General features: G+C 64.9%; 44 protein-coding genes, 1 tRNA gene, 3 rRNA genes and 1 riboswitch (2 of these 49 running past the window's edge). Of the genes, 17 read left to right on the top strand and 31 right to left on the bottom strand.

Translation table 11 applies throughout. The annotated features are described in order from the left end of the window. Both LFT44_RS03725 and LFT44_RS03720 read left to right on the top strand, forming a co-directional pair. Positions 1–630 carry the 3' portion of a sensor histidine kinase gene (locus LFT44_RS03725; protein WP_236801165.1) on the top strand. 882 nt of this gene lie to the left of the window's left edge, so the window shows 630 of its 1,512 coding nt (coding positions 883–1,512); the start codon falls outside the window, past its left edge; the stop codon is at positions 628–630. A 108-nt stretch (positions 631–738) separates the two neighbouring features. Next, complete coding sequence (locus tag LFT44_RS03720) at positions 739–1,026, top strand: WXG100 family type VII secretion target (RefSeq protein ID WP_236801164.1); 288 nt, start codon at positions 739–741, stop codon at positions 1,024–1,026. Positions 1,027–1,089: 63 nt separating this feature from the next. Here the strand turns inward: LFT44_RS03720 and LFT44_RS03715 are convergent, their stop codons facing one another. After that, positions 1,090–2,244, bottom strand: coding sequence for a ribonuclease HI family protein (locus LFT44_RS03715; RefSeq protein ID WP_236801163.1), 1,155 nt, complete (start codon positions 2,242–2,244; stop codon positions 1,090–1,092). Positions 2,245–2,513: 269 nt separating this feature from the next. On the opposite strand from LFT44_RS03715, the gene LFT44_RS03710 reads away from it, so the two are divergent. Then, positions 2,514–3,833: an ABC transporter substrate-binding protein gene (locus tag LFT44_RS03710; RefSeq protein ID WP_236801162.1), complete on the top strand. Its 1,320-nt coding sequence runs from the start codon at positions 2,514–2,516 to the stop codon at positions 3,831–3,833. A gap of 101 nt (positions 3,834–3,934) precedes the next feature. On the opposite strand, the gene groL is transcribed toward LFT44_RS03710, so the two are convergent. The 5 genes from groL to LFT44_RS03685 all read right to left on the bottom strand — a co-directional run bounded on the left by groL (position 3,935) and on the right by LFT44_RS03685 (position 8,414). Then, positions 3,935–5,569, bottom strand: coding sequence for a chaperonin GroEL (gene groL / locus LFT44_RS03705; RefSeq protein WP_142131065.1), 1,635 nt, complete (start codon positions 5,567–5,569; stop codon positions 3,935–3,937). A 291-nt stretch (positions 5,570–5,860) separates the two neighbouring features. After that, entirely contained in the window at positions 5,861–7,123 is a 1,263-nt protein-coding gene (locus tag LFT44_RS03700) for an ABC transporter substrate-binding protein (protein WP_236801161.1), read from the bottom strand. A gap of 2 nt (positions 7,124–7,125) precedes the next feature. Then, on the bottom strand, positions 7,126–7,332 hold the full coding sequence (locus LFT44_RS03695; RefSeq protein WP_236801159.1) for a cold-shock protein: 207 nt from the start codon (positions 7,330–7,332) through the stop codon (positions 7,126–7,128). 66 nt (positions 7,333–7,398) lie between these two features. Continuing rightward, positions 7,399–8,034, bottom strand: coding sequence for a LytR C-terminal domain-containing protein (locus LFT44_RS03690; RefSeq protein ID WP_236801158.1), 636 nt, complete (start codon positions 8,032–8,034; stop codon positions 7,399–7,401). A gap of 50 nt (positions 8,035–8,084) precedes the next feature. Then, a complete protein-coding gene (locus tag LFT44_RS03685; protein ID WP_236801157.1) occupies positions 8,085–8,414 on the bottom strand; it encodes a DUF3263 domain-containing protein in 330 nt (109 codons plus the stop codon). A 95-nt stretch (positions 8,415–8,509) separates the two neighbouring features. Between LFT44_RS03685 and LFT44_RS03680 the strand changes: the two genes are divergently transcribed. Continuing rightward, positions 8,510–9,280 carry a uracil-DNA glycosylase gene (locus tag LFT44_RS03680; RefSeq protein WP_236801156.1) on the top strand — a complete coding sequence of 257 codons (771 nt, stop codon included), beginning with the start codon at positions 8,510–8,512 and terminating at the stop codon, positions 9,278–9,280. Between the two features lie 14 nt (positions 9,281–9,294). After that, positions 9,295–10,137 (top strand): siderophore-interacting protein, encoded by an 843-nt coding sequence (locus LFT44_RS03675; protein ID WP_236801155.1) that lies wholly within the window; start codon positions 9,295–9,297, stop codon positions 10,135–10,137. Between the two features lie 49 nt (positions 10,138–10,186). Here LFT44_RS03675 and LFT44_RS03670 read toward each other — a convergent pair whose 3' ends face one another. From LFT44_RS03670 to LFT44_RS03660, 3 genes are all read right to left on the bottom strand, one after another. Beyond that, positions 10,187–11,674: a threonine/serine ThrE exporter family protein gene (locus LFT44_RS03670; protein WP_236801154.1), complete on the bottom strand. Its 1,488-nt coding sequence runs from the start codon at positions 11,672–11,674 to the stop codon at positions 10,187–10,189. An 84-nt stretch (positions 11,675–11,758) separates the two neighbouring features. Next, positions 11,759–13,075, bottom strand: coding sequence for a peptidoglycan bridge formation glycyltransferase FemA/FemB family protein (locus LFT44_RS03665; protein ID WP_236801152.1), 1,317 nt, complete (start codon positions 13,073–13,075; stop codon positions 11,759–11,761). Between the two features lie 153 nt (positions 13,076–13,228). Further along, entirely contained in the window at positions 13,229–14,362 is a 1,134-nt protein-coding gene (locus LFT44_RS03660) for a lipid II:glycine glycyltransferase FemX (protein WP_236801151.1), read from the bottom strand. Between the two features lie 120 nt (positions 14,363–14,482). Between LFT44_RS03660 and LFT44_RS03655 the strand changes: the two genes are divergently transcribed. Further along, positions 14,483–15,028 carry a TspO/MBR family protein gene (locus LFT44_RS03655; protein WP_236801150.1) on the top strand — a complete coding sequence of 182 codons (546 nt, stop codon included), beginning with the start codon at positions 14,483–14,485 and terminating at the stop codon, positions 15,026–15,028. 10 nt (positions 15,029–15,038) lie between these two features. Here LFT44_RS03655 and LFT44_RS03650 read toward each other — a convergent pair whose 3' ends face one another. The 4 genes from LFT44_RS03650 to LFT44_RS03635 all read right to left on the bottom strand — a co-directional run bounded on the left by LFT44_RS03650 (position 15,039) and on the right by LFT44_RS03635 (position 21,933). Then, the gene (locus tag LFT44_RS03650; RefSeq protein ID WP_236801149.1) at positions 15,039–16,481 is read right to left on the bottom strand and encodes an L-serine ammonia-lyase; all 1,443 of its coding nucleotides are present in this window, start codon (positions 16,479–16,481) and stop codon (positions 15,039–15,041) included. Positions 16,482–16,990: 509 nt separating this feature from the next. Further along, the gene (gene gcvT, locus LFT44_RS03645) at positions 16,991–18,139 is read right to left on the bottom strand and encodes a glycine cleavage system aminomethyltransferase GcvT (protein ID WP_236801148.1); all 1,149 of its coding nucleotides are present in this window, start codon (positions 18,137–18,139) and stop codon (positions 16,991–16,993) included. An 11-nt stretch (positions 18,140–18,150) separates the two neighbouring features. Next, positions 18,151–21,015: an aminomethyl-transferring glycine dehydrogenase gene (gene gcvP / locus LFT44_RS03640; protein WP_236801147.1), complete on the bottom strand. Its 2,865-nt coding sequence runs from the start codon at positions 21,013–21,015 to the stop codon at positions 18,151–18,153. A gap of 189 nt (positions 21,016–21,204) precedes the next feature. Next, positions 21,205–21,302, bottom strand: a riboswitch (glycine riboswitch). A 94-nt stretch (positions 21,303–21,396) separates the two neighbouring features. After that, positions 21,397–21,933, bottom strand: coding sequence for a TetR/AcrR family transcriptional regulator (locus LFT44_RS03635; RefSeq protein WP_236801145.1), 537 nt, complete (start codon positions 21,931–21,933; stop codon positions 21,397–21,399). 84 nt (positions 21,934–22,017) lie between these two features. Between LFT44_RS03635 and LFT44_RS03630 the strand changes: the two genes are divergently transcribed. Then, positions 22,018–23,574, top strand: a complete 1,557-nt coding sequence (locus LFT44_RS03630) for an MFS transporter (RefSeq protein WP_236801144.1) — start codon at positions 22,018–22,020, stop codon at positions 23,572–23,574. A gap of 93 nt (positions 23,575–23,667) precedes the next feature. Here LFT44_RS03630 and LFT44_RS03625 read toward each other — a convergent pair whose 3' ends face one another. Beyond that, positions 23,668–24,147, bottom strand: coding sequence for a Dps family protein (locus LFT44_RS03625; RefSeq protein WP_142131093.1), 480 nt, complete (start codon positions 24,145–24,147; stop codon positions 23,668–23,670). 223 nt (positions 24,148–24,370) lie between these two features. Between LFT44_RS03625 and LFT44_RS03620 the strand changes: the two genes are divergently transcribed. Further along, positions 24,371–25,927 (top strand): APC family permease, encoded by a 1,557-nt coding sequence (locus tag LFT44_RS03620; RefSeq protein ID WP_236801142.1) that lies wholly within the window; start codon positions 24,371–24,373, stop codon positions 25,925–25,927. 71 nt (positions 25,928–25,998) lie between these two features. Here LFT44_RS03620 and LFT44_RS03615 read toward each other — a convergent pair whose 3' ends face one another. The 7 genes from LFT44_RS03615 to araB all read right to left on the bottom strand — a co-directional run bounded on the left by LFT44_RS03615 (position 25,999) and on the right by araB (position 32,448). Continuing rightward, a complete protein-coding gene (locus LFT44_RS03615) occupies positions 25,999–26,544 on the bottom strand; it encodes an AMIN-like domain-containing (lipo)protein (RefSeq protein ID WP_236801140.1) in 546 nt (181 codons plus the stop codon). A 176-nt stretch (positions 26,545–26,720) separates the two neighbouring features. Further along, positions 26,721–27,023, bottom strand: coding sequence for a DUF4193 domain-containing protein (locus LFT44_RS03610; protein ID WP_142131097.1), 303 nt, complete (start codon positions 27,021–27,023; stop codon positions 26,721–26,723). Positions 27,024–27,115: 92 nt separating this feature from the next. Next, entirely contained in the window at positions 27,116–27,319 is a 204-nt protein-coding gene (locus LFT44_RS03605; RefSeq protein ID WP_236801138.1) for a hypothetical protein, read from the bottom strand. 77 nt (positions 27,320–27,396) lie between these two features. Further along, complete coding sequence (locus LFT44_RS03600) at positions 27,397–28,395, bottom strand: LacI family DNA-binding transcriptional regulator (RefSeq protein WP_236801136.1); 999 nt, start codon at positions 28,393–28,395, stop codon at positions 27,397–27,399. A gap of 6 nt (positions 28,396–28,401) precedes the next feature. Then, entirely contained in the window at positions 28,402–29,922 is a 1,521-nt protein-coding gene (araA, locus tag LFT44_RS03595; RefSeq protein ID WP_236801134.1) for an L-arabinose isomerase, read from the bottom strand. A gap of 28 nt (positions 29,923–29,950) precedes the next feature. Then, the gene (locus tag LFT44_RS03590) at positions 29,951–30,679 is read right to left on the bottom strand and encodes an L-ribulose-5-phosphate 4-epimerase (protein ID WP_236801133.1); all 729 of its coding nucleotides are present in this window, start codon (positions 30,677–30,679) and stop codon (positions 29,951–29,953) included. Next, positions 30,676–32,448, bottom strand: coding sequence for a ribulokinase (gene araB / locus LFT44_RS03585; protein WP_236801132.1), 1,773 nt, complete (start codon positions 32,446–32,448; stop codon positions 30,676–30,678). The genes LFT44_RS03590 and araB overlap by 4 nt, the downstream gene beginning before the upstream one ends. A 266-nt stretch (positions 32,449–32,714) precedes the next feature. On the opposite strand from araB, the gene chvE reads away from it, so the two are divergent. From chvE to mmsB, 3 genes are all read left to right on the top strand, one after another. Then, positions 32,715–33,845 (top strand): multiple monosaccharide ABC transporter substrate-binding protein, encoded by a 1,131-nt coding sequence (gene chvE, locus LFT44_RS03580; protein WP_442863763.1) that lies wholly within the window; start codon positions 32,715–32,717, stop codon positions 33,843–33,845. A gap of 108 nt (positions 33,846–33,953) precedes the next feature. Next, positions 33,954–35,483 carry a multiple monosaccharide ABC transporter ATP-binding protein gene (mmsA, locus tag LFT44_RS03575; protein WP_236801131.1) on the top strand — a complete coding sequence of 510 codons (1,530 nt, stop codon included), beginning with the start codon at positions 33,954–33,956 and terminating at the stop codon, positions 35,481–35,483. A gap of 4 nt (positions 35,484–35,487) precedes the next feature. After that, complete coding sequence (gene mmsB, locus LFT44_RS03570) at positions 35,488–36,765, top strand: multiple monosaccharide ABC transporter permease (protein ID WP_236801130.1); 1,278 nt, start codon at positions 35,488–35,490, stop codon at positions 36,763–36,765. Between the two features lie 100 nt (positions 36,766–36,865). Here mmsB and LFT44_RS03565 read toward each other — a convergent pair whose 3' ends face one another. From LFT44_RS03565 to LFT44_RS03545, 5 genes are all read right to left on the bottom strand, one after another. Further along, entirely contained in the window at positions 36,866–38,119 is a 1,254-nt protein-coding gene (locus LFT44_RS03565; protein WP_236801129.1) for an MFS transporter, read from the bottom strand. A gap of 39 nt (positions 38,120–38,158) precedes the next feature. After that, positions 38,159–40,330 (bottom strand): elongation factor G-like protein EF-G2, encoded by a 2,172-nt coding sequence (locus LFT44_RS03560; RefSeq protein ID WP_236801127.1) that lies wholly within the window; start codon positions 40,328–40,330, stop codon positions 38,159–38,161. Positions 40,331–40,414: 84 nt separating this feature from the next. Next, the gene (locus LFT44_RS03555) at positions 40,415–40,840 is read right to left on the bottom strand and encodes a ChaB family protein (RefSeq protein WP_236801126.1); all 426 of its coding nucleotides are present in this window, start codon (positions 40,838–40,840) and stop codon (positions 40,415–40,417) included. A 71-nt stretch (positions 40,841–40,911) separates the two neighbouring features. Further along, positions 40,912–40,985, bottom strand: a tRNA-Thr gene (locus LFT44_RS03550). 147 nt (positions 40,986–41,132) lie between these two features. Further along, positions 41,133–42,020, bottom strand: a complete 888-nt coding sequence (locus LFT44_RS03545) for a DsbA family protein (protein ID WP_236801125.1) — start codon at positions 42,018–42,020, stop codon at positions 41,133–41,135. Between the two features lie 177 nt (positions 42,021–42,197). On the opposite strand from LFT44_RS03545, the gene LFT44_RS03540 reads away from it, so the two are divergent. The 4 genes from LFT44_RS03540 to LFT44_RS03525 all read left to right on the top strand — a co-directional run bounded on the left by LFT44_RS03540 (position 42,198) and on the right by LFT44_RS03525 (position 47,390). Further along, positions 42,198–43,700 carry an alpha,alpha-trehalose-phosphate synthase (UDP-forming) gene (locus LFT44_RS03540; RefSeq protein WP_236801124.1) on the top strand — a complete coding sequence of 501 codons (1,503 nt, stop codon included), beginning with the start codon at positions 42,198–42,200 and terminating at the stop codon, positions 43,698–43,700. Further along, positions 43,690–44,526 carry a trehalose-phosphatase gene (otsB, locus tag LFT44_RS03535; RefSeq protein WP_236801123.1) on the top strand — a complete coding sequence of 279 codons (837 nt, stop codon included), beginning with the start codon at positions 43,690–43,692 and terminating at the stop codon, positions 44,524–44,526. Before LFT44_RS03540 ends, otsB begins: the two co-directional genes overlap by 11 nt. A 216-nt stretch (positions 44,527–44,742) precedes the next feature. Next, positions 44,743–45,825 carry an ABC transporter ATP-binding protein gene (locus tag LFT44_RS03530; RefSeq protein ID WP_236801122.1) on the top strand — a complete coding sequence of 361 codons (1,083 nt, stop codon included), beginning with the start codon at positions 44,743–44,745 and terminating at the stop codon, positions 45,823–45,825. A gap of 146 nt (positions 45,826–45,971) precedes the next feature. Further along, positions 45,972–47,390 (top strand): DUF4032 domain-containing protein, encoded by a 1,419-nt coding sequence (locus tag LFT44_RS03525; protein WP_236801121.1) that lies wholly within the window; start codon positions 45,972–45,974, stop codon positions 47,388–47,390. Between the two features lie 21 nt (positions 47,391–47,411). Here LFT44_RS03525 and LFT44_RS03520 read toward each other — a convergent pair whose 3' ends face one another. Further along, entirely contained in the window at positions 47,412–48,782 is a 1,371-nt protein-coding gene (locus tag LFT44_RS03520; RefSeq protein ID WP_236801120.1) for an FAD-binding oxidoreductase, read from the bottom strand. A gap of 178 nt (positions 48,783–48,960) precedes the next feature. Here LFT44_RS03520 and LFT44_RS03515 point away from each other — a divergent pair, with 178 nt between their 5' ends. Together LFT44_RS03515 and LFT44_RS03510 are read left to right on the top strand one after the other, a co-directional pair. Then, positions 48,961–50,706 (top strand): glycoside hydrolase family 13 protein, encoded by a 1,746-nt coding sequence (locus LFT44_RS03515; protein WP_373462195.1) that lies wholly within the window; start codon positions 48,961–48,963, stop codon positions 50,704–50,706. Positions 50,707–50,708: 2 nt separating this feature from the next. Then, complete coding sequence (locus tag LFT44_RS03510; RefSeq protein WP_236801118.1) at positions 50,709–51,764, top strand: LacI family DNA-binding transcriptional regulator; 1,056 nt, start codon at positions 50,709–50,711, stop codon at positions 51,762–51,764. Between the two features lie 9 nt (positions 51,765–51,773). Here the strand turns inward: LFT44_RS03510 and LFT44_RS03505 are convergent, their stop codons facing one another. From LFT44_RS03505 to LFT44_RS03490, 4 genes are all read right to left on the bottom strand, one after another. Continuing rightward, entirely contained in the window at positions 51,774–52,268 is a 495-nt protein-coding gene (locus LFT44_RS03505) for a hypothetical protein (protein ID WP_236801117.1), read from the bottom strand. Positions 52,269–52,547: 279 nt separating this feature from the next. Then, positions 52,548–52,664, bottom strand: a 5S ribosomal RNA gene (gene rrf / locus LFT44_RS03500). A 168-nt stretch (positions 52,665–52,832) separates the two neighbouring features. After that, a 23S ribosomal RNA gene (locus LFT44_RS03495) occupies positions 52,833–55,962 on the bottom strand. Between the two features lie 506 nt (positions 55,963–56,468). Then, positions 56,469–57,671: ribosomal RNA gene (locus LFT44_RS03490) — 16S ribosomal RNA — on the bottom strand (it continues 320 nt past the right edge of the window). Together the 16S, 23S and 5S rRNA genes form the textbook arrangement of a ribosomal RNA operon.

Raw genomic sequence — 57,671 nt, 5'->3', positions numbered from 1 at the left:
TCCATGGTCGAGGACCTGCTGCTGCTGGCCCGCCTGGACGAGCAACGGCCGCTGCAGCAAAAGCCGGTGGACCTGCAGCTGATTGCCCATGACGCGGTGGTGGACACCCAGGCCAGCGACCGTTCCAGGGCGATTTCGCTCACGGGGCTCGACGGCGGAGCAGCGGCCCCGGCACCGGTCCTTGGTGATGAGGCCAAGCTGCGCCAAGTGGTGGGAAACCTCGTAGGCAATGCCTTGCGCTACACCCCGGAGGGCAGCCCCATCGAACTGGCCGTCGGGGTCCGCCAAACCGACGGCGGAGAACGGTCCATCATCGAAGTACGGGACCACGGGCCGGGCATCTCGGAAGAAGACGCGGCCAAGGTCTTTGAACGCTTCTACCGGGCGGACACTTCCCGGACCAGGGAGACGGGCGGCAGCGGACTGGGCCTTGCCATCGTGGCAGCCATCGTGGGATCCCACGGGGGCACGGTGCGGGTGGAAAAGACCGACGGCGGGGGCGCAACCCTGGTGGTAAGCCTTCCGCGGCGTGCCGACACACCAGGCAGTGACAGCGACGGCGGGCAGGACGCCGCTGACGACAGTACCGCCCGGGCCGCGGGCAGCGACGGATCGGTTATCCACATATAACCCGTGGCCGTGGCTCCCGCCTGGCACTGCTCCGTAGGCTCGTCACAGCAGCCCGGACCCGCCGGGCGCGGGACCCCTTGAGGACCCGCCGCAGCGAAAGGCACAGCCATGAGCATCATTTCCGTCGACACCGAACTACTGCAGCTGAAGTCGGCCAACGTCCAGGCCACCGTGGACCGGATCAGCGCTGACGTGCAGACCATGAAGCGGGGCCTGGATGAGCTGCAGGGCTCATGGCGGGGTTCCGCGGCCACCAACTTCCAGGCACTCGTCACCGAATGGACCATCACGCAGGGCCGCGTGGAAGCGTCGCTGGCGTCCATCAATGCCGCCCTTGCCTCTGCGGCCGCCACCTACGCGCAGGCGGAGCTGGGGAACACGCAGCGGTTCAGCTGATGCGGCGTCTCACGTGAGGGCGCGGCCCCTCCGCCAGCACAGCCCCCTGCTGGTACTCCGGTTCTAGGCCTCCGGGGTTCCCTGGTGGAACCTCAGCCGCCACCGGCCGCTGTCCAGGACCCACAGCGAGCTGCGGAGCGTCGTGCCGGACCGGGCGAAGCTTCGGTACGTCAGCAGGACCGCGCTGGTGCCGATGCGGTCGGCACCCAGGATTTCAATGTCGGTCCGCTCGCCGGGGTCCTCTTCGAGGGCCATCATCATGGCGTCCCGGGTCCAGACCCTTCCCGAGCTGCCGATCTCCATGAAGTCCGGGTGCAGAAGGACCGCGGTCCGGCCAATGTCCCCCCGCACCAGCGGTCCCAGGAGTTCGCGTTCGAGTTCCTCCACCAGCGCCTCGGGCGGGATGGAGCCTGCCCGCTGCGTTGCCTCGGCCACTTCAAGGGCTTCATCGTCCAGTTCGCTGAACAGGTCCAGTTCATCGAAGGCCGACACGGGCTCGGGGACGGATCTGCGCTGGTTGGCCCCACCTGCGGGTACACCCGTGCTGGGTGCTGCCGGGCGTGCCGCTGCCCCGCCTGCTGCACCAGGGCGCGCTGATTCCCGGGGTACTGCCGGCGTTTGGGCGGGGGCAGCAGCCGGGATGTCCAGGGTGGCCGGCGGGAGGCCCACACCGGAGGGGGCCTGCGCGTGCGGGGCAGGCTCGCGGCCGTTCTGGCCGCGTGAAAGGTCGTGCTGTGCACCCGGGTGGTGTCCGCCGGGGAACCCCGGGCCGGAACGTGCGGCCACGCCCTGCTGGTAAGCCGTGGCCGCGGCCCTGGCCCGCTCGTCGGCGGCCTCGTTGAGGTCGTGCCCGGCGTGGCCCTTGACCCACTCGAAGGTGTAGGTACGGCCGGCCAGTTCGCGATCGAGTTCCTTCAGCAGTTCCACGTTCAGGACAGGCTTTCCGTCGGCCTTGCGCCAGCCCTTCCGCTTCCATCCCGGCATCCACTTGGTGATGGAGTTGATGACGTACTGGCTGTCACACAAGATGCGCAGGTCCTCCCCGGGGAGGTGCGCAGTGGCGCGCAAAAGGTCAAGGACAGCCATCAGCTCCCCCTGGTTGTTGGTCCCGTGCGGCCAGCCACCGGCCCGCCAGCAATCGTCATTCACATACCAGGCCCATCCCGCCGGGCCAGGGTTTCCCAAGGCCGAACCGTCAGCCGCTGCAGTAATCGTCACCAATCCATCCTGCCAGAAGCAGCCGGCAATGGGTTGCGGCCGCCTTACTGCAGCCCATTTTGCTGGGGCTGCCGCGGCCTCGGGCTGCGCGTCCCACGCCGGCAGCCTTACGCGCGCAATTTTCGGAAAACGCTTACCGAAAAGCCTTGACGGGGATGTAGACCACGCGAAAGAATCGCACCATAACTCGAGAAAACGGTTTCTGAGGCGCAGCTTCTTCAGCTCGCAAGGCTGCCAGAGCGTGACGGAACCAACCGAAAGGAACATCAATGACGATTCCAGTCGTAAGCCGCCGGAGGTTTCAGCTTGGCGCTGCGGCCGTGGCTCTGTCCATCCTGGCCACGGGCTGCGGTGCCGCCGGCGGCTCGGGCGGTTCAGGCGACAACGGTCAGGTGACCCTGCGGTTCGCCTGGTGGGGCAACGAGTACCTGAACGGACAGACAAACAAGGTCATCGCCGCGTTCGAAGCGTCCCACCCAAACATCAAGATCAAGGCCGAGCCGGGCGAATGGTCCAGCTACTGGGACAAGCTGGCAACCAAGACCGCCGCCAACGATGCGCCCGATGTCATCCAGATGGACCAGAAGTACATTGCCGAATACGGGGGCCGCGGGGCGCTGCTGGACCTGTCCAAGCAGAAAGGCATCGACACGTCCAAGCTGGACAAGGAGGCACTCGCCTCAGGCCAGTACGATGGCGCGCAGTACGGACTGAGCACCGGCCAGAACGCCTACGTCATCATGGCCAACACCAAGGTATTCCAGGCGGCAGGCGTTCCGGTTCCCGACGACAAGACGTGGACGTGGAAGGACCTCATGGACACTGCGGCGAAGATCAGCGCCGCAGGCGACGGAAAGAGCTATGGAGCCGCGTACGGCAGCAACGAGGCCGACCTGATCATCTGGCTCCGCCAGCACGGCGAGAACCTGTACTCGGAGGACGGCAAGCTCGACTTCGAGACCGCCACGGCTGCCTCCTTCTGGGAGCGGCTCAAGGAGCAGCGCGATTCAAAGGCCAGCCCGCCGGCAAACGTAGCGACGGAAGACGCAGGAGCGAGCCTTGAGCAGAGCCTCTTCGGCACCAACCGGGTAGGCATGGCCTGGTGGTGGACCAACCAACTGGGTTCGCTGGAAGCCACCACCGGCAGCAACATCAAGATGCTGCGTGCCCCGAGCGTTGACGGCGCCTCGGCCGAAAACGGCATGTACTACAAGCCCACCATGTTCTGGTCCGCTTCCTCCCGCTCCAAGCATGCCCAGCAGGCAGCCGAATTCATCAACTACCTCACCAACAGCCCCGAAGCCGGCGCCATCCTCATGACGGACAGGGGCGTGCCCACCAACAGCGAAATCGTCGCCGACATTACGCCCTCACTGAAGCCGGCCGACACCACGGTGGTCAACTTCCTGAAGGACATCGCTCCGGATATCAAGGATGCGCCTCCGGTTCCACCAGTGGGTGCGGGCAGCGTCCAGAACGTCATCAAGCGCTACACGGATGAAGTGTTGTATGACCGCCTGACCCCGCAGGCTGCCGCGGAGGCCTTCAAGAAGGAAGTCCAGGGGATGCTGGATTCGGCCCGGAAGTAGAGCCCCGGACGGGCCCTTCCCCAGGCACAAAAAAATGCGGCCCCCTCACCAGGAGGGAGCCGCATTTTTTTGTTGGCGGGAGGGGTTCCCGGCCGGGAGGCTTAGAAGCCGCCCATGCCGCCCATGCCGCCCATGTCGTCGCCGCCGGCAGGGGCAGCAGCCTTCTCCGGCTTGTCAGCAACCACTGCTTCGGTGGTCAGGAACAGGCCGGCGATCGAAGCTGCGTTCTGCAGGGCAGAGCGGGTCACCTTGACGGGGTCGTTGACGCCGGCAGCCAGCAGGTCGGTGTACTCACCGGTTGCTGCGTTGAGGCCGTGGCCGGCGGGCAGGCCGCGGACCTTGTCGACAACCACGCCCGGCTCCATGCCGGCGTTGAAGGCGATCTGCTTCAGCGGCGCGTCGATGGCAACGCGGACGATGTTGGCGCCGGTTGCTTCGTCACCGGACAGCTGAAGGTTGGCGAATGCCTTGGCACCGGCCTGGATCAGGGCCACGCCGCCACCGGCGACGATGCCTTCCTCAACTGCAGCCTTGGCGTTGCGGACTGCGTCCTCGATGCGGTGCTTGCGCTCCTTGAGTTCAACCTCGGTGGCGGCACCGGCCTTGATGACTGCAACGCCGCCGGCCAGCTTGGCCAGGCGCTCCTGCAGCTTCTCGCGGTCGTAGTCGGAGTCGGAGTTCTCGATCTCGGCGCGGATCTGGGACACGCGGCCTGCGATCTGGTCGGCGTCGCCGGCACCTTCGACGATGGTGGTCTCGTCCTTGGTGACGACAACCTTGCGGGCCTGGCCCAGGAGCTCCAGGCCAGCGTTCTCCAGCTTGAGGCCAACCTCTTCGGAGATGACCTGGCCGCCGGTGAGGACGGCGATATCGGCCAGCTGGGCCTTACGGCGGTCACCGAAGCCCGGGGCCTTGACGGCGACGGACTTGAAGGTGCCGCGGATCTTGTTGACGATCAGGGTGGCCAGGGCCTCGCCCTCGATGTCCTCGGCGATGATCAGCAGCGGTTTGTTGGACTGCATGACCTTTTCCAGGACAGCAACCAGTTCCTTGACGTTGGAGATCTTGGAGTTGACGATCAGGATGTACGGGTCCTCAAGGACCGTTTCCTGGCGCTCTGCGTCGGTGACGAAGTAGGCGGAAATGTAGCCCTTGTCGAAGCGCATGCCTTCGGTGAGCTCGAGCTCCAAGCCGAAGGTGTTGGACTCCTCGACCGTGATGACGCCTTCCTTGCCCACCTTGTCCAGGGCTTCGGCGATGAGGGCACCGATCTCGTCGTCACCGGCGGAGATGGAGGCGGTGGCCGCGATTTCTTCCTTGGTTTCGATTTCCTTGGCGGAGTTCAGCAGTTCGGCGGTGACGGCGTCAACGGCCTTCTCGATGCCGCGCTTGAGGGACAGCGGGTCGGCGCCGGCGGCAACGTTGCGCAGGCCTTCCTTGACCAGTGCCTGGGCCAGGACGGTTGCCGTGGTGGTGCCGTCGCCGGCAACATCGTCAGTCTTCTTGGCAACTTCCTTGACCAGCTCTGCGCCGATCTTCTCGTAGGGATCGTCCAGCTCGATCTCCTTGGCGATGGAAACACCATCGTTGGTGATCGTGGGGGCGCCCCACTTCTTTTCGAGGACGACGTTGCGTCCACGCGGGCCGAGGGTGACCTTAACGGCGTCGGCGAGGGTGTTCAGGCCACGCTCAAGGCCGCGGCGTGCCTCTTCATCAAATGCAATGATCTTGGCCATAACGGCAGTAGTCCTTTCGGGACAGTCGTTAAGAATGAACCTTCGCTGCAGTGCCCGCGACGGACGATCCTTTAACGGCGGCCTCTGTATGCCTCCGCGCAGGGATCTCACTGAAGTGAGGTGTTTCTTTCGCTCCTCGGCCGATGCAGGGCGCCGCCGGCCGGAACCAGGCTTTGCTTTAGCAGTCGGTACGTCAGAGTGCTAACTCAATAATTAGCACTCCCCAGGTTAGAGTGCAAGCGATAAGACGCGCGGACAAGGCGCTGGCCGCAGTGGCTTCGCCCAGGGCGATCAGCCGGAGTGTCCGGCTGTTTCATGCCCGGTGGGGCTGGGGTTGTTGTCCGCCCCATAGGTGAAGACCGAGAAGGCAGCTGTGGTGATGTCCCCGTTGGTGTCGAAGGCAACCGGGCCGGATTCGCCGTCGTAGTTTATGTCCGGGCCGGCGGCGAGGCCGCCAAGGCACTCCTTGTAACTCCGGCAAGGAGCCTGCGGCGTACCCGCCCCGGGGGCAGTTCCGCCCGAGACCGCGATGAGGTTCGCGGCGATGGACCGCCCCGCGTCATCCTGCGCCCGGGCCGCAGCGAGTGCCGCCAACGTCACGGCGTCATAGGTTTCGGCAGCGTAGGAGACGTCCTTCAGGGAGGCGTCCACCGCCAGCAGTTTCCCTTGGAAGGCTGCCGTGGGGAGCTGGCCGGGGACGACGGCGCGGGCGCCTTCGAGGGCCCGCGCCGGCAGACCGGATCCGTAGCGGGCGAAGGCGCCGTCACTGAGGATGAACTTCGAACCGCTGAGGCCGGCGTCGTGGAGCTCTGCCAATGCGCCCTGCGCACCATCCCTGGCCACCAGGACGACGGCGTCCGGAGTGGCTTTCGCAACGGAGCGTGCGGCTTCGGCGGCATCCCCCGGTTTGAAGCCCACCCCGGGCAGGACCTTAAGCCCGGACTGTTGGGCAGCTTCGGTGACCGCGGCGGAGAGGTCCTTGCCGTAGGAACCCTCCTGGTAGAGCACGCTGATGCTGGCGGCCCCGGCGTCCTTTGCGAGCTTGGCCAGCACGGGCCCTTGTGCGACGTCGGCTGCGGCGGTTCGGAAATAGTAGCCTCCGCTGGCGCTCGTCGAGAGGCCGGCAGCAGTGTTGGCCGGGGAGATAAGCGGCACGTGGGCCCGGGACAGGATGTCCACGGCGGCGGTTGCGTGGCTGGAGTCCGTGGGTCCGATGGCTATGTCCGCCTTGGCAGCCGCCAGATCCTTGGCCTGGGCTGCAGTGTCCTGGTCCGGGTGCACCGGCAGCAGCTCCACGGGCCGGCCTTTGTGTCCGCCGGCGGCGTTGATGTCCTGGATGGCCGCTTTGGCTGCGGCCAGCTGGGGTGCGTTGAGGAAGGCGTTGTCGCCGGTGTTGTCAAGGATCAAGCCCACCCGCAGGACGCCGTCGCCGGAGGCCTCCGCGGATTCTGTCCTGGCGTTGCCGCCGGTGCCGGCGCAGGCCGTCATGGAAAGGAGGCCTGCCAGGGAAAGGGCGAGTCCTGCCAAGGCACGCGCTGGGGAATGGTGGGGCATCGTCACTGCGCGGGCCGTACGTTTTCTGCCTGGGGGCCCTTTTCGCCCTCGCCGATCTCCAGCTGCACCCGCTGCCCCTCGGCCAGGGCCCGGTAACCCTCCCCCTGGATCGCGGACCAGTGGACAAAAACGTCGTCACCGGAGCCGTCAACGGTGATGAAGCCGTAGCCCTTTTCAGCGTTGAACCATTTCACGGTTCCCAGTGCCATGATGGACAACTCTTTCCGTTGGGGCCCGGCCTCGGGGGCGGGCCGGAGTAGATGGAGGGCTTGCGGCTACCGGTAACCCGGGCCGAGCACCACCACGAGCGGTACCTGGAATTCGGTGCTGTTCACCACAGTGGGGATGTTCAACAGTCCGGCAAGCTCCTGCGCGCTGGCCAGCTGCTGCGGGCCGGCATAGAAGATCACGGAGGACTTCTGCGGGGCGCCGGACCAGTTGCCTACCTGGCCGAGCCGCCAACCGTCAGCCTGGACCGTTCCGCCCACACGGCTGGCCAGTCCTGCGGTGCCGGCAGCGTTGTAAACCGCCACTGCCTGGGTCTTGTCGACGACGGCCTGCTGGGTGGCGGAAGGAGTTGGCTCGGGCCCGCTGCCCTGGGTTGGTTCGGCAGAGGCGGACGGGGCCGGGGCTGACGCCGGCGCTGAGGATCCCAGGGTGGGCGAAGGCGTGGACCCGGTTCCGGCCAGCGGGGCTGATTCGACGGTTGCCGAGGCCTGGCTGGCGGTGGTGTTGAAGCCGAGCTTGGGAAGGATCAGGAAGGAGACCAGTCCAATGGCGAGGGCGGCCACGCCCACCGCCAAAATGGGCCACAGCCGCACGCGGGACGGGGCCGAGGCCGTCCGGTGGACACCTTGTCGCGACGCGGTCTCCGGGACCTTGTCGAATTCATCGCGGGCGTATCTGGTCATGGTGGAAGGACATCCTTGTTGATTGCGGCTGTTGTCCCGGCCTGGGGCGTCTAAGCGTCGGATCCCAGGCGCCGGGCGGTGCGTGCACGGTGGCGCGACGTACGTAGTCTACGCAATCTCTTCACCAGCATGGGATCGTGGGCCAGGGCATCCTCGCGGTCGATCAGTGCGTTGAGGAGCTGGTAGTAATGCGTCGCGGAGAGATCGAAGAGGTCGCGGATGGCTTGTTCCTTGGCTCCCGCATACTTCCACCACTGCCGTTCCAGGGCCAGCATCTGCTGTTCGCGCTCGGAAAGCGAGGACTCGCGGAGGCTGAAATCCGCCAGGAGGGACTTCCCTGGATCCTGCTCCGGCAGGTGTTCCCGGGCCGGTTCCGCCACGGCGCACTCCTTCGCTGGTTACGGTCAATGACTTACCCCTATGCTACCGGCCGAATAACACGAGTGTCATTTGCGGTGCCTGCAACAATGGAACGATGTTTGAATCGGATGCGCTGTTCGAGCTGCAGCAGGACCCGGCGGAGGCCATCAGCTTTGCGGACCTGGCCCAATTCCCGCTGGCAGAGCTCATGGCTCCGGACTGGGCCGCGGCCCTCCACAGCGTGGAAGGCCAACTCCGGAAGGTGCTCGCATTTTTGGCAGGCGAAGAGGCTTCCGGGCACCAAATCCTCCCACCGCCGTCGAACGTCCTGCGCGCCTTCCGCCAGCCCCTCGCGGGCGTGAAGGTGCTCATCGTCGGGCAGGACCCCTACCCCACGCCGGGACACGCCGTCGGGCTGTCATTCTCCGTTGAGCCGCACGTCCGGCCCCTTCCCCGCAGCCTGGTGAACATCTACCGCGAGCTGGAATCTGACCTGGGCATTCCGCCGCGCGTCCACGGTGACTTGTCGGCATGGACGGAACAGGGCGTGCTGCTCCTGAACCGGGTACTCACGGTCCGGGCTGGGGCGGCGGGTTCCCACCGCGGCAAGGGCTGGGAGGAGATCACGACGGCGGCAGTCACCGCGCTGGCCAACCGCAAGGCTGCGGACGGGTCTAGGATGCCGCTGGTGGCAGTGCTGTGGGGCAAGGAGGCCGAGGGCGTTCGGCCGCTCCTGGCCGGAGCCCCCGCCGTCAGCAGCGCCCACCCCAGTCCGTTGTCTGCCTCGCGCGGGTTCTTTGGCTCCCGGCCGTTCAGCCGCGTCAACCAACTGCTCCGGGAACAGGGTGCGCTGGACGTAACCTGGGAACTGCCGCCGTCGCCCTAGCTTAGGCTTGCCTTATGAGCACTGTCCCTGCCGCCACCAGCGCCACCAAGAAGAGCCGCCCACAGGTCAACCTGAAGGTGCTGCGCAAGGAGCAGCTGTCGCCGCACATGGTCCGGATCGTGGCCGGCGGCGAGGGCTTCAGCGACTTCACCAACAACGGGTTCGTGGACCGGTACGTGAAAATCGTCTTTCCGCAGCCCGGCGTCCAGTACCCCTCTCCCCTTGATCTCTGGGCCATCCGGGAGACCATGCCGCGGGAACAGTGGCCCTTCACGCGCACCTACACGCTGCGCTGGGTTGACCCGGAGGCCCGGGAGCTCGCCATCGACTTTGTAGTCCACGGCGACGAAGGACTGGCAGGTCCTTGGGCGGCCGGGGCCCAGGCCGGTGACCCGCTCACCTTCACCGGTCCCGGCGGCGCCTACAACCCCAACCCGGACGCGGACTGGTACCTGTTTGCCGGTGACGAAGCAGCCCTGCCAGCCATCGCCGCCTGCATTGAGTCACTGCCGGCAGCGGCAACCGGCCTGGCCTTCCTGGAGGTCGGTTCCGAGGCCGACATCCAGTCCATCTCCGCCCCTGCCGGCCTGGCGATCACCTGGCTGCCGCGCAACGGCGTTCCGGCAGGGTCCAGCGATCTGCTGGTGAGGGCTGTGGCCGGGGCCGAGTGGCCAGCAGGCACTGTGGATGTCTTTGCCCACGGCGAGCGCGGGTACATGAAGGCACTGCGCGAGGTGCTCTTCAAGCAGCGGGGCCTGGAGCGCCGGCAGGTGTCCCTTTCGGGGTACTGGGCGCAGGGCCGGGTGGAGGATGTGTTCCAGGCCGAGAAGAAGCTGCCGGTCGGGCAGATTCTGTAGGCCGGATCCAGCCGCGGTGCCGCGTGGGTTAGTGGCGGCACCACCGCGGCTAGCGGCGGCGCGCCCGGCGCCGCTCGTTGCTGGCCAGGCTCCGGGTGAGCGGGCGTGCCAGGACGTCGCCCAGGACGATGCCGCCGGCTGTGCCCAGCACAATGGCCCCGGCACTGAGCATCCCTCCGGCGCCCGCCAGGATCTCGGCTTCTTCAACAGTGAGCACGTACATGGAGCGGAAGATCGTGAGGCCCGGCAGCAGGATCAGTGCCGCGGGGACGGCGACCACCAGCTGCGGCGCGCCCATCCGCAGGGCCACCACCCTGGCCAGGAGGCCAATGACGACGGCGGCAATGGCCGGTGAGAACCGGTCGCCAATCCCCAGCAGACCGCAGCCGAGCAGCACCAGGTAACCGGCCACGCCAACGGCCGCCGTGGGCAGCAGCAGCTTCCACGTGGTCTGTTCCGTGACGCCGATGGCCATCACCGCCGCGGCAACGAAGACAACGAGGACCCAGAGATCGTAGGCAGGCGGGAACGTCTGCGTGACGTCGATGCGTTGCAGCCCGGTCAGCTCCCCCACCACGAAGGCAACGGCAATTCCTGCCACGATGGCGCCAAAGGTCAGCAGCGTGGACAGGAACCGTCCTGCCGCCGTCACGGGGAAGCCGTTGATGGCGTCCTGCACAGAGGACACCAGGCGCCCGGTGGGCAGGAGCAGCAGGATGCCGCCCACCACCACGATGGACGGCGATGCGGTTAGCCCGAACTGCCACAGCAGGAGGGCAAGGATGGTGACCACGGAGGAGCAACTGGCGGTGATGAAGAAGTCCGGGACCCGCCAGCGGCCCAGCTGCCTGGCCAGCAGGCTGATGCCGATGTTGGCCACAAACGCGATGATCGAGGACACCGGGCCCCCGCCCAGCACCCCCACGAACACCGCAGCGAAAACACCGAACGCGGCAGTGACCATCCAGCGCGGGTACGGCTTGGGGCTGGTGATGGCCTCGTTGAGCCTGCGGATCGCTTCGTCGCGGCCCACGCCGCCGGCCACGATGTCCGTGACCAACTGGTGCACCTTGGCCAGGCCGGCGTAGTTGTTGGTCCAGGAGCGCACCACGCGCAACAGCGCGATGGGGGTCTGGTCCTTGGGCGCGTAGTTGATGCCGACGGACTGGTTGGTGATGTCCACCTCGATGTTCTTCAGCCCCAGGGCGGCCGTAACCGCGATGATGCTGGTTTCCACCTCCAGCGCCCCGGCACCGTAGCGGAACATGGTCTCTGCCAGGTGCAGCGCAAAGTCGAGGGTTTTGCGCGCGGACTGGTCTACGCCGCCCACCTGGATGGTGGGGTTCGCATACGGGCTGCCGGCCAGGCGGTCAACGATGCTCAAGGGGGCCGTAGGCGGATTCTCGCCCTGCACCAGGCGTCGGATCATTCGCCTGGCGGCGGCATCCTGGCGGAGCTGCGCAGGGGTCAGCGGTTGGGTTTTGGGCAGGCCGTCAGTATTAGGCCGGTACCCTGGCTGTTCGGGCCGGTCATTCATGCCCGCTTCCTCCCTGTGCGCATTGGTTAGTAATGCGCGGTCGCTTGATGATGCGCAGTTTGATAGTGCGCGGTTGGTTGATGGTCAGGCTGCGCGCTTCAGCGGCAGCTTGCCCACCACGGTGCGGGCAGCTGCAACCGCGGACCGGGCCAGCCGATTGGCGTGGAAGACGGCGGGACGCACCGGCAGGACGAAGTCACCCACCAACTGGACCACTTCCCCACCGAATCCCTTCTTGAATTCGTACCCGCCGTGGCCTTCCTCGTCCTGCCCGGAAATGCCGAAGGTGCCGTAGAAGTTGTAGCGCGGGTATCCCTTCTCTAGCGCGTGCAGCATCATGCCCCAGTAAAGGGAGGTTGCACCGTTGAAGTAGATGTAGTCCTGCACGGTGCCGCCGATGACGCACACCACCTCGTCGCCGTAGCAGACAAAGTGGATGGCGGCCACGGTGGCGGTCCCCACGGAGTCGGGGAACCGTTCGATGTCCTTCAGGCTCCGCTCGTAGCTGTCCACCAGGTCCTGGACCACCTTGAGCCGGTTGGCTTTCTTCTTGCTGCCGGTTTCCTCGACTTCGCGGCGGAGCTCCGCTGCGGTGGCCGATTCCTTGGCCAGGCGCTCTGTGATGGATTTGCGGTAGGCCGGGATGTCGATCTTGGCCATCATGAGCTTGGTGAATTCAGGCGACGTGGTGCGGAGCAGGTGCTCGTAGTAGGCACGTTCGCGGTAGACGAAGCCCTTTTCGTCACCGGCGCGGCTCAGGGCGCCGTAGAAATCGTCCAGGGTTTCCAGGGTGGCCTGCTCCAGGAAGACGCCGTTCTTTTCGGCTTTCCGAATGGCTTTCCGGGTCCGGTAGCTGGTGCCCATAATCAGTTCCTCTGCGTCCTGGATGCCCACGAGGTTCTTGATGAACATCCAGTTGACGTTGACGAAGTTCATGTCCAGGCCCTGGTGCTGGAATCCGAGCCGCTCCAGGTCCGCCACCAGCGGGCGGTTGTCCTCGATCTCGGGGTGCTCGGCGCCATCGGCATCCCGGGCGATGTACCTGATGTTGGGGGAGATCCGCAGTTCGGCAGCTTTGCGCCCTGCGGCCTGCTTGCGGAGAAGTTCGACGACGGCACCCACCAGGGCCCGGTCCGTGTAGTCCATGAGGGGCCCCTTGGCGCATTCACAGACCGTGTAACCCAGGCGGGTGGTGGTGTAGTTCAGCTTTCCGGCGGCCACAAGCTCGCCGTCGCGCCGGACCCCGAAGAGTTCCACCTTCTGGCCGCGGGCGCGCTGGAAGCGGGCAAAGTCGATCGACTGCAGGAAGCTGTTCTGGCGATGCTTCAGGGCGAAGGCCTCGAAGTCGGCGTCGCTGAGGTTGGCGTATTCAAGCCCGGTAGCGGCGGAAACTGTATTCAAGGGGTGACCTTCTTCTCGACTCTTCGCGGCCTCAATCGGCACGCACTGTATGGAGGGTTTTTAGGCGGAGGAATCTTCAGGCGGATTTTAGTCGCGGCAGGGCGGCCCTGCGGCCGGCAGGGGCGCGCTGGCCACAGCCCTGGTGGATGCAGCTCAGTAGAACTGCTGCCCGGTGCGCGCGGTTTCGATCCTGCGGAACACCTTTTCGCCGCCACTGACCCAGAGCCGGTGCCGGAGCGGGGACAGCACGTAGTCATGGCAGCCCACAAAGTCGGTGACCGTCTTGGTGAAGCTGGTCTTGAACATCCCCATGCCGTAGAGGTTGTGGGTCTTGTCCTTGATCCGTGCAGCCGGCGGCGTCCCGCAGAAGTCGTATTCGGTGCAGCCGAGCTCCTGCATCCGCTTGATCGCAGTCCACTGGACCAGGTGCGAGTCCCCGTACTGCTTGCGGTTCTGGATGGAACCACCGTCCTTGTAGGTGGCCTTGGCACCGTAGTTGATGACGAACGCGCCGACGCTGGGCTTCCCGTCCTCATAGGTGAAGAAGAAGTTGCCCTGGCCGCGGTTGCAGAACTCGTCCCAGAACCGTGCGTAGTAGTCGTAGCTGCGGAGGGGCATGGAGCCCTTGGCGTTGACGGTGTTGGCCATCAGGTCGTACAGCGCCCGGTAGGTTTCGGGTCCCTGCTCCTGCCGGACCACCTGGCAGCCCTCCCGCTCGGCACGCCGCACTGCATTCCTGGCACGGGAGGAGATGGCTTTGAACACTTCCTCCTCCGTGCCGGAGATGTCCAGCAGGGCGGTGGAGTCGTTGGACTGGATGTTGGGGGCCTTGACCAGGTTGGCTGCCTGCAGTTCCTGCTGCGCGTCCGTGGAGTCGATGATGTCCGGCTCCACCTTGATGGCGAAGACGTTCAGTTTGCTGCTGCGGACGAAGGCCGCGCACGCTTCGAGGGCGGGCCGCAGGTCAGCCGCGTCCGCCAGGTCGGGACCCTTGATGAGGTACCAAAGCCGTCCCAGGACCGGGAAGCGCTTTTCCAGCACCAGGTTGTAGCTGGGATTTCCGCCGCCTTCCAGCACCAGGAAGCGGACTTTCCAGCCACTGCCATTCTTGACTGATGCGTAGGCGGCCGACTGCAGCATGTTGCCGCCGTTCGGGTTGGCCGTGACGTGCTTGTCCCAGTTCTCAATTTCCTCGGCTGTGGCAAAACGTGCGGTGAATTCTCGCAAGGGGGCCGTGTCCAATCGGGTTTGTGCGCGGTTTCGGTACTTCTGGATGCGTGCGGACATGCAGCCTCAAGTCTAAAGCCTGATGCGCTCCCGGCCTTTCCCCGGCCCGCCCGGCACTGCGCCCTGCCGCTTGCCTCCGCTGGCTTGACGGGGCTTGGGGCGTTCAACAAGGGTTGGGGTATGAGGCCGGATGGGGAAGAGACAGCCGCGCCTGCGGGTACCGGCAGGCAGCCGTACAGCGCCGGGGTGCAGGTTGCCGCGCTTGCCGGGTTCCTGGTGGCGTCCTTGGTCGTGGCGGGGCTGGGCGGGCTTGCGTCGGCGGCCAATGTCACCGGCTGGTATGCCACGGCGGACAAGGCTCCCTGGTCCCCGCCGAACGGCGTGTTCGGTCCGGTCTGGACTGTCCTGTACACGGCGATGGCGGTCGCGGCATGGCTGGTATGGCGGAAACGGACCAACCGGACCCGCCCGGCCATGTTCGTCTACGCCCTCCAACTGGTCCTCAACCTCGCCTGGACCCCAGCATTTTTTGCCCTGTATCCCACCCTCGGCACGGCAGCCCTGTGGCTGGGGCTGGTGGTCATCCTTGCCCTGATCGCCGCCGTCGCTGTGACGGTTTTGTACTTCGGTCCGATCAGCCGGACCGCCGGGCTGCTCCTGCTCCCCTACATCTCATGGCTGGTGTTCGCTGCCAGCCTGAACTGGTGGGCGGCAGCGCACAACTAGGAGGCCGCTGTCAGCATTCGACGACGTTGACGGCGAGGCCGCCCATGGCGGTTTCCTTGTATTTGGAGGACATGTCTTTGCCGGTCTCGCGCATGGTGATGATGACTTCGTCGAGGGAGACCCGGTGGGTGCCGTCGCCCCAGAGGGCCATTTTCGCGGCGTTGATCGCTTTGGCGGCGGCGATCGCGTTCCGTTCGATGCAGGGGACCTGGACCAGGCCGCCGATCGGGTCACAGGTCAGGCCGAGGTTGTGTTCCATCGCGATCTCGGCCGCGTTTTCCACCTGCGCCGGGGTGCCGCCCATGACCTCGGCCAGGCCGGCGGCGGCCATTGAGGACGCGGACCCGACCTCGCCCTGGCAGCCGACCTCGGCCCCGGAGATCGAGGCCTGTTCCTTGTAGAGGACCCCGACGGCGCCGGCGGCGAGCAGGAACCGCACCACCACATCCTCCCGGTCTTCCTTCGTGGCCTGGTCCATGCCGGGGGCGAAGTGGAGCGCGTAGTACAGCACCGCGGGGATGATCCCGGCCGCCCCGTTCGTGGGCGCGGTGACCACCCGGCCGCCCGAGGCGTTCTCCTCGTTCACCGCCAACGCCACCAAGTTAACCCACTCCTGCCAATACCGTGGATCGTGGAAGTCCCAGTCCTGGAAATCCAGGTCCTGGTTGTCCTCGCCGGGGCGTGCGCATTCCTTCTTCAGCCTCTCGTACCAGTCCGGGGCGCGGCGGCGGACCTTCAACCCGCCCGGCAGCACCCCCTCCCGCTTCAGCGAGGTCTGGACACAGTCGGCCATGACGGACCAGATGTGCAGCAAACCGGTCCGGATCTCCTCCTCGGACCGGGCGGCCTTTTCGTTGACCAGCATCACGTCCGCGATGCCCAGCCCGGTGTTCCGGCAGTGTTCCAGCAGTTCCGCGGCGGTCCGGAACGGCAACGGCAGCTCCTGTTTGGACGCGTCCAGTTCCTGCTGCGCGGCGTCCTCCTCGCCCTCGCGGACGATGAACCCGCCACCGACCGAGAAGAACGTCGCCGCGTGCAGCACCTCCCCGGCCGCATCGGCCACGGTGAAGGTCATCCCGTTCGTGTGCCGGGGCAGCACCGTCAGCGGCCGCAGCACCATATCCTTCACCCCGTACGGCAGCGGCACGGCACCGGCCAGGTTCAAGGTCCCGGTCTCCGCGATCGAGGCCAGCCGCTCCTCCACCTCCACGGGCAGGATCAACTCAGGATGGAACCCCTCCAACCCCAACAGGACCGCGGTCATCGTCCCGTGCCCATGCCCCGTTGCCGCCAGCGAACCATACAAATCCACCCGCAAAGACGCCACATCAGCCAAGACTCCAAGGCTTTTGAGTTCCTCCGCGAACACAGCAGCAGCCCGCATCGGCCCCACAGTATGCGACGACGACGGACCAATACCGATCGAAAACAAATCAAAAACGCCAACAGCCATGTGCGTGGTTCCTAACTAATACAAGTGGTCGGGATGGAGCGGGCAGGACATCCTCTGCGTGCTCGGGGCCCACGCCGTCCGGGTTCCCTGGCCGAGCTTGCGAGGTTAGGGGGACGGTGGGGAGCACGCTGCCGGATGCCCCGCCCACTCCGAGCGGACACGGCACCAAAGCGCCCGGCTCCAGTAGGCAACGATCGGGCCGACAACGCTCGCGAGTGCCGGGGAAAGAGAAACACACACGTAGTCCGGTCCCTCCCACACTCTCTCGCCCGGAACAAATAACCCGCACGTAGTCCGCGCCCGCCCGGAAGCTGTGCGGCGATCCTTTGCCCGCCCGTTGCAACTCCCCCGGTCGCAACGTACGCACGAGGGGGCGGCGGAGCCGGACTTTTCGAAAGCCTGCGTCAAAGCGACGAAGGAGCAGCACGCGTGAAAATGTGCGGTCCGCCCCTCCCGAAGGTAACCAAGCACCCCGACGGGCGAAGGTGACAAAGGCGGAGCACCAAAAGCTACTTGACCCGCTTATAGAACGGGAGGTCGACGACTTCGAAAGGCTCTGCCTTGCCGCGGAGATCAACGTCCAGGGCAGTGCCGGGTGCCGAGTGTTCGACGTCGACATAGGCCATGGCGATGGGGTACCCGAGGGTGGGCGAGGGCTGGCCGGAGGTAACTTCGCCGACGACTGCGCCATCCTTGAGGACAGGGTAGTGCGCGCGGCCGGCGCGGCGGCCCTGGCCCTTGAGGCCTACGAGGCGGCGGCCGGAGGCGCTGCCGGCGCCGGCTTCCTTTTTGGCTGCCAGCGCAGCCTTCCCCACGAAGTCGCCTTCCTTGGAGAGGGCGACGACGGCGCCCAGTCCGGCGGCGAATGGATCGCCCTGCAGCGACAGTTCGTTGCCGTACAGCGGCATGCCGGCTTCGAGGCGGAGGGAGTCGCGGGAGGCGAGCCCGGCGGGGATGAGTTCCCCTTCGTCGGCGATGGCGATCAACGCCTGCCACAGGGCGGGGGCATCGTCGTTGTCCAGGAAGATCTCGAACCCGTCCTCACCGGTGTATCCGGTGCGCGCAAGGAGGAGTTCCTTTCCTGCGCCGCCCACCAGGAAGGAAACCTCGACGGCGGCGTAGTACTTCAACTCCGTCACCAGCGAGTGCTGCGTGGCCGGGACCAGGCGCAGCAGCAGTTCCTGGGCCTTGGGCCCCTGCACCGCGATCAGGGGTGTGCGGGCCGACGCATCGTCCACCACAACGTCGAAGTCGGCTGCCCGCTCGGCAAGGGCTGCAGCCACCACGACGGCATTGCCGGCATTGGGCACCACCAGGAAGACGTCGGTACCGTCCTGTGCAGCTGGACGGCGGTAGATGATGAGGTCGTCGATAATCCCGCCGTCCTCATTGCAGATCAGCGAGTACTTCGCTTTTCCCTCGGCCATGGCGGAAATCTTGCCCACCAGCGCGTAGTCCAGGAAGGCGGCCGCGTCCGGGCCGGTCACCCAGACCTCACCCATGTGGGAGAGGTCGAACAGGCCCGCAGCTTTACGGACGGCGTGATGTTCGGCCAGTTCCGAGCTGTACTTGAGCGGCATCTGCCAGCCGCCGAAGTCGGTGAAGGATGCGCCCAGCTTCTTGTGTTCGTCGTACAGCGACGTGTAGTTCCCGGTCATGGTGGCGGGCCTCAGTTCTCGAACTCGGAGAGCGGCGGGCAGGAGCAGATCAGGTTCCGGTCCCCGGCTGCGCCGTCGATGCGGCCCACCGGCGGGAAGTACTTGTCCTGCTTGTGGTGGGCTGGGAAGGCGGCCTGCTCGCGTGGGTAGGCGCGGTCCCAGTCGGAGCTGACGACGGCGGCTGCCGTGTGGGGTGCGCGGCGCAGGGGTGAATCCGTAACGGCAAAGTCGCCGTTGGCCACCTGGTCGATTTCCTTGCGGATGCTGATCATGGCCTCGATGAAGCGATCGATCTCCGCCAGGTCCTCGGACTCGGTAGGCTCCACCATCAGCGTGCCCGCCACGGGGAAGGACAGGGTGGGGGCGTGGAAGCCGAAGTCGATCAGCCGCTTGGCAACATCCTCTGCCGTGACGCCGGTCCTGGCCGTGAGTTCGCGCAGGTCGAGGATGCACTCGTGGGCAACGAGGCCGCCTTCGCCGGTGTAGAGGACCGGGAAGTACTCGTTGAGCCGGGAGGCGACGTAGTTGGCAGCCAGCAGCGCTGCCTTGGTGGCCTCGGTCAGCCCCTCCCCGCCCATCAGCTTCACGTAGGCCCAGGAAATGGGCAGCACGCCGGCCGAACCGAATCGGGAGGCGGAAATCGGCACGTCGGTGGCGCCGGAACCTGCGTTCCAGGTGGTCGCGTCACCGGGCATGAACGGTGCCAGGTGTGCCTTGGCTGCAACCGGGCCGACGCCGGGTCCGCCGCCGCCGTGCGGGATGCAGAAGGTTTTGTGCAGGTTCAGGTGGGACACATCGCCGCCGAACTTGCCGGGCTGGGCGAGCCCAACGAGCGCGTTCAGGTTGGCGCCGTCGATGTAGACCTGGCCGCCGGCGGCGTGCACGGCGTCGCAGACCTCACGGACGTCGCCGTCATAGACGCCGTGGGTGGACGGGTAGGTGATCATGATGCAGGACAGGGCGTCCTTGTTCGCTTCGATCTTGGCCGTCAGGTCGTCGTGGTCGATGGTGCCGTCAGCGGCGGTGGCCACGACGACGACCTTCATGCCCGCCAGCACGGCGGAGGCGGCGTTGGTGCCGTGCGCCGAGGCCGGGATCAGGCAGACGTTGCGCTGCTGGTCGCCGCGGGAGTGGTGGTAGCCGCGGATCGCCAGCAGACCAGCGAGTTCACCCTGCGAGCCGGCATTGGGCTGGATGGACACCTGGTCGTAGCCCGTGATGGCGGTCAGGTCCGCTTCAAGGTCGGCGATCAGTTCACGCCAGCCGGCCGTCTGGGAGTCTGGGGCGAACGGGTGGATGGAGGCGAACTCCGGCCAGGAAATGGCTTCCATCTCGGCCGTGGCGTTCAGCTTCATGGTGCAGGAACCCAGCGGGATCATGGTGCGGTCCAGCGCCAGGTCACGGTCCGAGAGCTTACGGATGTAGCGCAGCAGCTGGGTTTCGGACCTGTGCGTGTTGAACACCGGGTGCTGCAGGTAGTCGGAGGAACGCTCGACGGCGGCCTCCAGCCCGAAGCCCTCGCCGCCGCCAACGGAACTCCCGGAAACGGTGGCGCCAAAGATGTCGCCCACCTGGGCGACGATGGCCGGCGTCGTGGTTTCATCAAGGGCGATGCCCACGGTGTCGGCGTCGATGCTGCGCAGGTTAATGCCCCGGGCCTCGGCGTCGGCGATGACGGCGGCAGCGCGGCCGGGGACGCGGACCGTCAGGGTGTCGAAGAAGCTCGCGTGCAGGACCTCAACACCGGCAGCCGTAAGCGAGGCCGCCAGGGTACGGGCGTGGCTGTGCGCCGTTACGGCAATTGCCTTGAGGCCGTCCGGGCCGTGGTAAACGGCGTACATGGACGCGACGATGGCCAGCAGCGCCTGGGCTGTGCAGATGTTGGACGTGGCCTTCTCGCGGCGGATGTGCTGCTCACGGGTCTGCAGCGCCAGGCGATAGGCGGGAACACCGGCGTCGTCCTTGGAGACACCCACCAGCCGGCCGGGCAGCGAACGCTCCAGCCCCTTGCGGACAGCCATGTAGGCGGCGTGCGGGCCGCCGAAGAACAGCGGCACACCAAAGCGCTGGGCGGAACCCACGGCGATGTCGGCGCCCTGCTCGCCCGGAGGAGTGATCAGGGTCAGTGCCAGCAGGTCCGCTGCCACCGTGACCAGGGCGCCGCGCTCCTTGGCGGCGCTGATGACTGCGGACTGGTCCCAGACGCGTCCGGAAACGCCGGGCTGCTGCAGCACAATGCCGTTGATGTCGCCTTCGGGCAGGCCCTGGGACAGGTCGGCGACCTCCACCTCGAAGCCCAGTGCCTCAGCGCGGCCCTTCACGATGGCCAGGGTCTGGGGCAGGACGTCGGCGTCCAGCACGGTCTTGCCGTCGGCGGCGGGCTTGGCCTTGTTCGCGCGGCGCATCAGGAGCACGGCCTCGGCCACGGCGGTGGCTTCATCCAGCAGCGAGGCGTTGGCGATGGGCAGGCCCACCAGGTCCTGCACCATGGTCTGGAAGTTCAGCAGGGCCTCGAGCCGGCCCTGGGAGATCTCCGGCTGGTAAGGGGTGTAAGCGGTGTACCAGGCCGGGGACTCAAGGATGTTGCGGCGGATCACCGGCGGAGTGACGGTATCGAAGTACCCCTGGCCGATCAGCTGCACGGCCGCCTTGTTCTTCCCGGCAAGCTTCCGCAGTTCCGTGAGGACCTCAACCTCGCTGAGGGCGTCCTGGAGGCGGAGGGCGGTTTCCTGGCGGATGACCTTGGGAACGGCCGTGTCCACCAGGGAGTCGACAGTGTCGTAGCCCACGGCTTTGAGCATGGTGTCGACGTCGGACTGGCGGCGCGCGCCGATATGGCGGTCTACGAAGGTGGTGGAGGCTGGGCTAACCGACACGAAGGAACTCCATTTACTCAGGCGGCGCAGGGTACGCCACAGCTATTCGGGTTCCTCCCCGCTCTGTATTGGACCTGAGAGTTTCCGCGGTGCCTGCCTGGCAGGACCCGCTTGCACCGTCGGTGAGCACAGCAGTTCTTTCGCTCCCCAAGGGGAGGAGGACAACTGCCTGCTGCTTTCCAGAGGCGCCTCGCCGCGGCGGTACAGGGGCCTGCGAGATTCCTGGGGAGGATTTGCTCCTACGGCGCCTGCCTGTGCTTCCGGCAGAACTCTCCCGCCGCAGATCAAAGGCTATTCACTTGTTGGGCCATGACGGCCGGTGGCGGCCCTCACAACTCTCCATTGTCCTACGCGCCCGCCCCTCCCGGCAAATGGCAAATGCTACCTGCGGAGCCGCTCCAGGGCGGCGAGGAGTTCCTCCACGTCAGCGGCCGCTCCCCCCGCCGGCGCGGGGGCCACCGACAGCATGGCGTTGAAGTAGAGGCCGTCACCCATATAGAGAACTGCCTTCGCCAGCCCCGGACCGACATCCGCCGCGATCTCGTCCAACCAGCGCTGCTGGATGGCCGCGAACCGGCGCCGCGTTTCCTCATGCGCCACCTCGGCAAGCCTGGTGGCGGCAACGATGGCCCTGTCCAGCGGTGTGTCCGCCCACACCGAGGAACGGATGAAGTATGCCGCCGCGCCTTCATCGGCCGAGGCCATGGCATCGGCGTCTTCCCGGGCAAGGCCCTCCAGTCGGTCCAGCAGCACGGCAATGAGCGCTTCCTTGTTGGGAAAGTGGTAGAGCAGGCCGCCCTTCGACACGCCGGCCTTCCGGGCTACGGCGTCAAGGGTGGCAGCGCGCTCCCCCACCTCGATCAACAGGGACTCGAAGGCATCAAGGACCGCGTCGCGGGCTACAGGCTTTCGGGGCATGCTTCCCATCATGCCCTTCCCCGGGCGGGAAGACGGAACCGGCAGCCATTTCAAACTATACCGTCCGGACGGTATAGTTATTTCATGACGACTTTCACCAGCCCCGCACCCACAGGCGCGGACAAGAACGCCCCGCGGCAGCCGTGGCGTGACTGGCTGGCGCTGGCCCTGCTGATGTTTCCCGTGCTCCTGGTCGCCGTGGACAACACCGCGCTGACCTTCGCACTGCCGGCCATTGCGCGCGCCCTGGAACCCACCGGGGTGCAGCTGCTCTGGATCGTGGACGCCTATCCCCTGGTACTGGCCGGCCTGCTGGTATCCATGGGGAGCCTCGGCGACCGGATCGGGCGCCGGAGGCTCCTGGTCATGGGCAGCCTCGGCTTCGCCGCGATCTCTGCCGCCACGGCCTTTGCCCCCACACCGGAGTGGCTGATCGCCGGCCGTGCAACCCTGGGCTTCTTCGGGGCCATGCTGATGCCGTCCACGCTGTCGCTGATCCGCAACATCTTTCCCGAGCCCAACCGCCGGCGGCTTGCCGTCGCCATCTGGGCTGCGGGATTCTCCGGCGGCGCGGCCCTGGGACCCATTTTCGGCGGCTGGCTGGTGGAGCACTTTTGGTGGGGTGCGGTCTTCCTTGTAGCGGTCCCCCTCATGATTCCCCTGCTGGTGCTGGCGCCGGCACTGGTCCCGGAGTCGAAGGATCCCGCGCCGGGGAAGGTGGACATCCCGAGCATCCTGCTGTCCATGCTGGTCATGGTGCCCGTGGTGTACGGCATCAAGGCAGTTGCCACGGAAGGGCCGGGCGCAGCAGGTCTGGGGGCGATTGCCTTTGGCCTGGCGATGGGGGCGGTGTTCGTGCAGCGGCAGCGGCGCCTGGAGCACCCGCTGCTGGACATGTCCCTGTTCCGCAACAGGGTATTCAGCATGGCCATTGCCGCCAACATCCTGGCCCTGTTTTCCTTCAACGGGTTCATCCTGTTCCTTGCCCAGCACCTGCAGCTCCTCGAAGGAATGAGCCCCTCCGCGGCAGGAGTTGCCATGGTCCCCGCGCTGGCGGCCACGGTGGTGGCAGGCCTGGTGGTGGTGCCGCTGGTCCGCAAGGTCCGGCCCGGGTACGTGGTGGCTGCGGGGCTGGCGTTCAGCGCTGCAGGCTACAGCATGGTGACGTTCGGAAACCACGACGGCGGCCCGTCGCTGCTGCTGGCAGCCCTCCTGGTCCTGGCGCTGGGCGTGGGCACGGCGGAGACCATCTCCAACGACCTCATCCTGGGTGCCGCCCCGCCGGCAAAGTCAGGGGCCGCCGCGGCGATTTCCGAAACGGGCTACGAGGTGGGCTCACTGCTGGGGACAGCTGTCCTGGGATCCATCCTGACAGCCTCCTACCAGCAAAACCTTCGGCTGCCGGCAGGCCTGGAGGGCACACTGCCCGGGCCTGTCCTGCACAACGCCGGAGAAACACTGGCGGGCGCGGTGGAGGCGGCCAACCTCCTGCCCGCATCGCTCGCTGGAGCGGTCCTGGACGCTGCCGCCGCGGCGTTCGATTCCGGGGTGCACGTGACTGCGGCGATTGGGCTGGTACTGATGGCGGCGGCGGCAGTCCTCGCCGCCGTCGTGCTTCGCAAAGCGCCAAAGGCGGTCTAGTGCCGCCGGGCCGCCTGGAACGGTCCGGGCAACAGAAAGTGCCCGGGGCCGAGGAGGAATCCCCTCGGCACCGGGCGCCCCGTGAAGTGCCCGCTACTTCGAGTCGGCAGCCGTGACCTTGGCGGTTGGCTTCATGTTTTCGGCCTGCACCATCCAGGCGAACTGCTCCAGCCGGGCGATGAACTCATGCAGGAGGTCCGCCGAGGTGGGGTCCTCCTCGTCCACTTCGTCATGGACCTTGCGCATGGTGCCCACGGCCGCCTCCATGGCGGCGACGATCCGCTCGATGGCATCCTCGGTGCTGATCAGCCCTTCAGGGAACTGGGCCAGGCTGGTGGTTTCGGCAACGGTGGAGCTGCGTCCGTCCGGAAGCGCATGCAGGGCCCGCATCCGCTCGGCGGTGTCGTCGGCAAACTGGCGGGCGGCGTCCACGATCTCGTCCAGCTGGAGGTGAAGGTCGCGGAAGTTGGTGCCCACGATGTTCCAGTGCGCCTGCTTTCCCTGGACATGGAGCTCAATCAGGTCTGCAAGGACAGCCTGCAGGTTGTTGGTCAGTGTGGGTGAAGCTTTCATGCATCCTCCTCAAAGTGGTCCAATATGCCAGACGCTACCAGCCGCGGACCCCGCGGCGGCAGCACTTCCGACAATTCATCAGCGAGCTTACTAATTCCGCAAACGAGTCACAAACGAATGTGATTCATATTGCGTCTTGCATCACACGCCGGGCACCCCCATACTAAATGAACGCCATTCATATAGTGACGACCGTCTCACAGCCTTTTCAGAAAGTGGTGCCATGACAGAGACAATCCGCACCAGCACTTCCAAGTCCGGTCCGCATGTCCATGCGCCGGCCGCGGACGGCTTCAGCGACAAGGGCCTCAAGGGCGGGCAGCTCGGGCTCCTCGCCGTCGTCGTCCTGGGCATTTCGACCATTGCCCCCGCCTACACCCTCACCAGCGCGCTGGGCCCCACCGTCAACGAAGCCGGCCTCCAGCTGCCAGTCATCTTCCTGATCGGGTTCATCCCCATGATCCTGGTTTCGCTCTCCTACCGGGAACTCAACGCCGATTCCCCGGACAGCGGCACCACCTTCACCTGGGTGACCAAGGCCTTCGGGCCATGGATCGGGTGGATGGGCGGCTGGGGCCTGCTGGCGGCCAACATCATCGTGCTGTCCAACCTCGCCGGCGTCGCCGTCGACTTCTTCTACCTTTTCCTGTCCCAGCTCACCGGCTCCCCCGAGCTCGCAGACCTGGCGGACAACAAAGCCCTGAACGTGCTCACCTGCTTCGTCTTCGTGGCGCTGGCCGTCTGGGTCAGCTACCGCGGGATGCACACCACCAAGCTGGTGCAGTACAGCCTGGTGGGCTTCCAACTGCTGGTCCTGGGCCTGTTCGTGGGCTTGGCCTTTGCCAACTGGTCCACCTCTGAAACGGCCATCCCGTTCAGCTGGGACTGGTTCGACGTGACCAAGATCGAGACCTTCGGCCAGGTTGCCGCGGGCATCTCCCTGTCGATCTTCGTCTACTGGGGCTGGGACGTCTGCCTCACCGTCAACGAGGAGACGGCCAACGGTAAGAAGACCGCCGGCGTGGCAGGAACGCTGACGGCTGTCATCGTCCTTGCCATCTACCTCCTGGTCAGCATCGCCACCATGATGTTCGCAGGCGTTGGCGATACCGGCAACGGCCTGAACAACGCCGAGAACCACGAGAACATCTTCACCGCACTGGCCTCCCCCATCATGGGTCCCTTCGCCATCCTGATGTCCCTCGCCGTACTCTCCAGCTCCGCTGCATCCCTGCAGTCCACGTTCATGTCACCGTCCCGGAGCCTGCTGGCCATGGCGCACTACGGTGCGCTGCCGGAGCCCTTCAGCCGGATCAGCAGGAAGTTCGCGACGCCGGGCTTCGCCACCATCGCGGCCGGCATCATCTCCGCGGGCTTCTACGCCGTGATGCACGTGGTCAGCGAGAACGTCCTGAACGACACCATCCTGGCCCTGGGCCTGATGATCTGCTTCTACTACGGCCTCACAGCGCTTGCCTGCACCTGGTACTTCCGCCACAGCCTGTTCAACAGCGCACGCCACTTCCTGTTCCGGCTGGTGTGCCCGGTGGTGGGCGGCGTGGGCCTGTTCGTGGTGTTCTTCCAGACCGCCGTGGACAGCCTGGCCCCGGAATTCGGCAGCGGTTCGGAGGTCTTCGGCGTGGGCTTGGTGTTCATCCTGGGCATCGGCATCCTGGCCCTGGGCGGCGTCGTCATGCTGGTCATGTCCCGCACCCACCCCGGCTTCTTCCGCGGTGAAACCCTGAAGCGCGATACTCCCGCCCTCGTGGTTCCGGAGTAAGGACAGCGCAGAAAAGGTGCCGTGCCCCGTCAGGGGCGCGGCACCTTTTTGGTTTTACGACGACGGATCGGTCACCAATAGTGCGCCACGTCGATCACCACGCGGGAGCCGGAACCCGGACCGTCAAGGGTGAAGACCCGGAACGGAAGGCGGGCGCGGACGCCCAGGCCCAGGCTGGTGTACCCTTCGAAGCTTCCTGCAGAGACGACCTGGCGGAAGGTCTGGTAGCCGGAAACGTTGCTGAGTTCGTTCCTGTCCGCGGGGTTGTAGGTGGCGTTGCCGTTCTCGTCGTAGGAGGGCGCCTTGATGCTGATGTGCAGGCGCGCACCACCCCGCACCGGAATGGGAAGCCCCGAGCCCTCCTGCTCAATCCGCGGCACGTACTGAACGGTGTAGGCGACGGCAGGGCCGTTGAGGTCAACCACCAGCCGGTCGAAGCAGTAGTGCCGCCCCGTGCGGACATTGGTGACGGATGCGGTACCGGTGTCCTGCCCGGATTTCGCCAGCGAGCCCCAGGTGAGCCCGCAGTAGGGAGCCGCCGAGGCAGGTCCCTGGACTACGATTCCCAGCCCTACAGCCAGCATGAGGGCTGCGAGCCAGATGAAGAACTTTTTCATTGCTGTGCCATCCAGGATTCAAAGCCATTGGATGCTTCCAGCGTAGGAGTGTTCCTCCCCGGAGACGAGGGGTCATTTTGATAACGACGGCGGCCGGAGATCGACGGCTCGAAAAAGAAGCACGCAGGACAAGAAAGCACCGGCCACCCCAGGGGCGGCCGGTGCAGGAAAAAGTCTTAGCCTTCGCAGTCGCGGCAGTACTTCAGGCCGTTCTTTTCACGTGCAACCTGTGACCGGTGGCGGACCAGGAAGCACGACGAGCAGGTGAACTCGTCGGACTGCTCGGGAACCACAATAACGGTCAGTTCCTCGTTGGACAGGTCGGCGCCGGGCAGGTCAATACCTTCAGCGGTGTCGTTTTCGTCAACATCGATAACCGCCGTCTGCGCGTTGCCGCTCCGTGACGCCTGGAGGGCCTCGAGAGAGTCAGCGGGCGACTCTTCTTCCTGCTTGCGTGGAGCATCGTAATCGGTAGCCATAGCGTGTTCACTTTCGTTGCTGCGCAGCGCCATTTCAGGCACCTCAGTGAAGCAGTTTAGGGCATTACAACGCTAGTGGCGCAATAGTGTGCTCAACCAGACATAGCGCTGGTTTCGGCCCCTGCTGCCGCATGCTCGGAGCGGGCGTGATCCGCTCCCGCGGACACCCCGCTCAGTGCCGGCAGCCAGCCCCAGCGGGTGGCTTCAGCCATAGCGCCTGTGGCCTGGGACTCGGATTCATACGTGAACGTGTCCAGCAGCCAGTCGCGGAGCCGGATAAGCAGGGTTGCCGTCATGCCTGCCAACGTACGCAGCGATTGTTGTGGCCACGTTTCGTGTGGGTCTCCCCCGGATTAAATCGGCTGCCGGAAGCTCAGGAGGGCGGAGCGGTGCTGCTGCGCAGGACGAGTTCGGGCTCCACCACCAGGGTCTGCGGCCCGTCCATACCGTCCAGTGCCTTGAGCATCATGTCCATGCACCGCCGGCCCAGTTCTTCGAAGTCCTGCCGGACCACCGTCAGCGGCGGGCTGAAATAGCCGGCTTCGGGCTGGTCGTCGAAGCCCACCACGGATATGTCCTCCGGTACCTTGATACCCGCCTCATTCAAGGCACGCAGGACCCCCAGCGCCATCTGGTCGTTGCCCACAAACAGCGCAGTGGCACGTCGGGTGGCTGCCACTTGCCGGCCAATGGCATAACCGCTCCCGGCGCTCCAGTCCCCCTCGATCATGAGATCGGCCTCGAGACCGGCCGCGTCCAGGGTGCACCGCCAGCCGTCCGCGCGCGCCACCGCATCAATCCAGTCCTGGGGCCCGGCCACGTGTCCGATGCGGACATGGCCCTGTCCGATGAGGTGCCGCACGGCCAGTTCGACCCCCCGGCGCTGGTCCACCTTGACCCCGCCAACAGCGTCGTTTCCTGTGGTCCCCACGGCCACCACAGGCACTCCAAGGGGCAGTTCCGCGAGGGCGGCGGGCATCTCAAGGTGCGGAACAATCACCACGATGCCTTCCACCGACTGGTCCAGGAAGTGCCGGACGGCAGCCAGGATCGCATCACGGTTGACCTCCCGCAGGGCAGCGACGCTGACGAAGTACCCGGCGTCCCGTGCGGCGCGTTCCACCCCCAGCAAAGTGTTGGCAGGCCCGTACTGCGAGAGTTCGCTGGCCAGCACCCCGATGGTCTGCGAGCGCCGGGTGACCAGGCTCCGGGCAGCGGAGTTGCGGCGGTAGCCCAGCTGGGCAATCGCCGCCTCCACCCTCTCACGGGTCCCCGCGCTCACATTCGGGTGGCAGTTGACTACCCGGGATACTGTCTGGTGCGAGACGCCGGCCAGCTCCGCCACGTCCTCAAGCCTCGGCCGCCGCACCATGCGTGGTCAGATCCCCCCGGCCAGCTTGTAGTAGGCGGCGTTCCAGTTCAGGTCTTTCTTGAACTGGCGGATGGTGGTGCCTTCGTCGATGGTGAGCAGTTCGGTCCTGGCGATTTCCGCGAAGTCCTCGAACACATCCATCCCCACCTGGGTGGAGAGGACGGTGTGGTGCGCGGCGCCGGCGGTGAGCCAGGCGGCGGCGGAGGTGGCGAAGTCCGGCTTGGGCTGCCACAGGGCACGGGCCACGGGCAGGTTGGGCAGCGGCTGGTCAAGGGGAACGACGTCGACGGCGTTGGCCACCAGGCGGAATCGGTCCCGCATGTCCGACAGGGCGACGACGACGCCCGGGGAGGCGTCAGCGTCGAACACCAGGCGAACGGGGTCTTCCTTGCCGCCGATGCCCAGCGGGTGGATTTCCAGGCGCGGCGTCTGCGCGGTCAGGGAGGGGCAGACCTCCAGCATGTGGGCGCCCAGGATCTTCTCGGATCCCGGTTCCAGGTGGTAGGTGTAGTCCTCCATCAGGGAGGCCCCGCCGGGCAGGCCGGCACCCATCACCTTGGCAGCGCGCACCAGGATGGCGGTCTTCCAGTCACCCTCGGCGCCGAAGCCGTAGCCGGCGGCCATGAGCCGCTGCACCGCCAGTCCGGGCAGCTGGCGGAGGGCTCCCAGGTCCTCGAAGGACGTGGTGAATGCCGCGGACCCGTTGCCCTCCAGGAAGCTGCGCAATCCCAGTTCAATCCGGGCGCCGTACCGCAGCGATTCGTGCCGGGCCGCGCCTGCGCGGAGCTCCGGCACCACGTCATAAAGGTCCTCGTATTCCGCCACCAGGGCGTCGACGTCGGACTCTGCAGCGCCGTGCACGGCGTCGGCGAGTTCGTTCACGGACCAGGTGTTGACCGCGACGCCGAACCGCAGCTCGGCCTCCGTCTTGTCGCCCTCGGTGACGGCCACGTTGCGCATGTTGTCCCCGAAGCGGGTCAGCCGCAGGGTCCGGACGGCAGCCCAGCCGGCGGCGGCGCGCTGCCAGGAACCGACCTGGCGGGCGACCTCGGGGTTGGAGACGTGCCCGACGACCGTCTTCCGGGCAATGCCCAGGCGTGACTGGATGTAGCCGAACTCGCGGTCGCCATGCGCGGCCTGGTTCAGGTTCATGAAGTCGAAGTCGATGTCCGCCCAGGGCAGGTCGCGGTTGGCCTGCGTGTGCAGGTGCAGCAGTGGCTTGCGCAGCAGGTCCAGGCCCTGGATCCACATTTTGGCGGGGCTGAAGGTGTGCATCCAGGCAGTCACGCCGATCACGGAATCATCCGAGTTCGCCTCCAGCGCGGTGCGGCGGATGGCGTCCGAATCGGTGAGGACCGGCTTCCACACGATCCGCACCGGCACCGCGGAGGATGCGTTGAGCTGGTTGGCAATCTCCTGTGACTGGGCAGCTACCTGCTTGAGGACCTCCTCGCCGTAGAGGTGCTGGCTGCCGGTGAGGAACCAGACCTCGTAGCCGTCGAGGGAGGTGTTTGCTGCGGTGCTCATGGATTCTCCTGGAAAGTCGGTTCTTGGCCTACTGGCCGTACACGTTCTGGTAGCGGGCGTAGAGGGAGTCGATGTGGTCCTGCTTGATGGGCAGCGGTTCACCGAGTTGCCGGGAAATATGCACGGTCCGCGCAACTTCCTCGCACATGACGGCGGCCTTCACGGCGGACCGGGCATCCTTGCCGATGGTGAACGGGCCGTGGTTCTGCATCAGGACCGCGGGCGAGTTGCAGTTCTTCAGCGTCTCCACGATGCCCTGGCCGATCGAGTCATCGCCGATCAGCGCGAACGGTCCCACCGGAATCTCGCCGCCGAACTCGTCACCCATCATGGTCAGCACGCACGGGATGGCTTCTCCCCTGGCGGCCCAGGCGGTGGCGTAGGTGGAGTGGGTGTGCACCACCCCGCCCACCTCGGGCATGTGCCGGTACACATAGGCATGGGCGGCCGTGTCCGAGGACGGCGACAGCGGCGGGTTGCCCCAATCCACGGTCCCGCCACCACCGACGTTGGTGCCCCGAACCGGGGTGCCGTGCAGGTCGGTCACAATCATCTGCTCCGGGGTCAGCTCCTGGTAGGAGACGCCGGAGGGCTTGATGACCATGAGGTCTGTTCCCGGTACACGGGCCGAAACGTTGCCTGCGGTCCACACCACCAGTTCATACCTGGTGAGCTCGGCGTGCAGGGCGCAGACTTCCTCCCGGATCCGGGCGATGGTTTGCAGGATCGCCGGAGTTACCCCGGTACCGGCGGTCATGCGGACACCTCCACAGCGGTAGCCGACAGGTTGCCAGTCCCCGGCAGCCCAGTCCGGGCCGCCTTGCGCTGGATGGCCTTAAGCCGGTGCATGACGTCATTGCTGCCGCGGCCGAAGTAGTCGTGCAGCGTTCTGTACTCCTGAAACAGTTCGTCGTACGCGGCCACGTTTTCCGGTATCGGGGTGTAGACCTCCCCAGGTTCGGCGCCCATGGCGGCGGCAGCTTCGCGGATGTCCGCGTACTGTCCCGCCGCGACGGCGGCGTGGATGGCCGAGCCCAGCGCCGGGCCCTGCCCGGAGCCGATGGTGGACAGCTGCAGGCCGGTGGCGTCCGCGTAGATCTGCATCAGGAGTTTGTTTTTGAGCAGGCCGCCGGCCACGATGAATTCCTTGACCGGGACACCGGCATCGCGGAAGGCGTCCACGATGGTGCGGGTTCCGAAAGCCGTGGCTTCGAGCAGCGCGCGGTACGTGTCTTCCGGCCTGGTAGCCAGCGTCTGGCCCACCACGATCCCGGAGAGCTCATGATCCACCAGGACCGAACGGTTGCCCGAGTGCCAGTCGAGGGCGATCAGGCCATGCTCCCCGATGGCCTGCCGCGAGGCGAGTTCGGTGAGGTACTCGTGGATGCCCAGGCCCGCATCCTTGGCAGCCTGGTGGTATTCGGGCGGGACGCCGTACTTGGTGAACCAGCCAAAGATGTCCCCCACGCCGGACTGGCCGGCCTCATAGCCCCACAGGCCGGGCACGATGCCGCCGTCCACTGCCCCGCACATGCCGGGCACCTCCCGGAGTTCGGTGCCGTTCATGACATGGCAGGTGGAGGTGCCCATGATGGCCACCAGCTGGCCGGAGTCCACGGCCTTGGCAGCCGGGGCCGTGACATGTGCGTCAACGTTTCCCACGGCCACGGCGATGCCCTCCGGCAGTCCGGTCCAGGCAGCAGCCTCCGCGGTGAGCGTGCCGGCAGCGTCCCCCAGCCGCCCGATGGTGTGCTCCAGCTTGGAGCTGACAAAGTCCTTGAAGTCCGGGTTCAGGGCCGCCAGGAAGTCCTCGGACGGATACCGGCCATCCTGGTAGATGCCCTTGTAGCCGGCGGTGCAGGCGTTGCGGACGTAGCGCCCGCAGAGCTGCCAGACGATCCAGTCGGCCGCCTCTACCCAGTGGTCCATGGCGGCGTATGCTTCCGGGTCCTCTTCCAGCAGTTGCAGGCCCTTGGCGAACTCCCATTCGGAGGAGATCAGTCCCCCGTAGCGTGGAAGCCAGTCCTCGCCCCGGTCGGCAGCGAGCCGGTTGATCCGGTCAGCCTGCCCCTGCGCTGCGTGGTGGCGCCAGAGCTTCACATAGGCGTGCGGCCGGTTGGCGAAGCCGGGCAGTTCGTTCAGGGGGGTGCCGTCAGCCTTGACCGGCACCATGGTGCAGGCGGTGAAGTCTGTGGCGATGCCGACGACGGCGGCAGGGTCGATCCCCGCGTCCGCCACTGCGGCGGGGACGGCCTTGCGCAGGACTTCCCGGTAGTCGTTGGGCACCTGGAGTGCCCATTCGCCGGGAAGCCTTGCGGGACGTCCGCCGGATTCGGCGCCCGCTGTGTCTTCGGGCAGGGAATCGGTGACCACCGCGTGCGGGTACTCGTGGACGGCGCTGCCGAGTTCCCTGCCGTCGCGGACCCGCACCACCACGGCACGGCCCGAAAGGGTCCCGTAGTCCACCCCGATGACGTAGTGGTCTTGGCGGGAGTCGGAGCTGGAAGTGAACAACGTTTCTGGCATGGGTGGCCTCCGTCCGGGAGGCGGGAGGCCTCATTACCGGGTTTGTAGGGGTCGGGGTCGAGCTAGGTGCTGCAGCAAGTGTGAACGCTAACAAGAAGGAAGTCAATGGAACCGAAAAAGTTGCGAAATTTCGATGGCTTGCTCTTGTTAGCGTTCACAAAGCGGTCTATATTGAACCGACACATCAACAATGTGGCCAGGACCAGGAAGCGTCGGTGCTGCCTGTCCAACAACACTTCGCGGCAATGCTGCCGCGGAAGGAGAAAATGGTGAGAATCAAAAAACTCATGGGCGCGGTGGCCCTTGTCCTCGCCCTGACGGTGGGCGCCACCGGCTGTGGCTCCCGGGGCGGAGCCGCCACCGAATCCGGCAGTGCCGCCAAGCCCGGCGATTCACTGGTCGGGATCTCGATGCCCACCCAGACCTCCGAACGGTGGATTGCCGATGGCGCCAACGTGGAGAAGTCGCTGAAGGACCTCGGCTACAAGACAGACCTTCAGTTCGCCAATGACGACATCCCCACGCAGGTGTCTCAGATCGAAAACATGCTGACCAAGGGCGCCAAGGCCCTGATCATCGCCGCGATTGACGGCACCACCCTGACCGACGTCCTGGCCAAGGCCAAGGACCAGAACGTCAAGGTCATCGCGTACGACCGCCTGATCAACGGCACCCCGAACGTGGACTACTACACCACGTTCGACAACTACACCGTGGGCGTGCAGCAGGCCACCTCACTGCTGACGGGCCTGGGCCTCCTGGACGCCAGCGGCAAGAAGGTTGACGGCAAGGGGCCGTTCAACATCGAGCTTTTCGCCGGCAGCCCCGACGACAACAACGCCAACTTCTTCTGGAGCGGCGCCATGGACACCCTGAAGCCGTACATGGACGCCGGCACCCTGAAGGTCCCCAGCGGCCAGACCAAGTTTGAGCAGGCCGCGATCCTTCGCTGGCAGGCACCGGTGGCGCAGAAGCGCATGGAGGACATCATCACCTCCGCCTACAGCTCGGGCACCAAGCTGAACGGCGTCCTCTCCCCGTACGACGGCCTGTCCATCGGCATCCTCTCTGCCCTCACCAGCACCGGCGGCTACGCCAAGGGCAGCCTGCCCGTGGTCACCGGCCAGGACGCCGAAAAGGGTTCCGTCAAGTCCATCATCGCCGGCGAGCAGTACTCCACCATCTTCAAGGACACCCGCCAGCTCGGCGCGCAGGCCGTCAAGATGGTCGACTCCGTCCTCAAGGGCCAGGAGCCGGAAACCAACGACACCAAGACCTACAACAACAAGGTCAAGGTTGTCCCGGCGTTCCTGCTGAAGTCCGTGATCATCACCAAGGACAACTACAAGAAGGAACTGATCGACTCGGGTTACTACACCGACGCCGACGTCAAGTAGTCAGCGTCAGGGGGCTGTGGCCTGGGTATCCGTCCCGGGCCACAGCCCCACCCGCAGCCTCCTGCAGCAGCAGGAAGGCAAGCTCCGAACAGTCAGTGGGAATTGACGATGAACACACCCATTCTTCAAATGCGAGGAATCACCAAGACGTTCCCCGGCGTGAAAGCGCTGCAGGACGTCACCCTCGATGTGAACCGTGGCGAGGTCCACGCCATCTGCGGGGAAAACGGAGCCGGAAAGTCAACGCTCATGAAAGTGTTGTCCGGCGTCTATCCACACAACACCTTTGAGGGGGAAATCCTCTTCGAAAACGAGCCCTGCCACTTTTCCAGCATCTCGGACAGCGAAAAGCGCGGAATCGTCATCATCCACCAGGAACTGGCCCTCAGCCCGTACCTGTCCATTGCCGAGAACATCTACCTTGGCAATGAACAAGCCACCAACGGGTGGGTGGACTGGCGCAAGACCAACCTGGAGGCAGCAAAGCTGCTGGCCCGCGTCGGCCTCGACGAAAACCCTGTCACCCCCGTGCAGCACATCAGCGTGGGCAAGCAGCAACTCGTGGAAATCGCCAAGGCGCTGTCCAAGGAAGTGAAGCTGCTCATCCTGGACGAGCCCACTGCCGCCCTTAACGACGAGGATTCCGGCCACCTGCTGGACCTGATCCTCCACCTGAAGGGCCAGGGCGTCACCAGCATCATCATCAGCCACAAGCTCAATGAGATCCGCAAGGTGGCTGACGCCGTCACCATCATCCGGGACGGCAAGACCATTGAGACGCTTCGGCTGGACGAAGGTCAGATCACGCAGGAACGGATCATCCGCGGCATGGTGGGCCGGGACCTGGAGAGCCTGTACCCGGACCGCGAGCCGCACATCGGCGATGAGGTCCTGCGGATCGAGGACTGGTCCGTGCGCCATCCCCAGGACCACACGCGCATGGTGGTCAACAACGCCAACCTGTACGTCCGGAAGGGCGAAGTGGTAGGACTGGCCGGGCTCATGGGCGCTGGGCGCACGGAGCTTGCCATGAGCGTCTTCGGGCGCACGTACGGAACCGCCACGTCAGGCAAGGTCTACAAGTACGGCGAGGAAATCAACACGGCCACGGTGTCCGACGCCATCAGGAACGGCATCGCCTATGCCACGGAAGACCGCAAGCACTACGGCCTGAACCTCATCGAGGACATCAAGCGGAACATCTCCCTGGCGGCCCTGCGCAAGCTCGCCAAACGCGGCTTCGTGGACAAGAACCAGGAAACCGTGGTGGCCAACGGCTACCGGAAGAGCATGAACATCAAGGCTCCGTCGGTGGCGGCCATTACCGGAAAGCTCTCCGGTGGCAACCAGCAGAAGGTGGTGCTGAGCAAGTGGATGTTCTCCGATCCGGACGTGCTCATCCTCGATGAACCCACGCGGGGAATCGACGTTGGCGCCAAATACGAGATCTACACGATTATCGGGAAACTCGCGGCCGAAGGAAAAGCTGTCATCGTCATCTCCTCGGAACTGCCTGAACTGCTGGGCATCTGCGACCGCATCTACACGCTGGCCGCCGGCCACATCACAGGTGAAGTTCCCATTGCCGAGGCCACCCAGGAAACCCTGATGCACTACATGACCAAAGAGAAGGAATAGCGAAATGTCCGCCCTCAGAGAATCGCTCGGATTCCTCACAAGCCAACTGCGCCAGGTGGGCATCTTCGTTGCCCTGATCCTGATTGTCCTGCTGTTTCAGGGACTGACCGGCGGGATCCTGCTGGAACCACAAAACGTCACCAACCTGGTGGTCCAGAACAGCTACATCCTGATCCTGGCCATCGGCATGGTCATGGTGATCATCGCCGGGCACATCGACCTTTCCGTCGGCTCGGTGGCCGGGTTCATCGGCGCCGTGGCCGGCGTCATGATCGTGCACTGGGGCTGGCCGTGGTGGGCCGCCATCCCCGCCTGCCTGCTGGTCGGCGCCCTGGTGGGCGCTTGGCAGGGCTACTGGATCGCCTACGTGGGGATTCCTGCCTTCATCGTCACACTGGCGGGCATGCTGATCTTCCGCGGCCTGACCCTCATCACCCTGAAGAACCAGCAGATCACCCCCTTCCCGGCCGAACTGCGGGCCCTCGGCGGCGGCTTCCTTCCCGACCTCACCGGCGGCACCTCCGTACTGGAGTGGCTCACCGTCATCCTGGGCGTCGGGGCCACGGCCGCGCTGCTGATCCAAGCGCTCAAGGAACGCCGGATCCGCCGGAAGTTCGACCTCGAAAGCGAGCCCCTGGTGTGGTTCGTCATCAAGACCGCCTTCACGGCGCTGCTCATGCTCATCATCACGTTCCTGCTGGCGTCCTACCGCGGCACCCCGATTGTCCTGGTGGTCCTGGCCGCCCTGGTGATCGCGTACACGGCCCTCATGAACAACAGTGTCTTCGGCCGGCACACATACGCCATCGGCGGCAACCTGCATGCGGCTGAACTGTCCGGCATCAAAACCAAGGCCGTAACGTTCCGGCTCTTCGTAAACATGGGCGTGCTGGCCGCGTTGGCGGGCCTCGTCTTCACCGCCCGGCTCAACTCGGCGCAGCCGGCCGGTGGAACCGGCTTCGAACTGGATTCCATCGCCGCGGCCTTCATCGGCGGCGCCGCGGTCACCGGCGGTATCGGAACCGTCGCCGGAGCCATGATCGGCGGACTCATCATGGGCGTGCTCAACAACGGCATGTCCATCCTGGGCCTTGGCACCGACTACCAGCAGCTGATCAAGGGCCTGGTGCTCCTTGTCGCCGTGGGCTTCGACATCTTCAACAAGAACCGCAGCGGTGGCGGCGGCGAAATTGGGAAACGGTTCAAGCTGAAGACCTCCCCTCCGCCCGCACAGGAGAAGCCGGCTCCGGCCAGCGAAGCAGTGGAAGCGGGCGTCAAGTAGGACGGATCTCCACCTGCGCTCGTGGTGGCCCCCGTTGCCCGGAGCCAGTCCCGGCAACGGGGGCCTTCCCTGTTCCCGGCTCCAGCGCTTTCCGCCCCTATCAGGGTGCTGCGGCCAGGCCCGCGGCGAAGTCGGCCGGCGCGCGCCGGCGCCGGCTCAGCAGCATGAAGGGTGCCGCCAGCAACTGCACCGCGCCGCCCAATGCCAGCGATGCAGGGTAGCCATAGAGGTCGGCGGCCCGGCCGAGCACGGGTTGCACCACCACTCCCCCGCTGGAGCCCATAAGCGAGGCGAAGCTAAGGACCGTGGCCCGCTGCTTCGAGGCGATCATGTCGTTGAGGTAGGCCTGGCGCACCGGGGTGCCCGCGGAGGCCACCACGGCCCACAGGGCCAGGAGCACCAGCGCCAGCCAAAAGACCTTCGTGGCCAGGAGCACCACCAGGACCACCGAACTGGCGACCGTGGAAGCGATCAGCACGGTGGTGCGGCGGCGGACCAGTTTCCGGACCAGGGGCGCCAGCCAGCCGCCCACGATGTCTGCTCCCGCCACGATGGCCGCTGCCAGGCCTGCGATGGCATAAGCCTTGGGATCGCCAAAAAGCTGCAACAGGTAGGGCTGGAGGGCATAGAAGACGTAGAACCCAACGCCTTCGGTGAACGGGGCAGCGAGCATCATGAACCGCACCGGCGGATTCCTCAGCCCGCCGTCCACGGACGCCTTCAGGACTGCGCGGGTGGCCTGCAGGGGGTGGGCCGAGCGCTCTGGTGTGAAGCCGACGTCGTGCATCAGCAGGAAAGCCACCACGAACATTGCCACCAGGACGACGACGCGCAGCAGGAACGGCACGCCCAGGTTGGTGGCCTGGGCAATGACCCCGCCAGCTACTGACCCTGCCAGCATGGCGATGCCGGAAACGATCTGGCCGCGGCCCAGGACGGTTTCCAGGCCGCCGTCGTAGCCGGAAAAGTGCAGCGCGTCCACCAGCCAGGCTTCCACTGCCCCGGAGAAGAACGTGAACCCAAGGCCAAGGAGGGACGACACGGCGGCCCACCACCAGAACGGCGCGGACAACTGCCACAGCAGGTAGTAGAGGTAGGTGGACCCGGCCAGGGTCACCGTGCCCAGCAGGAAGGAGGTGCGGCGCCCCCAGCTGTCCGCCACCACCCCTGTGGGCACCTCAAACAGGACCATCCCGGCCGTGAAGAATGCATTCGCGGCGAACGCCTCCAGGTTGCTCAGCCCGGCATCGAGCAGGAACAACGTATTGATTCCCCAAATGAACGACGCCGCAAGGGTGTTCCCCAACGTCAGCGTCAGGTAGACGGTCTGGATCTTACGAGCTGCAGCATTCACTGGGCGGCGCCCCGCATCATTCTTCCTGTCCGGACCGGATCAGGATGGGCTGAAGTTCGGCGGTACCGGCTCGTGCCGCAGGTACTGCCGGCGGAACCGACCGGTGCCGGCGGTCAGGGCCCGCAGTTCCACGGCATACCGCAGGAGTTCCTGGTCCGGAACCTCCGCGCTGATCTCCGTGAGCCCCTCCCCCGACGAGGTGGTGCCGGTAAGGCGCCCCCGACGGCCGAACAGATCGCTCATCACGGAGCCGACGTGTTCGTCGGCAACCGTGATGGACACGGAGGACACGGGTTCCAGCAGCTGGACCTTACCCGCGGCCGCCGCCTCCCGGAGCGCAAGGGCCCCCGCCGCCTGGAACGCCGCATCGGATGAATCCACGCTGTGGGCCTTGCCGCCCGTGAGGGTCACGCGCACGTCCACCACAGGAAATCCCGCAGAGACCCCCTTCTCCATTTGCGCCCGCACCCCCTTCTCAATGGATGGGATGAACGTTCCCGGGATGACTCCACCCACCGTCTTGTCCACGAACTCGAACCCGCCGCCGCGATCCAGCGGCTCCACCTCGATGTCGCACACGGCGTACTGGCCGTGGCCGCCGGACTGTTTGACATGCCGGCCATGGCCGGCGGCGGCGGCTGCGAAGGTCTCCCGCAGCGGCGTCACCACGGCCACGGTATGCAGCTTCACGCCCTGTTCGCGCAGCCGGTCAAGGACCACTTCGGCGTGCGCCTCGCCCATGCACCACAGCACCAGCTGGTGCGTTTCGGTGTTCCGGTCCACACGGAGGGTTGGGTCTCCCGCCGCGATCCTGCCCAGGCTGCGGGCCAGGGCGTCCTCGTCGCTGCGGGAGTCGGCCTCCACCGCGACCGGCAGCAGCGGCTCCGGCATCTCCCAGGTGGCCAGCAGGAGCGGGTTTTCCCGACTGGAGATGGTGTCCCCGGTTTCGGCGCTGCCGAGTTTCGCCAACGCGCACATGTCCCCCGCCACGCAGTAGGGAACGGGCCGCAGGGTGGCTCCCAGCGGGGAGTAGATATGGGTGACGCGTTCATCGGTGTCGTGGTCCTGGTGGCCACGGTCAGCCAGACCGTGGCCACCTACATGGACGGGCGAGTCCTCGCGCAGCGTCCCTGAGAAGACCCGCACCAGGCAGATACGGCCCAGGAAGGGGTCGTTGGAGGTGCGCACCACTTCGGCGGCGAGCGGACCGGAAGGATCGCAGGCCAGGCGTCCGGCCGCTTGGCCGGACAGGTCGGCGGCGTCCGGCAGGCTGCGTTCCACCGGAGGCGGGAAGGCGCGGACCAGCAGGTCCAGCAGTTCCGCGGTGCCAAGGCCGGTGACGGCAGACGTGGGCAGCACGGGAAAGAACGAGCCGCGGGCCACGGCGGTTTCCAGGTCGGCGGCCAGCACCGCGGTGTCCATGTCCTCGCCTTCCAGGTAGCGGTCCATCAGCGACTCATCTTCGCTTTCGGCAATGATGCCCTCGATGAGCGTGCCCCTGGCAGCCCCGGCCTCCGCGCGTTCATCGGCCGCTGCCGGACGGGCTTCAGGTGCTGCCTCTTCGGCGGAGTAGTCCGTCACCTGCTGCGACAGCAGGCCCAACAGGCCGGTAATCCCGCCTCCTGACCGCACCGGGACGTACAGCGGGAGGACGCCCTCGCCGAACGCCCTCTGGCAGGCGGCAAGGGCGGCGTCGTAATTTGCGCGCGGATGGTCCACCCGGGTGATGACGACGGCGCGTGGCAGCCCCATGTGCGCGCACTCGCCCCACAGGGCGGTGGTGGTTGCGTCGATTCCGTCGACGGCGGAGACCACGAAGAGTGCGGCATCCGAAGCCCGGAGGCCCGCCCGCAGCTCACCGATGAAGTCCGGGTAGCCCGGAGTGTCCAGGAGGTTCACCTTGACGTCATCCAGCATCAGCGGCACCAGGGACAGCGTGACGGACCGCTGCTGGTGCACTGCCGCGGGGTCCGAGTCGCTGACTGTCGACCCGTCCGCGATGGAGCCTTTGCGGGTGATCATGCCGTTGGCTGCGAGCAGGGCCTCGATCAACATGGTCTTCCCTGCGCCGGAGTGTCCCACCAGCGCCACGTTCCGGATGCGGGCCGGGTCCTGCGCCGCGATGCCGCCGGCCTGGTCGGCACGCCTGGCATCAGGCCCGTTCCTGCCGCCTGCCGCCCGCGCTGACTCCTTGGTGCTCTTCACCGACATTGGAACCTCCTGGCATCATTGCCGACCGGACCGAACGTGTCCTTCGATTCGACACCTTGGACGGCGGGACGGCAAGAGCGAAGGCTATTTACTGCGGGCTTTGCGGGTGGCTGCGTCGTTGGCCTTCTGGAGTGCCTTCACCAACTCGTCCTTGTCCATCTTCGAACGGCCCTTGACATCCAATTCCTTGGCCAGCTTGTAGAGGTGATCCTTCGAAGCGTTGGCGTCCACGCCGCCGGCGGTGGGTTCCGACGAACGGATGCCCTGTTCCGCGCGCTTGTCCGACGGGCCGCGTTTTTCCTTGGGCTCCCAGTGGTCGCCCACTTTCTCGTAGCTGTGCTTCAGCGAGGCATACGCTGCACGCGCGGCCCGTTGTTCGTCCTGGTCATAGGACTCAAGGGCGGAATCGTAGGTCTTGGCGAAGGTGTCCTGGGCCTTTTGGTCAGAACGCTGCAGGGTCGAGGGGAGCTCTTCCTTGCGGGCATGGTCGTTCTTGCCGGTCTTGGGCATGTCACCCATCCTCCTTTAGTCAGCACGCTGATCATTTGGATGGATCCAGCTTAGACCCGGAGGTTGCATTGAGCCCCCTGTCGGATTCGAACCGACGACCCCCGCTTTACAAGAGCGGTGCTCTGGCCAACTGAGCTAAGGAGGCGCGCCCCTGGGGGCATGCGCGCGAAGGCGCTAGATAAGGTTAGCCCAACTCCCGCCGGGCGTAAAAACGCTGCTGCAGGTGTTGCCCGAAAGGCAGGGGCCCGCCCCGGAAACGTTCCGGAACGGGCCCCTGCCAGTGCTGTGATTCCTAGCCCTTGGCGGCGATGGCGGCCTGCAGGAAGTCGGGGAACGGCGTCTGGGCGCTGTCTCCCTTGCCCCACTGCTTGCCGTCCACGAAGACGGTGGGCGTACCGGTAACGCCGATGGCGGACGCTTCCTTCGTCGTGAACTTCACGAACGGGCGGTAGGTTTTGTCATCCACGCAGGAGTTGATGTTCACGCCCATGTCGGACGCCATCTTCTTCAGGTCGTTGTCGGACAGGCCGGCGCTGCCCTCTGCGGGCTGCTGGGCGAACAGGGCGTTGAAGTAGTCGGAGTACTTTTCCGGGGCCGTGTTGGCCACACAGGCTGCAGCGTTAGCGGCACGGGACGAGTAGTTGGTGGTGGACCGGCTGTCCAGGAATCCAAGCGCGCGGTACTCGACGGTGATCTTGCCATCGTTTCGCAGCGTGGTGAGCTGGTCGTTGTACTGCGTTTCGAAGTTCTTGCAGACCGGGCAGATGAAGTCGATGTACAGGACCACCTTGACCGGTTTTCCGGCCTCAGCCTCTGCACCGGGGGCCACCACCTGGGCGGGGGGAGTCTTCGGAGCATCACCCAGGGAACTGGCGTCCACGGTGGCCGGCTCCGTCTTGGCTACCTCATTGTTGGCCAGTAGCGTCACGCCGCCGTGGGCGTTGGCGTTGGCAGGAGTGGGTCCCTGGTCCGCGATCGGGGCATTCCGCTGGATGTTGCCGGCAACCACCAGGCCCACGACCACCAGGATGGCCACCACCGCCGCCACGATGCCCCAGCCGATCAGCAGCTTGTTGCGCTTGTCCTTCTTTGCCTGGGCTTCCCGGATCAGGCGCGCTTTTTCGCGCGCCTCCGCCGTTCGCTCAGCCTTGGACTTACGTACTTCGTTTGCGGGGCTCATGAGTTCCTTGGGTCGGTCGACGTAGGGGACCACTTCGTGGCACCCCAACATTTTAGGGGAGAAAGCTGATGGCTTGCGGGTTCAACTATTCCTTCGGCTTGACCAACGGACGAATAGCCCCGATGATTCCGTCCGGCTAGGGTGGCTTAGAGGCACAAGCAACCCCAGGGGGCCGCAATGCAAACACCCGTCCAGGAAAAACCCGCCCGCACAGCAACGGCCGGCGGATCCGGTTCCAGCCACGCCGGCCATACGAAGTACGACTTCATGGTGGTCTCCAACAGACTGCCTGTGGACCGCGTGGCGCCGGGCGACGACAGCGACGACGGCTCCGGTTGGCGCCGGTCCCCCGGCGGCCTGGTGACCGCGCTGGCGCCCATGATGACCAAGACCGACGGCGCGTGGGTCGGCTGGCATGGAGCACCGGACGAAACCGTGAAGCCGTTCAGCCACGGCGGCATGGACCTGGTCCCGGTCCAGCTCAGCACCGACGACGTGGAGCTGTACTACGAAGGCTTCTCCAACGCCACCCTCTGGCCGCTGTACCACGACGTCATCGCCCCACCGGAGTTCCACCGCACCTGGTGGGACGCCTACCGCAAGGTCAACCGCAGGTTCGCCGACGCCGTCGTCCGCCACGCCGACCAGGGCGCCACTATCTGGGTCCAGGACTACCAGCTGCAGCTGGTTCCCCGGATGCTCCGCGAGGCCCGGCCAGATCTGCGCATCGGATTCTTCAACCACATCCCGTTCCCGCCGCCGGAAATCTTCGCCCAGCTCCCGTGGCGCCAGGCCATCATCGACGGCCTGCTCGGCGCCGACCTGGTGGGCTTCCAGCGCGTCAGCGATGCCGGCAACTTCATGCGCTCCGCCCGCCGTTTCCTGGGTGCCAGCGTCAAGCAGCAGCAGGTGCACGTCAAGGACCACAACGGCCAACTGACGCACATTGCCCGCGCACAGGCCTTCCCCATCTCCATCGACGTCAAGCAGATCAGCGAGCTGGCCGCCAGGCCCGACATCATCGAACGTGCCCGGCAGATCCGGCAGGACATGGGCAACCCCAAGACCATCCTGCTCGGGGTGGACCGGCTGGACTACACCAAGGGCATCCGGCACCGGCTGAAGGCCTTCGAGGAACTCCTGGCGGACGGCCGCCTCACCGTGGGCGATGCGACCCTGATCCAGGTGGCCTCCCCCAGCCGCGAGCGCGTGGAACAGTACCGTCTCCTCCGTGAGGAGGTCGAGGGCACTGTGGGCCATATCAACGGCACCTACGACACAATCGAAAACACGGCGGTCCGCTACCTGCACCACAGCTACCCGGTGGAGGAGATGGTGGCGCTGTACCTGGCGGCTGACGTCATGCTGGTCACCGCCCTGCGGGACGGGATGAACCTCGTCGCCAAGGAATACGTCACCGCCCGCAACAACAACGACGGCGCCCTGGTGCTGAGCGAATTCGCCGGCGCAGCAGACCAGCTCAAGCAGGCCCTGCTGATCAACCCGCACGATATCGCCGGCCTCAAGAACACCATCATGACCGCCGTCGAACTCAGCCCCCGCGAAGCCGCCCGGCGTATGCGGTCCATGCGCCGGCAGATCCTGGACCACGACGTTGACCACTGGTCCGCCGATTTCCTGAACGCGCTGAACGAAAAGGTGGTCCGCGATGACTCCTGACGGCCGCGGCACCAGGGCACCCCTGGCGCTCACTCCCGAACTCCGGGAAGCCCTGCGCCGGATCGCCCGGACGGAGCACCTGCTGGTGGCCATGGATTTTGACGGCACCATGGCGCCGATCGTGGACCGTGCACCGGATGCCCGGCCGCTTCCGCGTTCAGCCGCAGCGTTTGCGGGCCTCGCCGTGCTTCCACGCACGACGACGGCACTCATCTCGGGCCGCGCCCTCGCCAGCCTGCGGGAGGTTGCGTCCCCGCCGGTGGACACGCTGCTGATCGGCAGCCACGGCGCCGAAGCGTGGCTGGGCCCAGGCTCCACGGAACTTTCTTTGGAAGAGGACCAAAAAGCGCTCCTGGAAGAAGTGCGGGCCGAGTTGGCGGACATCGTGGCCCACGCTCCCGGCACCTCCCTGGAGTACAAGCCTGCCGGCGTCGTCCTGCACACCCGCCAAGCCCCGGACGACGTGGCGGAGGACGCAGTGTCAGCTGCCAAGTCGGTTCTGCAGGACCGCAGGGGCGTGTTTTTGAAAGAGGGCAAGCGCGTCCTGGAGACCTCGGTGGTTCACGCCTCCAAGGGCGAAGGCGTTGCTTTCCTGAGGCAGGCAACGGGGGCCACCGCTGTGCTGTTCGCAGGCGATGACGTCACGGACGAGGACGCCTTTGGCAGGCTCGAACCCAGCGATGTCGGGGTCAAGGTCGGCCTCGATTTCACCCAGGCCCAGTACCGGGTGGAGGCTCCTCTCCACGTGGCAGAGCTGCTGGAAGCACTGCTCCAGGAGCGGAGCATCGCCGTGGCTGAAGAAGACCCCCAGGCGGCCTCCGGTTAAGGGACGGTCAGCAAGAGTTGTGACGTTCGTAACATTTACGCTAAAAAGAGCAACCTCTGGCATACTCTTTGTGTGATGTGGCGCACAACAAGCGTGCGGCGTCACTCGATGCTCCGCGGAAGCCGCGGAGCATTTTGCAGGAACAAAACTGAATAAAAATGAACCATTCACAACGGATCGTCCGGCACGTACCTGCCGGTGAAGGGATTGATAACTGTGGCTACAGTTACTTTTGACAACGCTACGCGTCTGTACCCGGGCACCGAAAAGCCCGCCGTCGATAAGCTCAACATCGACATCGCCGATGGCGAATTCCTGGTCCTCGTTGGACCCTCCGGTTGCGGCAAGTCCACCTCCCTGCGCATGTTGGCAGGCCTCGAGGACGTCAACGCAGGCCGCATCCTGATCGGCGACCGCGATGTCACCGATGTTCCCCCGAAGGACCGCGACATCGCGATGGTTTTCCAGAACTACGCGTTGTACCCGCACATGACTGTGGCCGACAACATGGGCTTCGCCCTCAAGATCGCCGGCGTCTCCAAGGAAGAGCGCGCCGAGCGCGTCCGCGAAGCCGCAAAGCTCCTTGACCTCGAGCAGTACCTGGACCGCAAGCCGAAGGCACTCTCCGGCGGCCAGCGCCAGCGTGTTGCCATGGGCCGCGCAATCGTCCGTAACCCGCAGGTCTTCCTCATGGATGAGCCGCTGTCCAACCTTGACGCCAAGCTCCGCGTCCAGACCCGCACCCAGATCGCATCCCTGACCCGCCGCCTGGGCGTTACCACCGTTTATGTGACGCACGACCAGGTGGAGGCCATGACCATGGGCGACCGCGTCGCCGTGCTGAAGGACGGCCTGCTGCAGCAGGTTGACACCCCGCGCAACCTCTACGACCGCCCCAAGAACGTCTTCGTTGCCGGCTTCATCGGCTCCCCCGCCATGAACCTGCTGGAACTCCCCGTAGTCGACGGCGGCGTGCAGTTCGGCGGCACCGTCTACCCCGTGCCGCGGGACGTCCTCGAAGAGGCCCACGGCTCCACGGTCACCCTGGGCAGCCGTCCCGAGGACCTGGAAACCGCTCCGCACGGTGAAGGCCTGAAGGTGGAGGTCGACGTCGTCGAAGAACTCGGCGCCGACGCCTACGTCTACGGCCACACCACCCTTGATGGTAAGGACCACGACATCGTGGCCCGCGTCGATGGCCGCCGTCCTCCGATGAAGGGCGAGGTCATCTACGTCCGTCCGCAGTCGGGCCACGTGCACCTGTTCGACACCAAGACCGGCCTGCGCCTCGGCGACTAGTCCTCCCCACCGTTCCCTAGCCTGCGTGGGCCCATCCCACGCACGCAACTGACGGCGGCCCTCCTTACTGGCGGGCCGCCGTCGGCCTTTAACCCATGCCTGCATGGGATTTAGCCGCCCTGCCCCGAGTACGGAAGAATTGAGCCATGACCGAGGAATACAGCGCCCAGTGGCACGACGAACCCACCGACTACGCGCAGATCGGCAAGCTGCCCCGGTTCGTGGCAGCCAGCGCCGATGACAACAAGGCGGCCTCGGTAGCTTCATCGCTGAACATCACGGCCGCGGCGGCTGATCCCGAACTGCTGGACCTGCCATGGCATATCGCCTTGGAGGAGTGGCCGGCAGAGTACCTGGCTGCACTGCCCCGCGGCATCTCCCGGCACATCGTGCGGTTCGCGCACCTGGGCGGCTCCGTGATCGCCATCAAGGAAACCTCCGAGCACGTGGCCCGCCACGAATACCACATGCTCCGCAAACTCGCCCGTCTGGACGTCCCGTGCGTGGAGCCGGTGGCAGTGATCACGGGGCGCACTACCCCCGACGGGCGCCCACTCAACCCGGTGCTCGTGACCCGCCACCTGAAGTTCTCCATGCCCTACCGCGCGCTCTTTTCCCAGATGCTTCGCAAGGACACCCTCACCCGCCTCATCGACGCGCAGGCACTGCTCATGGTGCGGTTGCACCTCATCGGCTTCTACTGGGGCGACGTCTCGTTGTCCAACACCCTGTTCCGCCGCGATGCCGGTGCTTTCGCCGCGTACCTGGTGGACGCTGAAACCGGTGAGCTCTACCCGGACCTCTCCACCGGCCAGCGTGAATACGACCTGGAGATTGCCCGCGTGAACATCGCGGGCGAGCTGATGGACCTGCTGGACGGCGGGCTTATCGAGGAAAAGGTGGACCCGGTGGCCACCAGCGAGCTGATCATGGACAGCTACCGGCGGCTGTGGGCTGAGCTGACCGAGAAGGAATCCTTTGAGCTCGGCGAGCGTTGGCGCGTGGGCGCCCGCATCCGGCGGCTGAACGAACTCGGCTTCGACGTCGAGGAGTACGCCATCAAGACCACCCAGAACGGCTCCACCATCCAGCTGCAGCCCAAGGTGGTGGACGCGGGACACCACCAGCGGCGGCTCCTGCGGCTCACGGGCCTGGATGCGCAGGAGAACCAGGCCCGCCGCCTCCTCAATGACATGGACTCGTTCCGGGCCGACAACAACCCGGAGATGGACGAGGAATACAGCGCCCACCTTTGGGTGAGCCAGATCTTCGAGCCGATCGTGCGCTCCATCCCGAGGGACCTCTCCGGCAAGCTCGAGCACGCCGAGGTGGTGCATGAGGTCCTGGAGCACCGGTGGTACATGTCGGAGAAGCAGGAGCGCCACATTCCGCTGGCAGAGGCCGTGCAGTCCTACATCGACTCGATCCTGCGGCACCGGCGGGACGAGGCCGCCATCATGCTCAACCCGGACACCGAGCTGCTGAAGATCCTCGAGGTGGAAAACGAGGAGTCCCGCTACGGGGCCGACGAATCCGCGGACGAATACCCGGACTCGGACGACTGACTAACTGCGGATGACCGGGTCCTAGATGGCCTTTCCGGGGTTGAGGATCCCGGCGGGATCGAACAGGTCCTTGATCCTGCGCTGGAGTTCCCGGATAGGTTCCGGCTGCTCCTGGCCCAGCCACCGGAGCTTGTACTGGCCTACACCGTGCTCCCCGGTGATAGTGCCGCCCATGGCCAGGGCCGCAGTGATCGACTCGTCCAGCGCCGCCTGCAGCCGCTGCATGGCGCCCGCGTCCACGGTTGCCCCCTGCCGGTCGATCCAGAACGTGGGGTGGAGGTTGCCGTCGCCGGCGTGTGCCACCACTTTGAGGTGCACCTGCTGTTCCGCAGCCATGGCTTCAAGGGCTGCCACATAGTCCACCAGCCGGGACCGGGGAACAGCCACGTCTTCACCGACGCGGTACTCATCGTCCACCTCGGTGCCCCTGCTGTGCCTCCGGAGCTCCACCAGCCGCTCAGCCTCGGAGCTTGCCTCGGTGGTTACGGTAGCACCGCCATCGCGCAGGACTTGGCGCACCACGTCGGCCTCCGCGGCAGCTCCGAACCCGTCCGTCTGGATCAGCAGCAGGGATTTTCCACGGGTGCTGAGGTCAGAGCCGTGGATCTCATCGAGCTGGGCCAGCGTCCCGCCGTCGAGCAGCTCCATGATGGCGGGCTGGACGCGTGCCCTGCCTACGGCCAGGACTCCCGCAGCAGCCATCCGGAAGTCCGGGTAGAAGGCCGCCACGGTGTGGACTTCCCCGGGCAGGTACTTCAGCCGCACGGTGATGCCGACGACGATGCCCAGGGTTCCTTCGGACCCGACGAACAGGCTCGTGAGATCATAGCCCGCCACGCCTTTGAAGGTTTGGTGGCCGGTATGGATGAGCGACCCGTCAGAAAGGACGACATCCAGCGCCAGGACGGAGTCCCTTGTGACGCCGTACTTGGCGCAACGCAGGCCACCTGCGTTGGTGGCCACATTGCCGCCAATGGTGGAGCTGCGGAAACTGGCCGGATCCGGAGCATACATGAGGCCGTGCCCTGCGGCCGCCTCGTTGAGGACGGCGTTGACTACGCCGGGCTCGACGACGGCTGTTTCGTCGTCGGGGTTCAGCGCAAGGATACGGTCCATCCGCTCCAACGACAGGATGATGCAGTTATTCGTGGCGTGGGCGCCGCCGGACACCCCGGTACCGGCGCCGCGGGGCACGATGGGCACCCCGCTGCCGGCGCACACCTTCACCGCAGCTTGGACATCGGCCACCGATTCCGGGAACACCACGGCCAGGGGAAGCTGGAAGTCAATGACCGGCGCCTGGTCGATCGCATACCGGCGGAGCGACACCTCGCTCACATCCAGCTGCCCCGGAGCCAGGACCGCTTCCAGTTCGTCAACGATGCTTCCCACAAAGCCTCCATCCGTCGTCGGACATATCTTCCCAGTCTAGGACGCGGTTTTGGCATGACTCCGAACTACCCTGTACCGCAACCGCTTCCAGTTCCTTTCCGTGAATGGTGGAGAAGACGGTCACGCGTTGCAAGGAAACAAAGATGGAAGCGTTTTCATTAAATCACCGCACGTGGTTATGCTGACTTCCATGTCAGTCGAAACTGTGAGCCACGACACTTCCACCTCCGCTGGCCCACTCACCCTCATCCACGCCGCCGATCCGGCTCCGGGCTGGTGGCGCTCCGCCGTGATCTACCAGGTCTACCCCCGGTCGTTTCGGGACCTGAACGGCGACGGCGTGGGCGACCTGGCCGGTATTACTGAGGAACTGCCGCATCTTGCGGACCTGGGCGTCGACGCCGTCTGGCTGTCCCCCTTCTTCCGTTCCCCACAGCGCGATGCCGGTTACGACGTCAGTGACTACTGCGACGTGGACCCCATCTTTGGCACGCTCGGCGATTTCGACGTCATGATGGCTGAATCGCACCGGCTGGGCCTGCGGGTGATCGTGGATCTGGTGCCAAACCACTGTTCGGACCAGCATCCTGCATTCCAAGCGGCCCTTGCAGCACCGGCCGAAAGCCCGGAGCGGGACATGTTCATCTTCCGGGACGGAACCGGGCCGGACGGACAGGAACCGCCGAATAACTGGCAGTCACACTTTGGCGGGCCCGCCTGGACGCGAGTGCTGGGGCCCGACGGCCAACCCGGTCAGTGGTACCTGCACCTCTTTGATTCCTCCCAGCCGGACTTCAACTGGGACAACCCCGGCGTCCATGCGGAGTTCGAGCGGGTGCTCCGCTTCTGGCTGGACCGCGGCGTCTCTGGTTTCCGGGTGGACGTGGCCCACGCCCTGGTCAAAGCGCCGGGCCTCCCGGAATGGGGGGGACGCGCTGACGGCGGCAGCAGCGATGGGTACCCCGGCCACGAGGCACCGATGTTCGGGCAGCCCGGCGTCCACGACATTTACCGGAAGTGGCGGCTGGTCCTGGACGAATACGGGCCGGACCGGATTCTCTGCGCCGAGGCAAGTGTCGACCTGCAGCGGCTGGCACACTGGGTTCGGCCCGACGAGATGCACCAGGCGTTCAACTTCCCTTATCTCCACGCGGGCCTGGACGTGTACCGGCTGCGTTCTGTCATCACCGACTCGCTGACGGTCCTGGACGGTGTTGGTGCCCCGAGCACCTGGGTGCTTTCCAACCACGATGTTGTCCGCCATGCCACCCGTTTTGGCTACAACGGCCAGGGTCCACGGGACGGGGACGGCATTGGTTCCGCAGACCCCCAGCCGGACGAAGCACTGGGCCGTCGCCGCGCTGCCGCCGCCTCACTGTTCATGCTTGGGCTGCCGGGTGCCGCATACCTGTACCAGGGGGAAGAGCTGGGCTTGCCGGACGGCATCGACATCCCGGGCCACCTCCGCCAGGATCCGACATTCGGCCGGACCGCCGGACAGCGGCTTGGGCGCGACGGCTGCCGGGTGCCCTTGCCATGGCGCGCTGGTGACCGGCACCTCGGCTTTGGTTCGGGTGAAGATCCGTGGCTGCCCATTCCAGCCTCCTTCGGGTCACTGGCGCGGGATCTGCAGGCAAAATCACCGTCGTCCCACCTCTCCCTGTACCGTGATGCCCTGGAGCACCGCCGGCAGCTGGACCTGGGCAGGGGCTCATTGTCCTGGGCGGAAGACTGGTGCACGGGGTCCTCCCTGGGCTACCTGAACGGCACTACGCTGGTCCTCATGAACCTGAACCATGAGCCGCTGCAGATGCCGGCAGGCCACGTGCTGATCCGCAGCCTCCCCACGGAGACCGCCCATGCCCTTGCCTCCGGCGAGACCGCATGGATACAGCTTGGACCGGACTTCACCATCGCAGATTGACCATGGCAGGTATCAAAGAGGTTGCCAGCCGGGCTGGCCTGTCAGTGGCAACAGTCTCGAGGGCACTGAGCGGCAAGACGAACGTCTCGGCAAAGAGCCGCCGGCTTGCACAGGAGGCGGCCCGGGAACTCAGCTTCGTCCCTTCCTACCACGCGTCCAGCCTGGCGTCCGGGCGCAACCACAATATCGGGCTGGTGGTGCCCAACGTGCAGCGCTGGTACTTCTCCTCCGTGCTGGAAGGCGTTTCGGAGACCCTGCTGGACGCGGGCTACGACTTGACCCTGTACAACGTGGGCGAGCAGCCCGAGCGACGCAGCAGCATCCTGAACGACTTCCTGCTCAGAAAACGCCTGGACGCCGTCATTGCCGTGGCGCTGGTACTCAGCGAGGACGAGATCCAACAGCTGCTGGCAGTGCACCGCCCCATCGTGGGCATCGGCGGTGCGCTGCGGGGAGCGTCAACGATCAGGATTGACGACGAGGGGCTGGCTGCCCTCGCCACCCGCCATCTGATTGGGCTGGGCCACAGCAGGATCGCCCACATTACTGGATACGGGGAGTTGAACCGCGACTTCAAGCTCCCGCAGCTGCGCCAGAAGGGTTTCGCCTCCGCCATGGCTGCAGCCGGGCTGACGATAAGGCCCGAGTGGAACGCGACCGCCGACTTCACCATCCAGGGTGCGTATGCGGCGGGCCGCCGGCTGCTGGGCACCAGCTCCGAACGCCCTACCGCAGTTTTCGCTGCCTCAGACGAGATGGCCGTGGGCATCATGCTTGCCGCCTGCGACTTTGGACTGCAGGTTCCGCAGGACCTCTCCGTCGTCGGGATCGACGGGCACGAACTCGCCGAAACTTTTGGACTCACCACCGTCAACCAGGATCCGCGGGGGCAGGGCCGATTGGCGGCCGCGACTGCCTTGGCTTTGCTCGAAAAGCCGGGCGGGGACTCCGACGGCGGCACGGCAGCGGCCGCAGCACAGGACCAGGAGTTCCCCACGGAGTTCGTTATCCGGACCAGTACAGCTGTCCCGCCAGAGGCTGCCAGACAGCGCGCTTAGGCAGGAAGTTCAGGCTGCGCTGCCCATGAACCGGGCAAACCTCTCGAGGATGAGCGGCCAAGCTTCCTCATATTTCCGCCGCGCTGCTGCGGGGTCCTCAGCGCCCTCCCAGCCCTCGTGGAAGACGCGGACCTCCGTACCCGTTTCCACCGCGCGGAACACTACCAGGAGCTCGGTGGACCAAAGGGCTGTGGTGCCGGGGTGCCAGGTGGCATGGAATGACAGGGGCGGCTGCCAGTCATCAAGGGTTCCCCAGATGGTGGTGCGGCCGTCGTCAGCTGTCTCGAGAATCAGGTTTTCTTCGAACTCCACGTAAGAAGCGGCGCCATACACCCCATGCTGTTCCAAGGGCCACCACAGGTGGGCGTGGTCGGTAAAGCCAGCGAACGCGCGGGCGACTGGCCCTGGAACAACCATTGTGTTCACCACAGGTTCCAGGGGGTCAGCTGCTGGCCGCCCGGCTTCTTCGAAAGGATCCTGGGCGTGGCTGAAGATGCTGCTCATGAGGGACCATCCTACCCGCGATGCCCCCATCAGCTCCTGCCGCTCCCCCGGCGCCGGCTCGCTTCTGGCGGGTTCTCCCCCGAACGCGCGGGTGGGTTGTGGTGTTGTTCTGTCAGTTGTGGTTGTTATCGGGGGGTGGGTGCCCTCAGTGATGGAGCAACCAGGTTTGGAGGGAGCTGGCCGGTCGGGCGTTTCTGGGGGCCGTCCCCGGTACCCTTTTTGGTTGTTAAATGTGGGAGGCCCCAACCGTGTGGTTGGGGCCTCGACCAGTTAATGATGTTCCGGCGGTGACCTACTCTCCCACACCCTCCCGGGTGCAGTACCATCGGCGCTGTGGGTCTTAGCTTCCGGGTTCGGAATGGGACCGGGCGTTTCCCCCACGCTATGACCGCCGTAACCTTTTCACCCGAACCCCCCTGGTGTTGCCGGGGGTGGGAAGACTTTGTGGTTACAACATTGGTGGTGTTGTTGTATTCAGTTGTTGGTTCCGTGCCATCGACCCGTGTTGGGGGTTGTTGGTTGGGAACCACATAGTGGACGCAAGCAGAGTTTTGTATGTTCTGTGTGGTGTAAGTTGTTGGCCTATTAGTACCGGTCAGCTTCACGAGTCGTTAGTCCTCGCTTCCACATCCGGCCTATCAACCCAGTGGTCTGGCTGGGGGCCTCTCACACCCGAGGGTGTATGGAAATCTCATCTTGAAGCGAGCTTCCCGCTTAGATGCTTTCAGCGGTTATCCCATCCGAACGTAGCTAATCAGCGGTGCACTTGGCAGTACAACTGACACACCAGAGGTTCGTCCGTCCCGGTCCTCTCGTACTAAGGACAGCCCTTCTCAAATTTCCTGCGCGCGCAGCGGATAGGGACCGAACTGTCTCACGACGTTCTAAACCCAGCTCGCGTACCGCTTTAATGGGCGAACAGCCCAACCCTTGGGACCTACTCCAGCCCCAGGATGCGACGAGCCGACATCGAGGTGCCAAACCATGCCGTCGATATGGACTCTTGGGCAAGATCAGCCTGTTATCCCCGAGGTACCTTTTATCCGTTGAGCGACGGCCATTCCACAATGTACCGCCGGATCACTAGTCCCGACTTTCGTCCCTGCTCGAGATGTCTCTCTCACAGTCAAGCTCCCTTGTGCACTTACACTCGACACCTGATTGCCAACCAGGCTGAGGGAACCTTTGGGCGCCTCCGTTACTTTTTAGGAGGCAACCGCCCCAGTTAAACTACCCATCAGGCACTGTCCCTGACCCGGATTACGGGCCGAAGTTAGATGTCCAAAGTGACCAGAGTGGTATTTCAACGATGACTCCACCCGAACTGGCGTCCGGGCTTCAACGTCTCCCACCTATCCTACACAAGCCACTCCGAACACCAATACCAAACTATAGTAAAGGTCTCGGGGTCTTTCCGTCCTGCTGCGCGTAACGAGCATCTTTACTCGTACTGCAATTTCGCCGAGTTTATGGTTGAGACAGCGGGGAAGTCGTTACTCCATTCGTGCAGGTCGGAACTTACCCGACAAGGAATTTCGCTACCTTAGGATGGTTATAGTTACCACCGCCGTTTACTGGGGCTTAAATTCTCAGCTTCGCCTTGCGGCTAACCGGTCCTCTTAACCTTCCAGCACCGGGCAGGAGTCAGTCCGTATACATCGTCTTGCGACTTCGCACGGACCTGTGTTTTTAGTAAACAGTCGCTTCCCCCTGGTCTCTGCGGCCCCGATCCCCTCCCACCAGCGATGTGGTGTTCAAGGTTGGGGCCCCCCTTCTCCCGAAGTTACGGGGGCATTTTGCCGAGTTCCTTAACCATAATTCTCTCGATCGCCTTGGTATTCTCTACCTGATCACCTGTGTCGGTTTGGGGTACGGGCGGCTAAAACCTCGCGTCGATGCTTTTCTCGGCAGCATAGGATCACCAAATCCCCCCATACGGGGGTCCCATCAGATCTCAGGCCATATGAATGGCGGATTTGCCTACCATTCGCCCTACATCCTTAGACCGGGACAACCATCGCCCGGCTCGGCTACCTTCCTGCGTCACACCTGTTAATACGCTTGCCTCCCGGGATCAGGTCCTGCGCTCCACCAAAACCCTTCACCCACAAGGGGTGTCAGGCAGGTTTCGGGCAGTTAGTATCCCCCGCTCAGCATGGGCGGTTTTTCGCCGGTACGGGAATATCAACCCGTTGTCCATCGACTACGCCTGTCGGCCTCGCCTTAGGTCCCGACTTACCCAGGGCAGATTAGCTTGACCCTGGAACCCTTGATCATTCGGCGGACGGGTTTCTCACCCGTCTTTCGCTACTCATGCCTGCATTCTCACTCGTGTAGGCTCCACCACTGGTTTACACCGCAGCTTCACCGCCCACACGACGCTCCCCTACCCATCCACACTCCTGAACCACGAAGGCTAGGACAATATGTGAATGCCACAACTTCGGCGGTGTACTTGAGCCCCGCTACATTGTCGGCGCGGAATCACTTGACCAGTGAGCTATTACGCACTCTTTTAAGGGTGGCTGCTTCTAAGCCAACCTCCTGGTTGTCTGGGCAACTCCACATCCTTTCCCACTTAGCACACGCTTAGGGGCCTTAGTTGGTGGTCTGGGCTGTTTCCCTCTCGACTATGAAGCTTATCCCCCACAGTCTCACTGCTGCGCTCTCACTTACCGGCATTCGGAGTTTGGCTGACGTCAGTAACCTTGTAGGGCCCATTAGCCATCCAGTAGCTCTACCTCCAGCAAGAAACACGCAACGCTGCACCTAAATGCATTTCGGGGAGAACCAGCTATCACGAAGTTTGATTGGCCTTTCACCCCTACCCACAGCTCATCCCCTCCATTTTCAACTGAAGTGGGTTCGGTCCTCCACGACGTCTTACCGTCGCTTCAACCTGGCCATGGGTAGATCACTTCGCTTCGGGTCTAGATCACGCCACTCACACGCCCTATTCAGACTCGCTTTCGCTACGGCTGCCCCACACGGGTTAACCTCGCGACGTAACACTAACTCGCAGGCTCATTCTTCAAAAGGCACGCCGTCACCAGAATCAGACTGGCTCCGACGGATTGTAAGCACACGGTTTCAGGTACTGTTTCACTCCCCTCCCGGGGTACTTTTCACCTTTCCCTCACGGTACTGGTCCGCTATCGGTCATTAGGGAGTATTTAGGCTTATCAGGTGGTCCTGACAGATTCGCACGGGATTTCTCGGGCCCCGTACTACTTGGGATACTCTCACAGGCGGTACAAACACATTACGGTTACGGGACTAACACCCTCTCTGGCCGGCCTTTCAAAACCGTTCACCTATGCGCGCACATCACACCCCACCAGCCCGGCAGAACTGGTATGGAAAGTCCCACAACCCCGACCATGCAACGCCCGCCGGCTATCACACATGGAACGGTTTAGCCTGATCCGCGTTCGCTCGCCACTACTAACGGAATCACTATTGTTTTCTCTTCCTGCGGGTACTGAGATGTTTCACTTCCCCGCGTTCCCCCCACGCACCCTATGTGTTCAGGTACGGGTCACCAGGCAACTCACGCCCCTGGCGGGGTTTCCCCATTCGGACACCCTGGGATCACAGTCCGGTTATCGACTCCCCCAGGCTTATCGCAGATTCCTACGTCCTTCTTCGGCTCCTAATGCCAAGGCATCCACCGTGTGCTCTTAAAAACTTGACCACAAAGATCAAAAACATTTTCGAGAGAACCACAGAAACTGTCCCGCGCACCCAAAGGCACACGAACCAGATCCAGGTTCATAATCTTGGAAATTGCTTCTTATACAAGATGCTCGCGTCCACTATGTAGTTCTCAAACAACAACCCCACACCACACACCCCACACACAACCCCCCAAAAAAAGGAGTCAAACACGTGCAGGAACGTCATGGCAGGGAAACCAGAAACAAACAAACCCGGCAAGACCCGAAAGCCTCCCCGGTCCTGTTGTCTCAGGACCCAACAGTGTGCCAAACACTAAACCACCCGGCAAACCCCCGGCCCACCGTTCCAGAACCACCAGGGTTCGTACTAAAGAAGACCAAAAGACCAGACAGCCGCTATTTGTTGATATTCCACCCTTGAGCACCCGCCACGGAACAGTCGTCCGTGCAACGGGCCTTTACTCCTGACAACACACCCACCACCAACATGCATTGGCGACGGATCATTGTAGGTGCTCCTTAGAAAGGAGGTGATCCAGCCGCACCTTCCGGTACGGCTACCTTGTTACGACTTAGTCCCAATCGCCAGTCCCACCTTCGACAGCTCCCTCCCACAAGGGGTTAGGCCACCGGCTTCGGGTGTTACCAACTTTCGTGACTTGACGGGCGGTGTGTACAAGGCCCGGGAACGTATTCACCGCAGCGTTGCTGATCTGCGATTACTAGCGACTCCGACTTCATGGGGTCGAGTTGCAGACCCCAATCCGAACTGAGACCGGCTTTTTGGGATTAGCTCCACCTCACAGTATCGCAACCCTTTGTACCGGCCATTGTAGCATGCGTGAAGCCCAAGACATAAGGGGCATGATGATTTGACGTCGTCCCCACCTTCCTCCGAGTTGACCCCGGCAGTCTCCCATGAGTCCCCGGCACTACCCGCTGGCAACATGGAACGAGGGTTGCGCTCGTTGCGGGACTTAACCCAACATCTCACGACACGAGCTGACGACAACCATGCACCACCTGTAAACCAACCCCAAAGGGGAAGGACTGTTTCCAGCCCGGTCTGGTTCATGTCAAGCCTTGGTAAGGTTCTTCGCGTTGCATCGAATTAATCCGCATGCTCCGCCGCTTGTGCGGGCCCCCGTCAATTCCTTTGAGTTTTAGCCTTGCGGCCGTACTCCCCAGGCGGGGCACTTAATGCGTTAGCTACGGCGCGGAAAACGTGGAATGTCCCCCACACCTAGTGCCCAACGTTTACGGCATGGACTACCAGGGTATCTAATCCTGTTCGCTCCCCATGCTTTCGCTCCTCAGCGTCAGTTAATGCCCAGAGACCTGCCTTCGCCATCGGTGTTCCTCCTGATATCTGCGCATTTCACCGCTACACCAGGAATTCCAGTCTCCCCTACATCACTCTAGTCTGCCCGTACCCACCGCAGATCCGGAGTTGAGCCCCGGACTTTCACGGCAGACGCGACAAACCGCCTACGAGCTCTTTACGCCCAATAATTCCGGATAACGCTTGCGCCCTACGTATTACCGCGGCTGCTGGCACGTAGTTAGCCGGCGCTTCTTCTGCAGGTACCGTCACTTACGCTTCTTCCCTACTGAAAGAGGTTTACAACCCGAAGGCCGTCATCCCTCACGCGGCGTCGCTGCATCAGGCTTTCGCCCATTGTGCAATATTCCCCACTGCTGCCTCCCGTAGGAGTCTGGGCCGTGT

The sequence above is a fragment of the Arthrobacter sp. FW306-05-C genome (genome assembly GCF_021801725.1).
Classification (GTDB): Bacteria; Actinomycetota; Actinomycetes; order Actinomycetales; family Micrococcaceae; genus Arthrobacter.
The sequence above is the reverse complement of the archived record's forward strand: the minus strand, read 5'-3'. Positions and strand labels throughout refer to the sequence as shown.

Coding starts and splice junctions, on each gene's coding strand:
- LFT44_RS03720 (WP_236801164.1), top strand. CDS start 739: ATGAGCATCATTTCCGTCGACACCGAACTACTGCAGCTGAAGTCGGCC.
- LFT44_RS03710 (WP_236801162.1), top strand. CDS start 2,514: ATGACGATTCCAGTCGTAAGCCGCCGGAGGTTTCAGCTTGGCGCTGCG.
- groL (WP_142131065.1), bottom strand. CDS start 5,569: ATGGCCAAGATCATTGCATTTGATGAAGAGGCACGCCGCGGCCTTGAG.
- LFT44_RS03700 (WP_236801161.1), bottom strand. CDS start 7,123: ATGCCCCACCATTCCCCAGCGCGTGCCTTGGCAGGACTCGCCCTTTCC.
- LFT44_RS03695 (WP_236801159.1), bottom strand. CDS start 7,332: ATGGCACTGGGAACCGTGAAATGGTTCAACGCTGAAAAGGGCTACGGC.
- LFT44_RS03690 (WP_236801158.1), bottom strand. CDS start 8,034: ATGACCAGATACGCCCGCGATGAATTCGACAAGGTCCCGGAGACCGCG.
- LFT44_RS03680 (WP_236801156.1), top strand. CDS start 8,510: ATGTTTGAATCGGATGCGCTGTTCGAGCTGCAGCAGGACCCGGCGGAG.
- LFT44_RS03675 (WP_236801155.1), top strand. CDS start 9,295: ATGAGCACTGTCCCTGCCGCCACCAGCGCCACCAAGAAGAGCCGCCCA.
- LFT44_RS03670 (WP_236801154.1), bottom strand. CDS start 11,674: ATGAATGACCGGCCCGAACAGCCAGGGTACCGGCCTAATACTGACGGC.
- LFT44_RS03660 (WP_236801151.1), bottom strand. CDS start 14,362: ATGTCCGCACGCATCCAGAAGTACCGAAACCGCGCACAAACCCGATTG.
- LFT44_RS03655 (WP_236801150.1), top strand. CDS start 14,483: ATGAGGCCGGATGGGGAAGAGACAGCCGCGCCTGCGGGTACCGGCAGG.
- LFT44_RS03650 (WP_236801149.1), bottom strand. CDS start 16,481: ATGGCTGTTGGCGTTTTTGATTTGTTTTCGATCGGTATTGGTCCGTCG.
- gcvT (WP_236801148.1), bottom strand. CDS start 18,139: ATGACCGGGAACTACACGTCGCTGTACGACGAACACAAGAAGCTGGGC.
- LFT44_RS03635 (WP_236801145.1), bottom strand. CDS start 21,933: ATGCCCCGAAAGCCTGTAGCCCGCGACGCGGTCCTTGATGCCTTCGAG.
- LFT44_RS03630 (WP_236801144.1), top strand. CDS start 22,018: ATGACGACTTTCACCAGCCCCGCACCCACAGGCGCGGACAAGAACGCC.
- LFT44_RS03625 (WP_142131093.1), bottom strand. CDS start 24,147: ATGAAAGCTTCACCCACACTGACCAACAACCTGCAGGCTGTCCTTGCA.
- LFT44_RS03620 (WP_236801142.1), top strand. CDS start 24,371: ATGACAGAGACAATCCGCACCAGCACTTCCAAGTCCGGTCCGCATGTC.
- LFT44_RS03615 (WP_236801140.1), bottom strand. CDS start 26,544: ATGAAAAAGTTCTTCATCTGGCTCGCAGCCCTCATGCTGGCTGTAGGG.
- LFT44_RS03610 (WP_142131097.1), bottom strand. CDS start 27,023: ATGGCTACCGATTACGATGCTCCACGCAAGCAGGAAGAAGAGTCGCCC.
- LFT44_RS03605 (WP_236801138.1), bottom strand. CDS start 27,319: ATGACGGCAACCCTGCTTATCCGGCTCCGCGACTGGCTGCTGGACACG.
- LFT44_RS03600 (WP_236801136.1), bottom strand. CDS start 28,395: ATGGTGCGGCGGCCGAGGCTTGAGGACGTGGCGGAGCTGGCCGGCGTC.
- araA (WP_236801134.1), bottom strand. CDS start 29,922: ATGAGCACCGCAGCAAACACCTCCCTCGACGGCTACGAGGTCTGGTTC.
- LFT44_RS03590 (WP_236801133.1), bottom strand. CDS start 30,679: ATGACCGCCGGTACCGGGGTAACTCCGGCGATCCTGCAAACCATCGCC.
- araB (WP_236801132.1), bottom strand. CDS start 32,448: ATGCCAGAAACGTTGTTCACTTCCAGCTCCGACTCCCGCCAAGACCAC.
- chvE (WP_442863763.1), top strand. CDS start 32,715: ATGGTGAGAATCAAAAAACTCATGGGCGCGGTGGCCCTTGTCCTCGCC.
- mmsA (WP_236801131.1), top strand. CDS start 33,954: ATGAACACACCCATTCTTCAAATGCGAGGAATCACCAAGACGTTCCCC.
- mmsB (WP_236801130.1), top strand. CDS start 35,488: ATGTCCGCCCTCAGAGAATCGCTCGGATTCCTCACAAGCCAACTGCGC.
- LFT44_RS03560 (WP_236801127.1), bottom strand. CDS start 40,330: ATGTCGGTGAAGAGCACCAAGGAGTCAGCGCGGGCGGCAGGCGGCAGG.
- LFT44_RS03555 (WP_236801126.1), bottom strand. CDS start 40,840: ATGCCCAAGACCGGCAAGAACGACCATGCCCGCAAGGAAGAGCTCCCC.
- LFT44_RS03545 (WP_236801125.1), bottom strand. CDS start 42,020: ATGAGCCCCGCAAACGAAGTACGTAAGTCCAAGGCTGAGCGAACGGCG.
- LFT44_RS03540 (WP_236801124.1), top strand. CDS start 42,198: ATGCAAACACCCGTCCAGGAAAAACCCGCCCGCACAGCAACGGCCGGC.
- otsB (WP_236801123.1), top strand. CDS start 43,690: ATGACTCCTGACGGCCGCGGCACCAGGGCACCCCTGGCGCTCACTCCC.
- LFT44_RS03525 (WP_236801121.1), top strand. CDS start 45,972: ATGACCGAGGAATACAGCGCCCAGTGGCACGACGAACCCACCGACTAC.
- LFT44_RS03515 (WP_373462195.1), top strand. CDS start 48,961: ATGCTGACTTCCATGTCAGTCGAAACTGTGAGCCACGACACTTCCACC.
- LFT44_RS03510 (WP_236801118.1), top strand. CDS start 50,709: ATGGCAGGTATCAAAGAGGTTGCCAGCCGGGCTGGCCTGTCAGTGGCA.
- LFT44_RS03505 (WP_236801117.1), bottom strand. CDS start 52,268: ATGAGCAGCATCTTCAGCCACGCCCAGGATCCTTTCGAAGAAGCCGGG.